Annotated in this window: 51 protein-coding genes and 1 riboswitch (2 of these 52 running past the window's edge); of the genes, 27 read left to right on the forward strand and 24 right to left on the reverse strand. The window is 72.8% G+C overall.

Going from position 1 to position 55,489, the window contains the following annotated elements; genetic code table 11:
- Window positions 1-1,118, reverse strand: the 5' portion of a protein-coding gene (locus IF04_RS0111725) for an MFS transporter (protein ID WP_030254461.1). Its footprint begins 253 nt before the window's first position; 1,118 of the gene's 1,371 nt are visible here — the first part of the coding sequence; it begins with the start codon at window positions 1,116-1,118; the stop codon falls past the left edge of the window.
- A 76-nt stretch (window positions 1,119-1,194) separates the two neighbouring features.
- Window positions 1,195-1,632 (reverse strand): MarR family winged helix-turn-helix transcriptional regulator, encoded by a 438-nt coding sequence (locus tag IF04_RS0111730; RefSeq protein WP_030254464.1) that lies wholly within the window; start codon window positions 1,630-1,632, stop codon window positions 1,195-1,197.
- Window positions 1,633-1,774: 142 nt separating this feature from the next.
- On the opposite strand from IF04_RS0111730, the gene IF04_RS37295 reads away from it, so the two are divergent.
- The gene (locus IF04_RS37295) at window positions 1,775-1,963 is read left to right on the forward strand and encodes a hypothetical protein (protein ID WP_030254468.1); all 189 of its coding nucleotides are present in this window, start codon (window positions 1,775-1,777) and stop codon (window positions 1,961-1,963) included.
- Between the two features lie 27 nt (window positions 1,964-1,990).
- On the opposite strand, the gene IF04_RS0111740 is transcribed toward IF04_RS37295, so the two are convergent.
- Window positions 1,991-3,463: an NCS2 family permease gene (locus IF04_RS0111740; RefSeq protein WP_030254471.1), complete on the reverse strand. Its 1,473-nt coding sequence runs from the start codon at window positions 3,461-3,463 to the stop codon at window positions 1,991-1,993.
- Between the two features lie 242 nt (window positions 3,464-3,705).
- Between IF04_RS0111740 and IF04_RS0111745 the strand changes: the two genes are divergently transcribed.
- Window positions 3,706-3,990 (forward strand): DUF2530 domain-containing protein, encoded by a 285-nt coding sequence (locus tag IF04_RS0111745; RefSeq protein ID WP_030254474.1) that lies wholly within the window; start codon window positions 3,706-3,708, stop codon window positions 3,988-3,990.
- 38 nt (window positions 3,991-4,028) lie between these two features.
- Window positions 4,029-6,440: an HAD-IC family P-type ATPase gene (locus IF04_RS0111750; RefSeq protein ID WP_030254477.1), complete on the forward strand. Its 2,412-nt coding sequence runs from the start codon at window positions 4,029-4,031 to the stop codon at window positions 6,438-6,440.
- A 3-nt stretch (window positions 6,441-6,443) separates the two neighbouring features.
- On the opposite strand, the gene IF04_RS0111755 is transcribed toward IF04_RS0111750, so the two are convergent.
- Complete coding sequence (locus IF04_RS0111755) at window positions 6,444-9,701, reverse strand: sacsin N-terminal ATP-binding-like domain-containing protein (protein WP_030254480.1); 3,258 nt, start codon at window positions 9,699-9,701, stop codon at window positions 6,444-6,446.
- A gap of 175 nt (window positions 9,702-9,876) precedes the next feature.
- A complete protein-coding gene (locus tag IF04_RS0111760; RefSeq protein WP_030254483.1) occupies window positions 9,877-10,923 on the reverse strand; it encodes a DUF3027 domain-containing protein in 1,047 nt (348 codons plus the stop codon).
- Between the two features lie 397 nt (window positions 10,924-11,320).
- Here IF04_RS0111760 and IF04_RS0111765 point away from each other — a divergent pair, with 397 nt between their 5' ends.
- From IF04_RS0111765 to IF04_RS0111780, 4 genes are all read left to right on the forward strand, one after another.
- Window positions 11,321-12,742, forward strand: a complete 1,422-nt coding sequence (locus IF04_RS0111765) for an MFS transporter (RefSeq protein ID WP_030254487.1) — start codon at window positions 11,321-11,323, stop codon at window positions 12,740-12,742.
- A 106-nt stretch (window positions 12,743-12,848) separates the two neighbouring features.
- Entirely contained in the window at window positions 12,849-13,364 is a 516-nt protein-coding gene (locus IF04_RS0111770; RefSeq protein WP_030254491.1) for a hypothetical protein, read from the forward strand.
- 29 nt (window positions 13,365-13,393) lie between these two features.
- Entirely contained in the window at window positions 13,394-14,122 is a 729-nt protein-coding gene (locus IF04_RS0111775) for a futalosine hydrolase (RefSeq protein WP_030254493.1), read from the forward strand.
- Complete coding sequence (locus IF04_RS0111780; protein WP_030254496.1) at window positions 14,119-14,970, forward strand: 1,4-dihydroxy-6-naphtoate synthase; 852 nt, start codon at window positions 14,119-14,121, stop codon at window positions 14,968-14,970. Before IF04_RS0111775 ends, IF04_RS0111780 begins: the two co-directional genes overlap by 4 nt.
- Before the next feature lie 65 nt (window positions 14,971-15,035).
- On the opposite strand, the gene IF04_RS40110 is transcribed toward IF04_RS0111780, so the two are convergent.
- Entirely contained in the window at window positions 15,036-15,419 is a 384-nt protein-coding gene (locus tag IF04_RS40110; protein ID WP_030254499.1) for a cold-shock protein, read from the reverse strand.
- A gap of 181 nt (window positions 15,420-15,600) precedes the next feature.
- Between IF04_RS40110 and IF04_RS0111790 the strand changes: the two genes are divergently transcribed.
- Entirely contained in the window at window positions 15,601-15,900 is a 300-nt protein-coding gene (locus tag IF04_RS0111790; protein WP_223733094.1) for a hypothetical protein, read from the forward strand.
- On the opposite strand, the gene IF04_RS0111795 is transcribed toward IF04_RS0111790, so the two are convergent.
- The gene (locus IF04_RS0111795) at window positions 15,873-16,502 is read right to left on the reverse strand and encodes an HAD family hydrolase (RefSeq protein WP_030254506.1); all 630 of its coding nucleotides are present in this window, start codon (window positions 16,500-16,502) and stop codon (window positions 15,873-15,875) included. The two genes, IF04_RS0111790 and IF04_RS0111795, sit on opposite strands and share 28 nt — an antisense overlap.
- Before the next feature lie 139 nt (window positions 16,503-16,641).
- Here IF04_RS0111795 and IF04_RS0111800 point away from each other — a divergent pair, with 139 nt between their 5' ends.
- The 4 genes from IF04_RS0111800 (at window position 16,642) to IF04_RS0111815 (ending at window position 20,682) form a co-directional block, all read left to right on the forward strand.
- The gene (locus tag IF04_RS0111800; protein WP_030254509.1) at window positions 16,642-17,673 is read left to right on the forward strand and encodes a FecCD family ABC transporter permease; all 1,032 of its coding nucleotides are present in this window, start codon (window positions 16,642-16,644) and stop codon (window positions 17,671-17,673) included.
- Window positions 17,670-18,761, forward strand: coding sequence for a FecCD family ABC transporter permease (locus IF04_RS0111805; protein WP_030254513.1), 1,092 nt, complete (start codon window positions 17,670-17,672; stop codon window positions 18,759-18,761). Before IF04_RS0111800 ends, IF04_RS0111805 begins: the two co-directional genes overlap by 4 nt.
- Window positions 18,758-19,582: an ABC transporter ATP-binding protein gene (locus IF04_RS0111810; RefSeq protein WP_030254515.1), complete on the forward strand. Its 825-nt coding sequence runs from the start codon at window positions 18,758-18,760 to the stop codon at window positions 19,580-19,582. Before IF04_RS0111805 ends, IF04_RS0111810 begins: the two co-directional genes overlap by 4 nt.
- Before the next feature lie 71 nt (window positions 19,583-19,653).
- Window positions 19,654-20,682, forward strand: a complete 1,029-nt coding sequence (locus IF04_RS0111815) for an ABC transporter substrate-binding protein (RefSeq protein ID WP_030254517.1) — start codon at window positions 19,654-19,656, stop codon at window positions 20,680-20,682.
- A 61-nt stretch (window positions 20,683-20,743) separates the two neighbouring features.
- On the opposite strand, the gene IF04_RS0111820 is transcribed toward IF04_RS0111815, so the two are convergent.
- Window positions 20,744-21,790 (reverse strand): hypothetical protein, encoded by a 1,047-nt coding sequence (locus tag IF04_RS0111820; RefSeq protein ID WP_030254519.1) that lies wholly within the window; start codon window positions 21,788-21,790, stop codon window positions 20,744-20,746.
- Window positions 21,791-21,959: 169 nt separating this feature from the next.
- On the opposite strand from IF04_RS0111820, the gene IF04_RS0111825 reads away from it, so the two are divergent.
- Both IF04_RS0111825 and IF04_RS0111830 read left to right on the forward strand, forming a co-directional pair.
- Window positions 21,960-24,515 carry a helicase C-terminal domain-containing protein gene (locus IF04_RS0111825; RefSeq protein WP_030254521.1) on the forward strand — a complete coding sequence of 852 codons (2,556 nt, stop codon included), beginning with the start codon at window positions 21,960-21,962 and terminating at the stop codon, window positions 24,513-24,515.
- A 136-nt stretch (window positions 24,516-24,651) separates the two neighbouring features.
- A complete protein-coding gene (locus IF04_RS0111830; RefSeq protein WP_030254524.1) occupies window positions 24,652-26,301 on the forward strand; it encodes a DNA repair helicase XPB in 1,650 nt (549 codons plus the stop codon).
- A gap of 173 nt (window positions 26,302-26,474) precedes the next feature.
- Here the strand turns inward: IF04_RS0111830 and IF04_RS0111835 are convergent, their stop codons facing one another.
- Together IF04_RS0111835 and IF04_RS0111840 are read right to left on the reverse strand one after the other, a co-directional pair.
- Window positions 26,475-27,665 carry a glycosyltransferase 87 family protein gene (locus IF04_RS0111835; protein ID WP_281179658.1) on the reverse strand — a complete coding sequence of 397 codons (1,191 nt, stop codon included), beginning with the start codon at window positions 27,663-27,665 and terminating at the stop codon, window positions 26,475-26,477.
- A gap of 265 nt (window positions 27,666-27,930) precedes the next feature.
- Window positions 27,931-28,158 carry a hypothetical protein gene (locus IF04_RS0111840; protein ID WP_245654372.1) on the reverse strand — a complete coding sequence of 76 codons (228 nt, stop codon included), beginning with the start codon at window positions 28,156-28,158 and terminating at the stop codon, window positions 27,931-27,933.
- Window positions 28,159-28,421: 263 nt separating this feature from the next.
- Here IF04_RS0111840 and IF04_RS0111845 point away from each other — a divergent pair, with 263 nt between their 5' ends.
- Complete coding sequence (locus IF04_RS0111845) at window positions 28,422-30,509, forward strand: HelD family protein (protein ID WP_030254533.1); 2,088 nt, start codon at window positions 28,422-28,424, stop codon at window positions 30,507-30,509.
- Window positions 30,510-30,529: 20 nt separating this feature from the next.
- Here IF04_RS0111845 and IF04_RS0111850 read toward each other — a convergent pair whose 3' ends face one another.
- Window positions 30,530-31,231 (reverse strand): copper homeostasis protein CutC, encoded by a 702-nt coding sequence (locus IF04_RS0111850; protein ID WP_030254537.1) that lies wholly within the window; start codon window positions 31,229-31,231, stop codon window positions 30,530-30,532.
- A gap of 151 nt (window positions 31,232-31,382) precedes the next feature.
- On the opposite strand from IF04_RS0111850, the gene IF04_RS0111855 reads away from it, so the two are divergent.
- Complete coding sequence (locus tag IF04_RS0111855; protein ID WP_245654373.1) at window positions 31,383-32,090, forward strand: HD domain-containing protein; 708 nt, start codon at window positions 31,383-31,385, stop codon at window positions 32,088-32,090.
- A 93-nt stretch (window positions 32,091-32,183) separates the two neighbouring features.
- On the opposite strand, the gene IF04_RS39045 is transcribed toward IF04_RS0111855, so the two are convergent.
- Window positions 32,184-32,339: a hypothetical protein gene (locus IF04_RS39045; protein WP_169746126.1), complete on the reverse strand. Its 156-nt coding sequence runs from the start codon at window positions 32,337-32,339 to the stop codon at window positions 32,184-32,186.
- Window positions 32,340-32,572: 233 nt separating this feature from the next.
- Between IF04_RS39045 and IF04_RS0111865 the strand changes: the two genes are divergently transcribed.
- From IF04_RS0111865 to IF04_RS0111875, 3 genes are all read left to right on the forward strand, one after another.
- Window positions 32,573-33,406, forward strand: coding sequence for a helix-turn-helix domain-containing protein (locus IF04_RS0111865; protein WP_030254547.1), 834 nt, complete (start codon window positions 32,573-32,575; stop codon window positions 33,404-33,406).
- The gene (locus tag IF04_RS40235) at window positions 33,396-33,713 is read left to right on the forward strand and encodes a DUF397 domain-containing protein (protein WP_078600187.1); all 318 of its coding nucleotides are present in this window, start codon (window positions 33,396-33,398) and stop codon (window positions 33,711-33,713) included. Before IF04_RS0111865 ends, IF04_RS40235 begins: the two co-directional genes overlap by 11 nt.
- A gap of 109 nt (window positions 33,714-33,822) precedes the next feature.
- Window positions 33,823-35,115, forward strand: a complete 1,293-nt coding sequence (locus IF04_RS0111875; protein WP_051831131.1) for a Cmx/CmrA family chloramphenicol efflux MFS transporter — start codon at window positions 33,823-33,825, stop codon at window positions 35,113-35,115.
- A gap of 30 nt (window positions 35,116-35,145) precedes the next feature.
- Here the strand turns inward: IF04_RS0111875 and IF04_RS0111880 are convergent, their stop codons facing one another.
- The 3 genes from IF04_RS0111880 to IF04_RS0111890 are packed head-to-tail and all read right to left on the reverse strand — an operon-like array spanning window position 35,146 to window position 36,353.
- Window positions 35,146-35,679: a pyridoxamine 5'-phosphate oxidase family protein gene (locus tag IF04_RS0111880; protein ID WP_030254554.1), complete on the reverse strand. Its 534-nt coding sequence runs from the start codon at window positions 35,677-35,679 to the stop codon at window positions 35,146-35,148.
- Window positions 35,680-35,715: 36 nt separating this feature from the next.
- Window positions 35,716-35,982: a DUF4031 domain-containing protein gene (locus tag IF04_RS0111885; RefSeq protein WP_030254558.1), complete on the reverse strand. Its 267-nt coding sequence runs from the start codon at window positions 35,980-35,982 to the stop codon at window positions 35,716-35,718.
- A gap of 8 nt (window positions 35,983-35,990) precedes the next feature.
- A complete protein-coding gene (locus tag IF04_RS0111890) occupies window positions 35,991-36,353 on the reverse strand; it encodes a hypothetical protein (RefSeq protein ID WP_030254559.1) in 363 nt (120 codons plus the stop codon).
- 125 nt (window positions 36,354-36,478) lie between these two features.
- Between IF04_RS0111890 and IF04_RS0111895 the strand changes: the two genes are divergently transcribed.
- The 3 genes from IF04_RS0111895 to IF04_RS0111905 all read left to right on the forward strand — a co-directional run bounded on the left by IF04_RS0111895 (window position 36,479) and on the right by IF04_RS0111905 (window position 40,088).
- On the forward strand, window positions 36,479-37,411 hold the full coding sequence (locus IF04_RS0111895) for a MurR/RpiR family transcriptional regulator (RefSeq protein ID WP_030254562.1): 933 nt from the start codon (window positions 36,479-36,481) through the stop codon (window positions 37,409-37,411).
- A gap of 65 nt (window positions 37,412-37,476) precedes the next feature.
- Window positions 37,477-38,418 carry an N-acetylmuramic acid 6-phosphate etherase gene (gene murQ / locus IF04_RS0111900; protein ID WP_030254564.1) on the forward strand — a complete coding sequence of 314 codons (942 nt, stop codon included), beginning with the start codon at window positions 37,477-37,479 and terminating at the stop codon, window positions 38,416-38,418.
- 83 nt (window positions 38,419-38,501) lie between these two features.
- A complete protein-coding gene (locus tag IF04_RS0111905) occupies window positions 38,502-40,088 on the forward strand; it encodes a PTS transporter subunit EIIC (protein WP_030254567.1) in 1,587 nt (528 codons plus the stop codon).
- A gap of 130 nt (window positions 40,089-40,218) precedes the next feature.
- On the opposite strand, the gene groL is transcribed toward IF04_RS0111905, so the two are convergent.
- The 4 genes from groL to thrC all read right to left on the reverse strand — a co-directional run bounded on the left by groL (window position 40,219) and on the right by thrC (window position 44,455).
- Window positions 40,219-41,844: a chaperonin GroEL gene (gene groL / locus IF04_RS0111910; RefSeq protein ID WP_030254570.1), complete on the reverse strand. Its 1,626-nt coding sequence runs from the start codon at window positions 41,842-41,844 to the stop codon at window positions 40,219-40,221.
- Between the two features lie 318 nt (window positions 41,845-42,162).
- Window positions 42,163-42,366 (reverse strand): cold-shock protein, encoded by a 204-nt coding sequence (locus IF04_RS0111915; RefSeq protein WP_003986833.1) that lies wholly within the window; start codon window positions 42,364-42,366, stop codon window positions 42,163-42,165.
- Window positions 42,367-42,829: 463 nt separating this feature from the next.
- The gene (locus IF04_RS0111920) at window positions 42,830-43,108 is read right to left on the reverse strand and encodes a MoaD/ThiS family protein (protein WP_030254573.1); all 279 of its coding nucleotides are present in this window, start codon (window positions 43,106-43,108) and stop codon (window positions 42,830-42,832) included.
- Between the two features lie 60 nt (window positions 43,109-43,168).
- A complete protein-coding gene (gene thrC / locus IF04_RS0111925) occupies window positions 43,169-44,455 on the reverse strand; it encodes a threonine synthase (protein WP_030254576.1) in 1,287 nt (428 codons plus the stop codon).
- Between the two features lie 17 nt (window positions 44,456-44,472).
- A riboswitch (SAM riboswitch) is annotated at window positions 44,473-44,633 on the reverse strand.
- A gap of 150 nt (window positions 44,634-44,783) precedes the next feature.
- Here thrC and IF04_RS0111930 point away from each other — a divergent pair.
- Entirely contained in the window at window positions 44,784-45,749 is a 966-nt protein-coding gene (locus IF04_RS0111930) for a glucosyl-3-phosphoglycerate synthase (protein ID WP_030254578.1), read from the forward strand.
- Between the two features lie 53 nt (window positions 45,750-45,802).
- Window positions 45,803-47,284, forward strand: a complete 1,482-nt coding sequence (locus IF04_RS0111935) for an alpha,alpha-trehalose-phosphate synthase (UDP-forming) (protein WP_030254581.1) — start codon at window positions 45,803-45,805, stop codon at window positions 47,282-47,284.
- 85 nt (window positions 47,285-47,369) lie between these two features.
- Here IF04_RS0111935 and otsB read toward each other — a convergent pair whose 3' ends face one another.
- From otsB to IF04_RS0111950, 3 genes are all read right to left on the reverse strand, one after another.
- Window positions 47,370-48,254 carry a trehalose-phosphatase gene (otsB, locus tag IF04_RS0111940; protein ID WP_030254584.1) on the reverse strand — a complete coding sequence of 295 codons (885 nt, stop codon included), beginning with the start codon at window positions 48,252-48,254 and terminating at the stop codon, window positions 47,370-47,372.
- Window positions 48,255-48,314: 60 nt separating this feature from the next.
- Window positions 48,315-48,560, reverse strand: coding sequence for a DUF3263 domain-containing protein (locus IF04_RS0111945; protein WP_030254587.1), 246 nt, complete (start codon window positions 48,558-48,560; stop codon window positions 48,315-48,317).
- Between the two features lie 72 nt (window positions 48,561-48,632).
- Entirely contained in the window at window positions 48,633-49,910 is a 1,278-nt protein-coding gene (locus tag IF04_RS0111950; protein WP_030254590.1) for an extracellular solute-binding protein, read from the reverse strand.
- A gap of 356 nt (window positions 49,911-50,266) precedes the next feature.
- Between IF04_RS0111950 and IF04_RS0111955 the strand changes: the two genes are divergently transcribed.
- The 3 genes from IF04_RS0111955 (at window position 50,267) to pfkB (ending at window position 53,502) form a co-directional block, all read left to right on the forward strand.
- Window positions 50,267-51,232 carry an ROK family protein gene (locus tag IF04_RS0111955; protein ID WP_030254592.1) on the forward strand — a complete coding sequence of 322 codons (966 nt, stop codon included), beginning with the start codon at window positions 50,267-50,269 and terminating at the stop codon, window positions 51,230-51,232.
- Window positions 51,232-52,389, forward strand: coding sequence for an N-acetylglucosamine-6-phosphate deacetylase (nagA, locus tag IF04_RS0111960; protein WP_030254594.1), 1,158 nt, complete (start codon window positions 51,232-51,234; stop codon window positions 52,387-52,389). Before IF04_RS0111955 ends, nagA begins: the two co-directional genes overlap by 1 nt.
- A 183-nt stretch (window positions 52,390-52,572) precedes the next feature.
- Window positions 52,573-53,502: a 1-phosphofructokinase gene (gene pfkB, locus IF04_RS0111965; protein WP_030254597.1), complete on the forward strand. Its 930-nt coding sequence runs from the start codon at window positions 52,573-52,575 to the stop codon at window positions 53,500-53,502.
- Window positions 53,503-53,616: 114 nt separating this feature from the next.
- On the opposite strand, the gene IF04_RS0111970 is transcribed toward pfkB, so the two are convergent.
- On the reverse strand, window positions 53,617-54,549 hold the full coding sequence (locus IF04_RS0111970; RefSeq protein WP_030254600.1) for a carbohydrate-binding protein: 933 nt from the start codon (window positions 54,547-54,549) through the stop codon (window positions 53,617-53,619).
- Window positions 54,550-54,888: 339 nt separating this feature from the next.
- Window positions 54,889-55,489, reverse strand: partial view of a diguanylate cyclase CdgB gene (gene cdgB, locus IF04_RS0111980; RefSeq protein ID WP_030254603.1) — the 3' portion only. It continues 1,064 nt past the right edge of the window; 601 of the gene's 1,665 nt are visible here — the last part of the coding sequence; the start codon falls outside the window, past its right edge; it ends in the stop codon at window positions 54,889-54,891.

Below are 55,489 nucleotides of genomic sequence, written 5' to 3' on the forward strand. Positions count from 1 at the left end.
ATGAACAGGCTCATTACGCGGCCGCGCATCTCGGGGTCGGTCGCCAGCTGGACGCTGGAGTTCGCGGTGACGTTGATCGTCAGGCCGCACATGCCGATCGGGACCAGGAGGGCCGCGTACAGCCAGAAGGTGGGCGCGAGCGAGGCCGCGATCTCCAGGATGCCGAAGGCGAGGGCGGCGCCCACGAGGAGGCGGAGGCGGGACGTGCCGCGCCGGGCCGCGAGCAGTGCGCCGGCCAGTGAACCGGCCGCCATCAGCGTGTTGAGCAGGCCATACGTGCCGGCGCCCGAGTGGTACACCTTGTCGACGAAGGCGGTCAGCCAGATCGGGAAGTTGAAGCCGAACGTGCCGATGAAGCCGACCAGGACGATGGGCCAGATCAGGTCGGGGCGGCCCGCCACGTAGCGCAGGCCCTCGCGGAGCTGGCCCTTGCCGCGCGGCACGACCTTGCCCTGGTGCAGTTCGGAGGTACGCATCATGAGCAGGCCGACGACCGGCGCGATGAAGGACAGGCCGTTGAGCATGAAGGCCCAGCCGCTGCCGACGGCGGTGATCAGCACGCCTGCGACGGCGGGGCCGACCAGCCGGGCCGACTGGAAGTTCGCGGAGTTCAGGCTGACCGCGTTCCGTATGTCGCCGGGGCCGACCATCTCGGACACGAAGGACTGGCGGGCGGGGTTGTCGACGACCGTGACCAGGCCGAGCAGGAAGGCGACCAGGTAGACGTGCCAGACCTGGACCTGTCCGGTGAGGGTGAGGACCGCGAGGGCGAGTCCCGTGAGGCCCATCGCGGACTGGGTGAGCAGGAGCAGCTTGCGCTTGGGCAGCCGGTCGGCGATGACGCCGCCGTACAGCCCGAAGAGCAGCATCGGGAGGAACTGCAGGGCGGTGGTGATGCCGACGGCGGCGGAGGAGCCGGTGAGGCTCAGTACCAGCCAGTCCTGGGCGATCCGCTGCATCCAGGTGCCGGTGTTGGAGACGACCTGGCCGGTGGCGAAGAGACGGTAGTTACGGATGCGCAGCGAGCTGAAGGTGCCCTTGCGCGGCTCGGCGGCGGCCGGGGCGGGGTTGTGAGGGTCAGGTGCGGGGGCGGAATCTGTTCCGGATCCCGTACTCAAAGTGGGTTCGCCTCCTCGGCGGTCGGTGGCTTGGCTTCAAGTCGGCGGCGGCACGGGAACTACAGGGCGCGGGAACTCACAGGTGCGCGAGCTTTTCCAGTACGGGCGCGGCGGCCCGCAGCGTGGCCCACTCGTCCTCGTCCAGGCCGGAGACCAGCTCGGTCAGCCAGACGTTGCGCCGGCGGCGGCTCTCGTCGAGCATCGCCTCCGCCTGCTCGGTCTGCGTGACGACCTTCTGGCGCCGGTCGTCGGGGTGCGGCTCCAGCCGGACCAGTCCCTTGGCTTCGAGCATCGCCACGATGCGGGTCATCGACGGCGGCTGGACGTGCTCCTTGCGGGCCAGCTCACCGGGGGTGGCGGTGCCGCAGCGCGCGAGGGTGCCCAGCACCGACATCTCGGTGGGGCTGAGCGATTCATCGACCCGCTGATGCTTGATCCGGCGGGAGAGGCGCATGACGGCGGACCGCAGCGCGTTCACGGCGGCAGCGTCGTCACCGAGGGGCAGTTCCGGCATGTTTGTTAGCGTAACTCATTACTCTAACTAAAGAAAGTCGAGAGTCACCGGTCTTCTTGCATCAGCCACCCATCACCCGAATGAGTGAGCTGTTTGCGGAAAGTGACACCGCAGAGCCGCTCCTGCGGGGACCGTTGACCGCATGGGATCGAGAGTGCTCAGCCTGCGCATCGACGGTGAGCTTCTGGAGCGCATCGGACAGCACGCCGCCAAACGCGGCATGAGCGTCCAGGATTACGTGATCCGGACGCTCATGCGCGAGGACTTCGACGAACGCTTCGCGACGTCGGTCGAGGAGACGGAGCGGTTCTACGCCGCGCCGCCGATATAGCGGGAGGCCCGCCTTTGTGGTCTGCGACTACTTGAGACCCAGTGCCTGCTCGATCGGGTTGAGCAGGAAGTACACCAGGAAGCAGAGGCCGACGGCGTTCAGCAGCCAGGGGATCTCCTTGAAGCGGCCGGTCGCGGCGCGCAGCAGGATGAAGGCCAGGACGCCGACGCCGATGCCGGTGGTGATGCTGTACGTGAACGGCATCGAGACGATCGTCAGGAACGCCGGGATAGCGACCGTGAAGTCGCTCCAGTCGATCTCGCGGACGTTGGACGCCATGATCAGGAAGCCCACGACGAGCAGGGCGGGCGTGGCGGCCTGCGACGGCACGACCGTGGCGAGCGGGGTGAAGACCAGCGTGAGCAGGAAGAGCCCGCCGGTGACCACGTTCGCCAGGCCGGTACGGGCGCCCTCGCCGACGCCCGCGGTGGATTCAACAAAGCAGGTGTTGGCCGAGCAGGAGCCGAGGCCGCCGCCCGCGACGCCGATGCCGTCCAGCATCAGGATGCGGCCCATGCGCGGCAGCTGGCCGTTCTTGTCGGCCAGCCCGCTCTCCTCGCCGACGCCGATGATCGTGCCCATCGCGTCGAAGAAGCCGGAGAGCAGCACGGTGAAGACGAAGAGGCAGCCGGTCAGCAGGCCGACCTTCTGGAAGCCGCCGAAGAGGCTGATCTGACCGACCAGGCCGAAGTCGGGGGTGCCGACCAGCGCGTCCGGGATCTTCGGCACGGCCAGGCCCCAGGCGCTGTCCGGCAGGTCGGCGATGGTGTTGATGATGATCGCGACCACGGCCATGACGACGATCCCGATGAGGATCGCGCCCTTGATCTTCCGGACCGTCAGCACGAACATCAGCGCCAGGCCGAGCACGAACACCAGCACCGGCCAGCCCTGGAGCTGGCCGCCGGTGCCCAGGGCGAGCGGCACGGTGGTGTGCGCCGAGTCCGGGTTGCGGCTCACGAAGCCCGAGTCGACCAGGCCGACCAGGCTGATGAAGAGGCCGATACCGATGGCGATCGCGCGGCGCAGCCCGTTGGGGATGGCGTCCATGACGCGCTGCCGCAGGCCCGAGGCGACCAGGATCATCAGCACGATGCCGGCCCAGACGACCATGCCCATCGCGTCCGGCCAGGTCATCTTGGGCGCGAGCTGGAGCGAGACCAGCGCGTTGATGCCCAGGCCGGCGGCGAGCGCGATCGGGACGTTGCCGATGACGCCCATCAGGACGGTGGTCACGCCCGCGACCAGCGCGGTGGCGGTGACCAGCTGGGCGTTGTCCAGGTGGTGCCCATTCATGTCCTGACCGCCGGCCAGGATGATCGGGTTCAGGATCACGATGTAGGCCATCGCGAAGAAGGTGGCCAGGCCGCCGCGGAGCTCACGGGAGACCGTGGAGTGGCGTGCGGAGATCTGGAAGAACCGGTCGAGACCGTTCTTGGGCTCGGGCGTGGCGCCGGACGGGGAATCGGCGTCGGCCTGGGGGGTGGCCGGGGTGGGCATGGGTGAGGACCTCAGGTGTACGGGCCTGGTGGGGCGCTGCGGCCCGGGGTCGGACCACACATCGATCGGATCGACTTTGTTCTATCAGACGACAGAAACCGGTCAGATCGGGAACGGTTCAGTATGAAACAACAAAACGTTGATCGCTATCTCCGCGCGTAGACCCTTGTGGCGGCTGGGGCGCACGGGATCGCGGAGGTGCCGCACACAGCCGGTCGGCCGACCGCCGTAAGCTTGCCCGTATGTGGAAGAAGTCCGAACTGCGCGAGGCACCCGCTCCTCTGGAGGGGCCCGTCGTCGCCACCATCACCGGCGGCACCGTCATCTGGTTCGTCCTCTTCCTGGCGCAGCTCCCCTTCTACGGCTGGTTCGCCGGCCGCGGGCAGACGTGGTGGGTGTGGACCTGCCTGGCCGGCGGCCTCCTCGGGCTGCTCGGCGTCTGGTATGTCCGCCGGCGCGACGCGGCCATCAAACGGGACGCGGCGGCCAAGCGCACCGCCGCTGCGGCCACACCGGACGCCCGATAGCCGCGTGATCCGGGCGTCCGGCCCGTAGCGTCGGACGCATGACGGAACGGGCGCAGCCCCCTCAGCCCTCACAGTCCCCTGCCGAGTACTCCGCGACGGCGCCCGCGCGCGCCCACGGCGGGCTGACCGCCGCCGAGGTCGCGGAGCGGGTGGCCCGCGGGGAGATCAACGACGTTCCCGTACGGTCCTCGCGGTCCGCCCTCGACATCGTCCGCGCGAACGTCCTCACCCGCTTCAACGCCATCATCGGCGTCCTCTTCGCGGTCATCCTGGTCATCGGCCCGATCCAGGACGGCCTCTTCGGCTTCGTCATCGTCGCCAACACCGGCATCGGCATCATCCAGGAGCTGCGCGCCAAGCGGACCCTGGACCGGCTCGCCGTCATCGGCGAGTCCCGGCCGACCGTACGCCGGGACGGCACGCCCACCGAGGTGCACTCCTCCGAGGTCGTCCTCGGTGACCTCATCGAGCTGGGCCCCGGCGACAAGGTGATCGTCGACGGCGAGGTGGCCGAGGCGGACGGGCTGGAGATCGACGAGTCGCTGCTCACGGGCGAGGCCGACCCGGTACCGAAGCGGCCGGGCGACCCGGTGCTGTCCGGCAGCTTCGTGGTCGCGGGCGGCGGCGCCTTCACCGCCACGAAGGTCGGCCGCGCGGCCTACGCGGCACAGCTCGCCGAGGAGGCGTCCCGCTTCACCCTCGTCGACTCCGAGCTGCGCAGCGGGATCAGCATGATCCTGAAGTACGTCACCTGGATGATGGTCCCGACGGCCGTCGGCCTCGTCCTCAGCCACCTCTTCACGCTGAACATGGCGGGTGACGACGCGGTCCGCCGGATGGTCGCCGGCATCGTCCCGATGATCCCCGAGGGCCTGGTGCTGCTCACCTCGGTCGCCTTCGCCATCGGCGTCATCCGGCTCGGCCGAAAGCAGTGCCTGGTCCAGGAACTGCCCGCCATCGAGGGCCTGGCCCGCGTGGACGTGGTCTGCCTCGACAAGACCGGGACGCTCACCGAGGGCGGCATGGACGTCAGCGAGCTGCGGCCGCTGCACGGCGCGGACGAGGAGTACGTACGGCAGGTGCTCGGCGCGCTCGGCGAGTGCGACCCGCGGCCGAACGCCTCGCTGCAGGCGGTCATCGACGCGTATCCGGCGGACGACGGCTGGCGCTGCACGGAGTCGTTGCCGTTCTCCTCCGCCCGCAAGTACAGCGGCGCGTCCCTCAACGGGCCCGACGGCGAGAGCTCGACCTGGCTGCTCGGCGCTCCCGACGTGCTGCTCCCGGAGGGCGACGGCACGCTCGCCGAGACCGACGACCTCAACTCCCGTGGTCTGCGCGTCCTGCTGCTGGCCCGCGCGGAACGCGAGCCGGCCGACCCCGCCGTGACCGAGCACCTCACGCCCACCGCGCTCGTCGTCCTGGCCCAGCGGCTGCGCGCGGACGCCCCCGACACCCTGCGGTACTTCGCCGAGCAGCGGGTCCGTACGAAGGTGCTCTCCGGCGACAACGCGGTCTCGGTGGGCGCGGTCGCCGCCGAACTGGGTCTGCCGGGCGCGGACAGCCCGGTGGACGCGCGCCGGCTGCCCGACGGGCCGGAGGAGCTGGCCGGGGCGCTGGAGGACGGTACGGTCTTCGGCCGGGTCACGCCCCGGCAGAAGCGGTCCATGGTCACGGCCCTCCAGTCGCGCGGCCACCACGTCGCGATGACCGGTGACGGCGTGAACGACGTACTGGCCCTGAAGGACGCCGACATCGGCGTCGCGATGGGCACCGGCTCCGAGGCGACCCGGGCCGTCGCCCAGATCGTGCTGCTGGACAACAGCTTCGCGGCGCTGCCCGCGGTCGTCGCCGAGGGCCGCCGCGTCATCGGCAACATCACCCGCGTCGCGACGCTCTTCCTCACCAAGACGGTCTACTCGGTCCTGCTCGCGCTGCTCGTCGCCTGCTGGCAGATCCCGTACCCGTATCTGCCGCGCCATCTGACGCTGCTGTCCACGCTGACGATCGGCGTACCGGCCTTCTTCCTGGCCCTCGCGCCCAACAAGGAACGGGCGCGTCCGCACTTCGTACGGCGCGTCATGCGGTACGCGATCCCCTCCGGGCTGATCACCGGGGCCGCGGCCTTCGCCATGTACCTGCTGGCCCGCAGCCACTACTCGGGGCCGCACGCCCTCCAGTCCGAGACGAGCGTGGCGACGCTGACGCTGTTCCTGACCGCGCTCTGGGTACTGGCGATCATCGCCCGGCCGTACACGTGGTGGCGGATCGGCCTGGTGCTGACGATGGGCGCGGGCTTTCTTGTCGTCCTCGTGACGCCTTGGCTGCAGACGTTCTTCCAGCTCAGGCTGGTCGGGACGACCATGCCTTGGGCTGCCGTGGCGATGGCGGCCGCCGCCGCGGCCGCCCTGGAGCTCACCTGGCGGTGGCTGGGGCGGCGGCCCACCGCCTGACGGTCAGTCGAACCAGCGGGCCCGGGCCAGCTCGTCCGTGCGCGTCGGGTCCTCCAGCAGGGCCGCCACCTCGAAGCGGCGCGGCCACTGGCCGGTGGCCCAGGCCAGCCCGGCCGCCACGCCCTCGAACGTGGCCGCGTGCACCGTGCCGTCGGCGGCACGCCGCCAGTCCAGCTCGGTGTCCCCGGTGTCCGTGGTCACCAGCAGTTCGTCGTGCTCGACGTACGTACCGGGCGTGTCCGGGCCGAGCAGCGCGCGTACCGCGTCCGGCACCTCCCGTACCGTGCCCTCGCTGCGTACTTCCGCGGGGAACTCTTCGCTCAGCCGCCGTACCTGGAGCAGCTCGGCCAGGGACGCGGCGCGTACGGGGCTGACCGGCAGCAGCGGCAGTTCCCCGGCGAGCGGCAGCAGGTCGGGGGCGTCCGCGATGACCGCGTCGGCCGCGTCCACCACCCGCACCGCGTCGCCCGCCACGGCCCGCAGCTCGTCCGGCAGCGTGACCTGTTCGGGGTCCAGCCCGGCCAGCTCGCCGTACAGCGCGTGCAGCTGAGCGGCCGTCACCTCGGCGTCCTCGTCGGCCAGCCGGGCGAGCAGCTCGGCGGCGCCGCCCGGCTCGTCCAGGAGGGCCGCGACCGAGGTCCGTACGCCCAGCGCGCGCAGCACTTGGGCGTCCACGTCACCGGCGTCCGCCGCCTCGTACAGGCCCGCGAGCAGCGGGTCGCCGCCCGCCGACCGGAGCCCGGCGGGCCGCCGGCCGTCGAGGACGGGGTGGCCGCGCAGCCACCACGCGGCGTACGGACGTACCGACTCGGTCGTGCCGTCCGGCAGCAGTACGCGCACCGGGGCGGTCAGCGCGTCGCGCAGCGGCGGCCGCGAGAGCATGGCCAGCACCTGCGGCCAGGCGTCGTCGTCGACCAGATCGAGGTCGCGGACGGCGACGATCTCGGTGGCGACCGGCGGTACGGGCGTCTCGGGCAGGCCGTCGAGGACGTCCTCGCACCAGACGTCGACCGCGTCCAGCAGGCCGACGTCGTCCGGCTCGGCGAAGTCGCCGTCGCGGGGCTCCAGCTCGTCGGGGTCCAGGACCACGTCCTGGGCACGGACCAGCGCGAAGTCCGCGAGCACGCCCACCGCGGTCATCGGCTGCTCGCCCCAGCGGGCCGCCAGCTCCTCGTCCACGCAGGCCAGTTCGCCGGACCGGATGACCCGCTCGAACGCGCTGCCCGGATAGACCAGCTCCCCGGCGGGGGCGGGCTCGCCGTCCTCGTCGGGCAGCGCCAGCGCGCCCAGCCAGGGCTCGTCGCCCGGCGCGAGTCCGGCGTCGCGAACCAGCCCGAGCACCGCCTCGGCCAGCTCCTCACCGCTGAGGGCGCCGCCGGGACCGTCCGCCGTCTCCTCGTCGAAGACGTCGTACTCGTCCTCGGCCGCCTCCAGGGAATGCGCGACCGCGGCGCGTACCTGAGGCGTCTTCAACACCGCGCGCGGTGTGGCGGGCACCGCGCCCAGCTTCTCCAGCAGCGGGTGCACCGCGTCCGGGTGCGCGACCTTCAGGCCGAGCCGGGCCAGGGTGCGGTGCCGGGCCTCCGTGTCCGGCCGGGCCTCGCGGACCGGCAGCAGGACCTGGCGGGGGCCGATCGTCGTGCGGCCGTCCGCGAGCGGGACGGGCAGGCCGCTGAGCCGGTCCGGGTCGGTCCCGGCCAGCGACTCGTACAGCCGCCGCCACCAGGACGGCGTGCGCTCCACTCCGGCCAGCCGGTCGATGACCTCGCCCAGCGGTACCCGGGCCACGCCCAGCGCGCGCAGCTCGGGCCGCCGCTCCAGGCCCGCGGGCAGCAGGCTGGGGAAGAGCTCGGCCAGTACGGCGACGGTCTCGGCGCCCGCGCCCTCGGCCAGCTCGGCCTCGACGGGGCGCAGCACGTAGGGGCCCTCGGGCTCGGTGCCCACCGGCTCGTCGGCCTCCGGCCATGTGCCGAGCGCGCGGTCGGCCTCCCGGCGCAGCGCGGCGCCCGTCCCGGCGCTGGGCAGGAACGGCACCCGGGGCAGCCGCTCCAGCACGAGGCGGCGCAGCTCGCTGTCCAGGCCGCCCTTGCCCAGCGGCCCGGGCACCAGGTCGATGGTCCCGACGGAGACCGGCTCCCAGTCGCGCAGCAGCGTGGCGTACGTGTCGGCGGCGCGCTCGGCGAGGAAGTCGGCGAGCGGGCCCGGCGCGACGTGCCGGCGGGTCGGCTCCAGGGGGAACGAGGCGATGAGCAGCGCGGGCAGGCCGAGCGGCTCGTCCGTGGGGGTCGGCGCGTGCACGACGGGCGCGGTGGCCGGGGGTACCGGCTCGCCCTCCGCGTCCACCGGCACCGCCCAGGTCACCGACCAGGCGGGCCGCAGCCGCTCCTCGACGGGGCGGTCGGCCAGCAGCGCGGGGTCCAGGGGACCGCCGTCGGTGGCCACCCGCCACCGCGCCGTGCCGCGGGCGCTGTCCTCGACGACGACGTACGGGCCGTCGGCGCCGCGCCGCAGCTCCCGTACGCCCTCCGGGGTCTCGATCACGACCTCGGCCAGGCCGGGCAGGGTCAGCAGCAGCGCGTCGTCGACGGCGGCCAGCAGACGGCTCGTCAGGTCCTCGGCGGCGCCGTCCCGCAGCGGCAGCACCACCGCGGTGTCGTACCCCTCCGGTGCCGTGCCCTCGGCGGGCAGCGGCAGCCGCAGCAGCGGTACGTGGCCCTCGCGGCGCCGCAGTTCGCTGCCCAGGCCCGGGCTGTGGGCCGCGACGTCCATGGCCATGGCGCGCGCCTCGGGCAGCGACCAGCGCACCCCGCCGGTCCGCCCGATCACCGCCGGCTCGTCGCTCACCGCGAGTACGGCGGCGAAGCCGACGCCGAAGCGGCCGACCGCGCCGGCCGACGCGTCGCTGTCCCGCTTGGCGGAGGCGCGCAGGGTGGAGAGCGATTCGACGCCCGTGGCGTCCAGCGGGGCACCGGTGTTGGACGCCACCAGTACCGCGTGCTCGCCGCCCTCGCCGGGGTGGAGCGTCAGCCGCAGCCGCCCGGGCACGCCTGCGCGCGCCGCCGCGTCCGCCGCGTTCTGCGCCAGCTCGACCACGAGCCGGTCGCGGTAGCCGCCGAGCGCGAGGTCCTCCTCGGCGTTGGCGTCCTCCCGGAATCTGGCCGGGGAGCCGGCCCAGGCGTCCAGCACGCCCCGCCGCAACCGGGCGGCTCCGAAGGGGTCCGCACCATCGTCGGGATTCTGGACGGTCGCCCTACGGCTCACGACTGCTCCCTCGCACACAGCTTCCCGCCCAGCGGCGGCTTCACGTGTCATTCTTCCGCCTCGGGTGCCCCGGATCCGGCCGGGGTACGACACGCCGATCCGGCCTGGCCGTAAATGAGGCCGGGCCGGTGTCAGCGGTGGCGCCGGGGGCTCGGCTGCGGCCGAGCTCCCCGTCTCAGCTGTGGCCGAGCTCCTCGGCCGGCTCGCCCTCGGAGACCGAGCCGCTCGTGCGGTCCGGGCGCAGCGGCATCGGCTCGACGACCGTCTCGTCGATGACCGGCGCCGCCGGGCGCGGCGGCTTCGGCATCACGGCGGCCTCGGAGTGCCCGCCGCAGCCGTACGCCAGCGACACGACCCGGCCGTCCGCCGGGGAGAACTCGTTCGCGCAGACGCCGAACGCCTGCCGCAGCGAGCCGGCGAGCGGGACGAGGAAGCCGCAGCTCATGCAGGCGGCGGGGGCGGCCTGCGCCATCGGGGTCTTGGCGCCGTACGCCTCTTCCCAGCGGTCGGCCGCGGTGTGCAGGCCGTACCGGGAGAGCACCCGGGCGCGGCCCATGCCCAGCTCCTCGGCGACCGCGGCGATGCTGCCGCGGGCCGGGGCCGTCGCCTGGTGCGCGGGGGTGCCGGCGAGCACGTCCGCGTCCTCGGCCTCGGCCAGCTCGGCGAGCGGGCCCCTGGCCGCCTCGGCGGCCTCGTCGGCCTGCGTGCTGTCCGCGGCGGCGCCCGGCTGCGCGGCCCGTGCCGCGTCCGCGAGGTCCGCTGCAGTGGGGCCGACCGCGGCGGCGTCCGGCGAGCCGGGGGCGACCGGCGACACGCCCACGCCGCCGTTGTCGCCGAAGATCTCGTCGGCGGCGAACCCGGGCTCCAGCCGCAGGTCGTCCGCCTCCGTGGGCAGCAGGTCGCCCGGGCCCATGTCGCCGGGGCGCAGCCGCTCGCTCCACGGCACCCACTCCGGGGCCAGCAGCGCGTCGGGCCCGGGCAGCAGTACCGACTCGTCGAGCGTGACGACCTTGGCGCGGGAGGCGCGGGCGACCGTCACGGCCCAGCGCCAGCCTCGGTACCCAGGCTCCCTGCATTCGAACAAATGGGTAACGACGCGGTCCCCGTCGGCCACGGCGTCGACGTGCTCACCGACCATGCCCGGGAGGGCGGCCTCCTCGGCCGCCGCACGGGCGAGTTCGACGGCCTCGGCGCAGAGGCGGTCGGGCGTACGGCTTCGCATCGCAGCACTCACAAGAATCGATTCTCTCTTCCACGCCGTCTCACGAGCGCGCCGGCCGGAGCCGTCCTGATCCTGTCCGGACGACCGACGGGCCGGGGCGGGCGGAGCGGACCTGGGGACCGCGTCGACGTCCGCGCCCGATCAGCCCTCCAGAAGCAGCGCGCCTCTACGAACCATTCTGCGGGATCGCGGCAAGGCGCGCGGCCAAGAGCGACCGCCGGTGGCGCGCTACACACGCTACCCCTTCAATCGTGTACGACCCCCCGGCGGGAGCGGCAAATGTCACCGGCAGCCGCCACGGGCCCCTCCGCCACGCCCGCAGAACCCGGGCAGGACCCCATGAAAACCCATCGAAACTCATGGAAACTGCCATCAGTTGGGCGAGTTGGGGCAGCGTTTGGGGCAGTATGACGACGTGGCCGCCGTCAGGGCATCGACCAAGGGCAGAGGCGGCCCGGTCCGTGGCGCGGGCCGGGCCGCGGGGCGCGCAGGCCGCGCGTGCCGGACCGCCGGGGCCGCCGTGCGCCGCCCTTTCACCGCCACCGGGCGCGGCATCCGCCGGGCGACACACGCGCACGGCGCGGGCGAGTCGGGCCTCGGCAAGCTGATCGAGCTGCACGCGGTGAACTCCGCGGGCGACATGCTGATCACCGTCGCGCTCGCCTCGACGGTCTTCTTCTCCGTCCCCACGGACCAGGCGCGCGGCCGGGTGGCCCTGTACCTCGCGGTCACCATGGCCCCCTTCGCCCTCCTCGCGCCCGTCGTCGGGCCGCTGCTGGACCGGGTGCCGCACGGCCGGCGCGCCGCGATGGCCGGGGCGATGCTGGCCCGCGCGGTGCTGGCGCTGACCATGTCGGGCGCGGTGGCCACCGGAGGGCTGGAGCTGTACCCGGCCGCGCTCGGCGTGCTGGTGTCCTCCAAGGCGTACGGCGTGGTGCGCTCGGCGGTGGTGCCCAGACTGCTGCCGCACCGCTTCTCGCTCGTGAAGGCCAATTCGCGAGTCACCCTCGCGGGGCTGCTGGCCACCGGCGTGGCGGCCCCGCTGGGCGCCGGGCTGCATCTGCTCGGCCCGGCCTGGCCGCTGTACGGCGCGTGCGTGGTGTTCGGCGTCGGCGCGTTCCTGTCCTTCACGCTGCCGCACAAGGTCGACTCGGCGCGGGGCGAGGCGCCGGCGCCGCTGGCGGCAGGGCAGCGGGCGCGCCGCCCCCGGCCCGGGCTGCGGACGGTCGGCCGCTCCGTCCTGCACGGCCTCCAGGCCAACGCCGCACTCCGTGCGCTGTCCGGCTTTCTCATCTTCTTCCTGGCGTTCCTGCTGCGGGAGCAGCCGCTGGGCGGGCTGAGTCCGGCGCTGTCGCTGGGGCTGGTGGCGGTCGCGGCGGGCACCGGGAACGCGCTGGGCACCGCGATCGGGGCCTGGCTGCGGGCCCGCGGCCCGGAGGTGATCATCGCGGTGGTGCTGACGCTGGCCCTGGGCGTCACGGTCACCGCGGCCGTTTTCTACGCCGTACTGGCGAGCGTGGTGGTGACCGCCACCGCCGCGGCCGCCGGGCTGTGCCAGGCGCTGGCGAAGCTGTCGCTGGACGCGCTGATCCAGCGGGACGTGCCGGAGTCCTTCCGTACGTCCGCGTTCGCGCGGTCCGAGACGGTGCTGCAGCTCTCGTGGGTGGTGGGCGGCGGGTTGGGCATCGCGCTGCCGCTGCACGGCGTGCTGGGGCTGGCGGTGGCCGCGGCGGTACTGGCCCTGGCGGCCGCCGTGACCGTGCGGGGACTGCTGACGGCGGACCGCCAGCATGGCTCCGCACGCGCCCGCGTGGCGTGATCCACGGCGCGCCGCGCGTCCCCGCGTGGCGTAACCCGCGGCACACGGAGCAGCGCGCACCGTACCCCGGCGTCGTGCGGGCCCGGCGGCCAGATAGCCTGCCCGCATGACCGCGTTCTCCTCCTCGCTCCGGGGCAAGGGCCGCCGTGCCGCCGCCGCCGCGGGCGCCGTGTCCCTGGGACTGCTCGTCCTCTCCGCCTGTGACCAGCCCACGCCGCGGGCCACCGTGACCGCCGGCCAGGACACCGTCACCGCCGAAGCCTCCTGCTACGAGGACGGCAAGACCCTCGGCGACCTCACTGCCAAGAAGAAGGCGGAGCAGGCGAAGTTCGAGAAGTGCCTGACCTCCGAGCCGGACCAGACGCTCACCGTGCACCCCGGTGACAAGGTGCGCCTCGGCGTCGAGCCGGACATGGCCGAGCAGGGGTGGATCGCGATGTCCAACGGCATGCCGATGACCAGCCTCAGCAAGCAGACCTACACCTCGATCGACGGGGACCAGGTCTTCTACAACCAGCAGACCCGCCAGATGTCGGACTCCACGACGATCTCGATCATGACGTCCAAGGGCGGCAAGTACACCGGCATCTGGAACATCAAGCTGAACCGCGCCTCGTCCTGAGTGCCGCACCCGAGCCGCCCGGTCCACTGATGCACATCCTGGTCGTCACCGCCGTCCCCGCCGAACGCGACGCGGTCACCGCCGCGACGGCGGGACGTCCCGAGCGCATCCCCGTACCGGGCGGCTTTGAGCTGCACCGAACAGGGCAGCACGAAGGCCCTGAGGGCCCGTACACCCTCGACGCCCTCGCCGCCGGCGTGGGCCCGGCCGCCGCGGCGGCCGGCACCGCCACCGCGCTGACCGCCGCCGCGCTCGGCGGCCGCCGCTACGACCTGGTCGTCTCGGCCGGCATCGGCGGCGGCTTCGCGCCCGGCGCGCCCGTCGGCTCGCTGGTCGTCGCGGACGAAATCGCCGCCGCCGACCTCGGCGCCGAGTCCCCCGACGGCTTCCTGCCGGTCACCGCGCTCGGCTTCGGTACGGATACGCACCGCCCGTCCGAGGACCTCGTGGCCGCCGTCGCCGCGGCCACCGGCGCGCTGCCCGGCACCGTCCTCACCGGCTCCACCGTCACCGGCAGCGCGGCCCGCGCGAAGGAGCTGCTGGCCCGCCACCCACGCGCGCTCGCCGAGGCGATGGAGGGCTTCGGCGTCGCCGAGGCCGCCGCCGCGCACGGCGTGCCGGTGCTGGAACTCCGTACGATCTCCAACCCCGTCGGCCCGCGGGACCGCGCCGCCTGGCGGATCGGGGAGGCGCTCGCCGCCCTCACCGCCGCCTTCGCCGATCTGCCGCGAGCCCTGTCCGCAAGGAGCACGCCATGAGCCAGGCGCTCAGGATCGCGTTTTCGCCCTGCCCGAACGACACGTTCGTCTTCCACGCGTGGACGCACGGGAAGGTCCCCGGCGCCCCGGCGCCCGAGGTCACCTTCGCGGACATCGACCTCACCAACGGCATGGCCGAGCGCGGCGAGCTGGACGTGCTGAAGGTGTCCTACGCCGAGCTGCCCTGGGTCCTGGACGAGTACGCGCTGCTGCCCTGCGGCGGCGCGCTGGGCCGCGGCTGCGGCCCGCTCGTGCTGACCAAGGACGCGGCCATCCCGGCCGACCTGGCGGGCCGTACCGTCGCGGTGCCCAGCGAGCGCTCCACGGCCTACCTGCTGTTCCGGCTGTGGGCCGCGGACCAGGTGCCCGGCGGCGTGGGCGAGGTCAAGGTCCTGCCGTTCGACGAGATCATGCCCGCCGTGCGGGACGGGCTCGTCGACGCCGGACTGGTCATCCACGAGGCCCGCTTCACGTACCAGAACTTCGGTCTGACCTGCCTGGCCGACATGGGCGAGCACTGGGAGACCACGACCGGGCTGCCGATCCCGCTCGGCGCGATCATCGCCAAGCGGTCGCTGGGCGAGGAGCGGCTGCGCGAGCTGGCCCGCACGATCACCACGTCCGTACGCATGGCGTGGGACGACCCGGAGGCTTCGCGCGCTTATGTGCTGGAGCACGCGCAGGAGATGGACCCGGCCGTCGCGGACCAGCACATCGGGCTGTACGTGAACGAGTTCAGCGCGGACCTGGGCGAGGACGGCTACGCGGCGGTGCGCGGACTGCTCACCCGTGCCGCGGCCGAAGGGCTCGTACCGCCCCTCGCGCCGGACGCGCTGAAGTTCGTATGACGGATGCCCCCGCGGGAGACCGCGGGGGCATTTCCGTTGCGCCCTGCTCGGACGTTCAGCCCTGCTCAGACGTCCAGCTGGTCGGCGACCGCGCGCAGCATGCCCGCGATCTTGCCGCCGTGTGCCTTGTCCGGGTAGCGCCCGCGCTCCAACTGCTGCGCGACGCCTTCCAGGAGCGTGGTGAGGTCCTGCACGATCGACGCGAGCTCGTCGGGCTTGCGCCGCTGGGCGGCCGCGACCGACGGCGCGGGGTCGAGGAGGGTCACCGAAAGCGCCTGGTCACCACGCTGGCCCGCCACCACGCCGAATTCGACGCGCTGGCCCGGCTTGAGTGCGTCCACGCCGGCGGGCAGCACCGAAGAGTGCACGAAGACGTCACCGCCGTCGTCGCGGGAGAGAAAGCCGAAGCCCTTCTCGCTGTTGAACCACTTGACCTTGCCGGTAGGCACGTCTGTCCTCGTCCTCGTACTCGTCGGGAAAACTTGGGGTAGCTGCGCACACAACAGCTCTGGATAGCAGTGCAGCGGGTCTGCGACCCGCCGCTACCCAAGGCTAATGGTCCGGGGCCTGGTGACAAGACGTCGCCGGGTGGTTCCTCAGCGCTTCCGGCCGGGGACTTACCCTGGTCGTGTGTCTGACAATCCTTCCGTGCGGGGTGCGACCCCGGCGACTCCCGAAGGTCCGCGCGCCGGGGACCTGCTCGTCCGGATCGGCGCGATCGTGTTCCTTATTGGCGCCTTCGCCACTCTCGCGACGATGGCGCCCCTTTTCCTCGGCTCCGACCCGCTGCCCTGGGTCTTCTACTGGATGTGCATGCTCATGGGCGCGGGCTTCCTGATCGCCGCCGCCGGCGTGCTGCGGTCGGTCGCGGCGCAGCGCCGTCAGGCGCGCGAGGCGTCCGCTCAGCCTCGCGAGGCGTCCGCGAGGTAGCCCTCCAGCCAGGCCGGGAAGGCGGTCAGGCCGGGCAGGACGACGTCCGCGCCGGCCTCGCGCAGCTCCTCCTCGGAGCACGGGCCGGTGGCCACCGCGACCGAGAGCGCGCCCGCCGCCCGCGCGCCGCGCACGTCGCCGGTGTGGTCGCCGACGTAGACGCTCGCGCCGTACTCGCGCAGCGCCTCGGCCTTGCCCTCGGCCCACAGCGAGCCGACGACCGCGTCCGCGTTGATGTCCAGGTGCTTCAGGTGCAGCTTGGCGTTGGGCTCGTACTTGGCGGTGACGACGATGGCACGGCCGCCCAGGCGCTGGACGCCGGCGATCGCCTCGCGGGCGCCTTCCATGGCGAGCGTGCCGGTGATGGCGTGCTCGGGGTAGAGCGCGCGGTAGCGGTCGGCGATCTCGGCGACCTGGTCCTCGGGGAACCAGTTGCGGATCTCCTGCTCCAGCGGCGGCCCGAGCCGGGTGGTCACGAGGTCGGTGTCGATGTACGTACCGGTGGCCGCGGAGAGCGCGGCGTAGGCGTCCTTGATGCCCGGACGGGAGTCGATCAGGGTCATGTCGAGGTCGAATCCGACCGTCAAGGTATGCGTGGCCATGGCACCCATTGTGCCTCTGGCCCTGAGGGCCACATTCCGTACACTTAGCGTAGCCTTACCTTCATCCTCTGCAGGCGTACGACTCCGCACGGCTGCGTACGTACCCATCTGAACACTGCGCTCCCGCGAAATGGAACCGATGTCGTCAGTCGCCCTGGCCGGCAGCCCCAGAAGCCCTCTGGTGCGACGCCGCATCTGCTGGACTGCCGCGGCGGCACTCGCCCTGCTGCTCGCGGTGCTCCTCTCCCTCGCGGTCGGCAGCCGCGCCTTCCCGCCGCGCCAGGTGATCGACGCGCTGCTGTACGGCGGGGACAGCGAGGCCGCCCAGGTCGTGCTCTTCCTGCGGCTGCCCCGCACCCTCGTCGGACTGCTGGTCGGCGCCGCACTCGCGCTGGCCGGCACGGCGATGCAGGGCATCACCCGCAACCCCATCGCCGACCCCGGCATCCTCGGCATCAGCCAGGGCGCCTCGGCCGCCGTGGTGATGGCCATCGCCTTCGCCGGCGTCCACTCGCTCTCCGGCTACGTCGGCACCGCCTTCGTGGGTGCCGCGCTCGCGGCCGTCTTCGTGTACGCGATCGCCGCGCGCGGCCGCGGCGGCGCCACCCCTGTCAAGCTCGCGCTGGCCGGCGCCGCGATCAACGCGCTGCTGGTCGCGGTGACCATGGCCGTGCTCACCACGAAGTCCGCCGCGCTGGACGAGTTCCGGTTCTGGCAGGTCGGCTCGCTGACCGGCCGGGACGCCGCGGTGGCCGCCCAGGTCTGGCCGTTCCTGCTGGTGGGCGCGGTGCTGGTAGTGGCTGTCGCGCGCGGCCTGGACGCCCTGGCGCTCGGCGAGGACGTCGCCAGGGGGCTCGGCCAGAAGGTCGCCACCGTACGGATCGTGGGCGGGCTGGGCGCCGCGGTACTGACCGGCGCGGGCGTCGCGGCGGCCGGGCCCGTCGCCTTCGTCGGCCTCGCCGTACCGCACCTGGCCCGCGCCCTCGTCGGCAGCGACCACCGCTGGGTGCTGCCGATGGCCGCGCTGCTCGGCCCGGTGATGGTGCTGGTCGCCGACACCGTGGGCCGGCTCCTCTTCCCGCCCTCGGAGGTGCCCGCCGGCGTGATGACGGCCCTGATCGGCGTCCCGTTCCTGGTCGCCCTCGTCCGGCGGAAGGCGGTGGCGGCATGACCTCCACCTCGGCCCCCGCCGCTCCTGCTCCGATACGTCCCGCCGGATACGCGCTGCTGCGCGCCGGCAAGGCCGCGTTCCTGATCCACCGGCGGGCCACGGCCGTCGCCGCCGTGCTCATCGCGGTACTGGCCGCCGCCTGCTTCGCGTACCTCTCGCTCGGCGAGCGTTCCGTGCCGCCCGCCGAGGTGCTCAAGGTCGTGCTGGGGCAGCCCTCGTCGCACGAGCTGGTGGTCGGCACGCTGCGGCTGCCGCGGCTGTGCGTCGGGCTGCTGGCCGGCGCCGCCTTCGGCGTGGCCGGCGCGCTCATCCAGACCGTCGCTCGCAACCCGCTCGCCAGCCCCGACATCATCGGCATCACCCAGGGCGCGAGCGCGCTGACCGTCGGCGCGATGACCTTCGGCGTCGGCTCCTACGCCGTACTGCCGTACCTGTCCGTCGCGGGCGGCCTGCTCGCCGCGGCGCTGGTGTACGTCTTCGCCTGGCGCGGCGGTCTGCACGCCGTCCGCTTCGTCCTCATCGGCATCGGCTTCGCCGTCGCCCTGCGCTCGGTCACCCAGCTGTTCCTGACCAAGGGCGACTACCTGGTGGCCCAGAAGGCCCAGGTCTGGATGGTCGGGTCGCTCAACGGCCGGGGCTGGGACGAGGCCGTCCCGCTCGGCTGGGCGCTGCTCGTGCTGATCCCCTTCGTGCTGTGGGCGGCCCGCGCGCAGCGCACCGTCTCGATGGACGACGACACCGCGACGGCGCTCGGCGTACGGCTGGGGCGCACCCGGCTGGGCCTCGCGACCCTCGGCGTCCTGCTGGCGGCGCTGGCCACCGGCGCGGCCGGGCCGGTCGACTTCGTGGCGCTGCTGGCGCCGCAGATCGCCCGCCGGCTGACCCGTACGGCACAGATACCGCTGCTCTGCTCGGCGCTGCTGGGCGCGTGCGTCGTGGTCCTCGGCGACCTGCCGGCCCGCATGCTCTTCGCGCCGACCGAGCTGCCGGTCGGCGTGCTGACGGCGGCCATCGGCGCCCCGTACCTGATCTATCTGCTCGTGAGAGGGCACAGCGTCCGCCGCCGTGCCGCGGGAGGAACAGCGTGACCACCACCGGCGACCGCACCGCGAGCAGGCTCACCGCCCGTGGCCTGACCCTCGCCTACGAGGACCGGACCGTCGTCGACGGGCTGGACCTGGAGGTGCCGCACGGCGCCGTCACCGTCATCGTCGGGCCGAACGCGTGCGGCAAGTCCACGCTGCTGCGGGCCCTGGGACGGCTGCTGAAGCCGCGCTCGGGTGCGGTACTGCTGGACGGTACGGACCTCGCCCGTATCCCCACCAAGAAGATCGCCCAGTCGGTCGGGCTGCTGCCGCAGACGCCGGTCGCGCCCGAGGCGATCACCGTCGCCGACCTCGTCGCGCGCGGCCGCCAGCCGCATCAGCACTGGTGGCAGCAGTGGTCGGAGGCGGACGAGCGGGCGGTCACCGAGGCGATGGCCCGTACCGACATCGCCGACCTCGCCGACCGGGCCGTCGACGAGCTCTCCGGCGGCCAGCGGCAGCGCGTCTGGATCGCGATGGCGCTCGCGCAGGAGACCGACCTCCTCCTGCTCGACGAGCCCACCACGTACCTGGACATCTCCCACCAGGTCGAGGTGCTGGACCTCGTACGCCAGCTGAACCACGAGCGCGGCCGCACGGTCGTCGCCGTCCTGCACGACCTGAACCAGGCCGCGCGCTACGCCGACCACCTGGTGGCGATGAAGGCCGGGCGGATCATCGCCCAGGGCCCGCCCGCCGAGACCGTCACCGCCGACCTGGTACGCGACGTCTTCGGCCTCGACTCGGTCGTCGTCCCCGACCCCGTGACCGGCTCCCCGCTGGTCGTACCCGGCCGGCCCTGGCAGTCCCCGGCCGGCGGCTGACCGTCCCCGCCCCGGGCGGTCTCCCCCTCCGCTCCGGGGCCTTCCCTCCGCTCCCTCCGAAAGGCCCTTCCATGGTCACCTTCTCCCGCACCCTCCGTACCGCCACCGTGCTGGCCGCGGCCGCCGTCACGCTGACCGCGTGCGGCGCCACCGGCGCCACCGACGGCTCCAAGGACAGCGCCGGCGGCTCCTTCAAGGCCACCGACTGCCCCACCCAGCCCAAGACCACCTGGGCGAAGCCGGCCGACGGCGCGCACACCGTGCCGACCGCCATGGGCGACGTGAAGGTCCCCGCCGCCCCGAAGCGCGTCGTCGTCCTGGACACCGCCGAGCTGGACTCCGCGCTCACCCTGGGCGTGAAGCCGGTCGGCGCCACCCACGCCGACGTGGAGTCCGGCTTCCTCTCGTACCTGCCCAAGGACAAGGTCGCCGGCATCAAGGACGTGGGCACGATCGGGTCGCCCGACATGGAGGCGGTCGCGGCGCTGAAGCCGGACCTCATCCTCACCAGCAAGATCCGTGACGCCCAGCGCTACGACCAGCTCAAGAAGATCGCCCCCACGGTGATGACCGAGACCACCGGCTACCCGTGGAAGCAGAACTTCGCCACCCACGCCGACGCGCTCGGCAGGATCTCCGAGGGCAAGAAGGTCGCAGCCGCCTACGAGAAGCACGCGGCGGAGGTCACCGACGCGCTCGGCGGCCCCGAGGCGGCGGCGAAGAAGACCACCAACGTCGTCCGCTTCGTCGAGGGCGCCGACACCCGCGTGTACGGCTGCCAGAGCTACATCGGCGCCGTCCTGGACGACATCGGCACCGCGCCCACCGACGTGGTGAAGAACGCCAAGGACGGCCTGATGGCCGAGATCGGGCCCGAGCAGATCACCCGGGCCGACGCGGACGCGATCTTCTACACGGCCTACGGCAGCCCCGAGAAGTCCAAGGAGACCCAGGTCACCGGCGGCGCGCTGTGGAAGAACATGAAGGCCGTGAAGAGCGGCAACACCTTCCGCGTCAACGACGAGCTCTGGCTCCAGGGCATCGGCTACACCGCCGCCGACAAGATCCTCGACGAGCTGAAGAAGGACCTGACGAAGTAAGAACCTCCGTCCGGGCTTCCGGAGACCGCTCATCGCGGCCGTCGCCGCGCGGGGGCTGCTCTCAGCGCGGCCGTCGCCGCATCCGCCACACCAGGAAAACGGCGGAGGCGACGGCCGCGACGCGCACGACCACCGGCAGCGCTTCGGTCAGCTCGGCACCCAGCTGTCCCTGGGCGAGGTCATCACCCCACTTGTTCGCGAACCGGCCCCACAGCCAGACCAGCACCGAGCCGCACACCAGCCCGGGCACGCCCAGGGCCGCGAACTTCGCCTCGGCGCGCGAGAGCTTGCGCGAGGAGTACGCGACGAGCCAGCCCACGGCCAGCGCCAGCCAGCTCCCGATCACCGCACCGGCGACCAGCAGCACGACCGCCAGCAGCAGTACCGGGCTGGGCTTCGGCCGCGGTACCACGACGGCCTCACCGGCCTCCTCGGCCTTCTCGACAGGCTCCGCAGCGGCCGCCGCGTCCCGGCGCCACGGCAGGGCCTTCCCCGTGGCCTTCTTCAGCACCCCGGGCAGTCCGCGCGGCCCCGCGTCCTCCGTACCTGCCGCGTCCTCCCCGTCCTCCTCCTCGTCGGTCTCCGGCGGCCGCCGTATTTCCGCGATCTCGATCCCGCCGACGAAGCCCGGCACGGTCTCCCCTGCGGCGTACGGCTCCGCCGACACCCGCCACCAGTCCGGCTCCTCCTCGTCCGTCGCGTCCCGGTCACCCAGCTCGTCCAGGCCCGCCAGATGCGGCGGCGCGGCCCCCTGCTGAGGCACCATCGGCTGCGCGCCGTTCCGCGGCGCCGGGAGCGCGACCGACTTGCCCGGCCGCTTCAGCAGCGAGGGCAGCGCGCCGGACTTCCGCTCCGCCGCCCCGCCGGACGGCTCTTCAGGCACCGGCACCTCGCCGTTCACCGCCGCGGTCACCACAGCCTCCGGCGTGCCCAGCCGCGCGAGGATGCGCTTGACGTCGCTGCCGCCCCCGGCCCGTCTCGCGTCTATCTCCGTCCGCAGCCGCGCGACCAACTGCATCCGCTCCCTGGCCGTCAGTCCCCGCCCCTGCGCCAGGTCCCCGACCCGGCTCAGATAGTCGAAGACCAGCTGATCACTCTCGATCCCCACCGAACACCCCTGTGCCAGGCCGATTTCCGCCGCTCCGACGGTACCCCCGCGCGCCGCCGATGCCGCGCTTATCCACAGGCGCGGGACGCCGGTTTTCCACAGGTACCGGACGCCGGCGCCGGGCCCTTGGCCGTCGGCCCCTCCGTCGTCAGGCGGTAACGTGGGGCGAATGAGCGGCAGCCATCCGTCCCCCCGCACGCTGGCCGAGGAGTTGCGCAACCGGCCGGACGACGACCTGTCCGCTCTGCTGCGGTCCCGGCCCGACCTGCTCAACCCCGTCCCCGGCGATCTCACCCAGCTCGCCACCCGCGCCGGCACCCGCGCCTCCGTGGTCCGCGCCGTGGAACGGCTGGACGCCTTCGCGCTGCAGACGGCCGAGGCACTGGCCATCGCCCCGGACCCCTGCCCGTACGACACGCTCGCCGGGCTGATGACGGGCGACGAGGAGGCATCCGGTACGGACTCCGCGCTGCAGGCGGCCGTCCGCGAGCGCCTCCCGGACGCGCTGACGGCGCTCCGCGCCCAGGCCCTGGTGTGGGGCCCGGACGACCGTCTCCGGCTCGTCCGCACCGCCCGCGAACTGCTCACCCCGAGCGCCACCCGCCCCTCCCCCACCGGCCTCGGTCCCACCGTCGCCGAGGCCGCCGCCGGCATGTCGCCCGGCCGCCTCCAGGAGATCGTGACGGCCGCCGGGCTGCCCACCACGCCCGACCCGGTCACCGCCGTCGCCGCGCTGACCTCGCTCTTCGAGGACCGGGAGGCCATGGCGGCGCTGCTCGACGGCGCGCCGGCCGAGTCCCACGCCGTACTGGACCGGCTCGTCTGGGGCCCGCCGTACGGCGCGGTGACCGCGCAGCCCGCGCCGCACCTGCGCTGGCTGCTGGACCGCGGCGTGCTGCTCCCGGTGGGCGCGCGCAACGTCGTACTCCCCCGGGAAGCCGCCCTGCATCTGCGCGCCGGGCGCGCGCACCGGGCGCCGGAGCCGGAGCCGCCCGCCCTCGCGCCGGCCACCGCGCGCGACCCGGAGATGGTGGACCGTACGGCGGCCGGACAGGCGTTCACCGCACTGGCCACGATCGACGAGCTGCTCAAGGAGTGGGACCTCGGCGGCCCGCCCGTGCTGCGCGCCGGCGGCCTGAGCGTCCGCGACCTCAAGCGGACCGCGACGGCCCTGGACACCGGGGTGCACACCGCCGCGTTCTGGCTGGAGCTGGCGTACGCGGCGGGGCTGATCGCCTCGGACGGCGAGGCCGACGAGCAGTACGCGCCCACGCCCGCCGCCGAGGACTGGCGGCAGCTGCCCGCCGAGGAGCGCTGGGTGCGGCTGGCCGCCGCCTGGCTGGCCGCGACCCGTACGGCCGGCCTGGTCGGCACCGCCGACGCCAAGGGCCGCACCCTGGCCGCGCTCGGCCCGCACCTGGACCGCTCGCCCGCTCCCGAGGTACGGCGGCGGGTCCTCGCGCTGCTCGGCGACCTCCCGCCGGGCACGGCCGTGCCCCAGGACGCCGTACTGGCCCGGCTGCGCTGGGAACGGCCGCTCCGCGGCGCCGCCCAGGCCGCCCCCGACGCCGCCCCGGACAACGGGCACGCGCCGGACCAGAACGCCGCACAGACCGCGGCGCACGGTGCGCACGCCGCCCCTCAGGACCTCCGCTCCCGTATCGCCCTGTGGTCCCTCCACGAGGCCGAGCTGCTCGGCCTCACCGGGCGCGGCGCCCTCGCGGGCCACACCCGCGCGCTCCTGGAGACAGGACCGGACGGCGATGACACGCAGGCCCGCCGGGCCGCCGCCGCGGCCCTCGCCCCGCTGCTGCCCACCCCGCTGGACCACGTCCTCCTCCAGGCCGACCTGACCGCCGTCGCCCCCGGCCCCCTGGAGCGCCCGCTCGCCGACACGCTCGAACTGCTGGCCGACGTGGAGTCCAAGGGCGGCGCCACGGTGTACCGCTTCACGCCCGGCTCCGTACGCCGCGGGCTGGACGCCGGCCGGTCGGCCGCGGACATCCAGTCCTTCCTGGCCGCGCACTCCCGCACACCCGTACCGCAGCCGCTCGCGTACCTGATCGACGACGTGGCGCGCAGACACGGGGTACTGCGGATCGGCGCGGCCTCCGCGTACGTCCGCTGCGACGACGACGCGCTGCTGAACGAGATCATGGCCGACCGGCGCGCCGACGGGCTGCGGCTGCGCCGCCTCGCGCCGACCGTACTGGCCGCGCAGGCGGCCCCGGACGCGCTGCTGGAAGGCCTGCGCGCGATGGGCTACGCGCCGGCCGCCGAGTCCGCCGAGGGCGATGTGGTGATCGCCCGCGCCGACGCCCACCGCACCCCGCCGCGCACCGCCCCGGCCCCGGTCCCCGACGGCCCGCCGGCCCCCGACGCGACGCTGCTGGAGGCCGCCGTGCGGGCCATCCGCGCCGGCGACCTCGCGGCCACCGCCGAGCGCAAGCCGGGCCCGGAGGCCGCGGCGCCCGCGCCGGGCCGGCTGCCGCGTACGACGTCCGCCGAGACCCTCGCCACCGTGCAGGCCGCCGCGCTGACCAACTCGGCGCTGTGGATCGGCTACGTCAACGCCGACGGCGCCGCCAGCCAGCGCGTCATCGCCCCGGTCCGGGTCGAGGGCGGCTTCGTCACGGCGTACGACCACACCGCCGACGAGGTCCGCACGTACCCCTTGCACCGCATCACGGGCGTCTCGGAGCTCGCCGACGACGCGGCGTCCTGAGGCCCGCCGCCCGGAGGTTGTCCACAGGCCGGACCGTCCTGCCGCGCCGATGCGGCACACTGGACGTTTGGCCGTACGAACGGCCGGGCCGTGCGGCGACGCCGGCCGGGTGCAGGCGAAGCGAAAGGCGAGGCGCGTGAACGGACCTCTCATCGTCCAGAGCGACAAGACGCTGCTGCTGGAGGTGGACCACGAGCAGGCGGACGCCTGCCGCCAGGTCATCGCCCCCTTCGCGGAGCTGGAGCGCGCCCCGGAGCACATCCACACCTACCGGGTGACACCGCTCGGCCTGTGGAACGCGCGGGCGGCGGGGCACGACGCGGAGCAGGTCGTGGACGCGCTGGTCGCGTACTCGCGCTATCCGGTCCCGCACGCGCTGCTCGTCGACATCGCCGAGACGATGTCCCGGTACGGCCGCCTCACGCTCAGCAAGCACCCCGCGCACGGCCTGGTGCTCACCACCACCGACCGCCCGGTGCTGGAGGAGATCCTGCGGTCGAAGAAGGTCCAGCCGCTGGTCGGCGCCCGGATCGACCCGGACACCGTCGCGGTGCACCCCTCCGAGCGCGGCCAGATCAAGCAGACGCTGCTGAAGCTGGGCTGGCCGGCCGAGGACCTGGCCGGTTATGTGGACGGCGAGGCCCACCCGATCGAGCTGGCGGAGGACGGCTGGTCGCTGCGGCCGTACCAGCAGCAGGCCGTCGAGAACTTCTGGCACGGCGGCTCGGGCGTCGTCGTCCTGCCCTGCGGCGCGGGAAAGACGCTGGTCGGGGCCGGTGCGATGGCGGAGGCCAAGGCGACCACGCTGATCCTCGTGACGAACACGGTGTCCGCGCGCCAGTGGAAGCACGAGCTGGTCAAGCGCACGTCGCTGACCGAGGACGAGATCGGCGAGTACAGCGGTACGAAGAAGGAGATCCGGCCGGTCACCATCGCGACGTACCAGGTGCTGACGACCAAGCGGAAGGGCGTCTACCCGCATCTGGAGCTCTTCGACTCCCGCGACTGGGGCCTGGTCGTCTACGACGAGGTGCATCTGCTGCCCGCGCCGGTCTTCAAGTTCACCGCCGACCTCCAGGCCCGTCGCCGGCTCGGCCTGACGGCCACCCTCGTACGCGAGGACGGCCGCGAGTCCGACGTCTTCTCGCTCATCGGCCCGAAGCGGTTCGACGCGCCGTGGAAGGAGATCGAGGCGCAGGGGTACATCGCGCCCGCCGACTGCGTCGAGGTCCGCGTCAATCTGACCGACTCGGAGCGGCTGGCGTACGCCACGGCGGAGAGCGACGAGAAGTACCGCTTCTGCGCGACAACGGGGTCCAAGCAGCAGGTGACCGAGGCGCTGGTGCGGCGGCACGCGGGCGAGCAGACGCTGGTGATCGGGCAGTACATCGACCAGCTGGACGAGCTGGGCGAGCACCTGGACGCGCCCGTCATCAAGGGCGACACCAGCAACGCGCAGCGCGAGAAGCTCTTCAATGCGTTCCGCGAGGGCGAGCTGTCCGTGCTGGTCGTCTCCAAGGTCGCGAACTTCTCGATCGACCTGCCGGAGGCGACGGTCGCGATCCAGGTGTCCGGCACGTTCGGCTCGCGCCAGGAGGAGGCCCAGCGCCTCGGCCGGGTACTCCGCCCGAAGGCGGACGGCCACGAGGCGCGCTTCTACTCGGTCGTCGCCCGCGACACCATCGACCAGGACTTCGCAGCCCACCGCCAGCGCTTCCTGGCCGAGCAGGGCTACGCGTACCGAATCGTGGACGCGCACGAACTGCTGGCGGACGAGGGGGCGTGAGGGCGGCGGCGCGGGCGGCCGCGTTGTCGGCGGCCCGCGGCCGCGTTGGCTCTCGGCCGGGCTGTCAGTGGTCCCCCGTACTGTGTTGAGAAGGGGGCTCGCGACACCCCCATGGGGGAAGAGCGGGGCGAAACGGTAAGCCTGGCTGTCGCCCGGCTGCGCCCCGACCACCCCTAGCTCGGCGCCCTGGGCGCCGGTACCGACTCCCGCCCCGCCGCCCCCGGCCGGATCAGTGCCCCCGCCGCGACCCCGGTGAGTACTCCCCCGCGCCAGAAGACCGCCGCGAGCAGGAAGGCCACGCCGAGCAGGGGGTACGGCGCGGCCAGTGGCTGTTGCCACCACGGGAGTGCCAGGTCCAAGTCGTCCTTGTGCGGCACCAGCCACATCGTGCGGGCGGTGAACGCCACGGCCAGCACGGCCCATACGGTGCGCCGCCACGCGTCCCGCCGGATGTGCGTGGCCAGTACGGCGAGCAGCGGCACGCACCACACCCAGTGGTGGGACCAGCTGATCGGCGAGACGAGCAGCGCGGTGAGCGCCGTGCACAGCACGCCCCACGCCTCCCGGCCGGCGACCAGCCCCGTCCGGCGGGCCGCCGCCATCCCGATCACGGCCGTCAGCACGGCCCCGGCCAGCCAGACGGCGCCCGGGTGCGTCGTGTGCAGCAGGCGCGCGAGGAGGCCCTGGAGCGACTGGTTGTCGACGATCCACGCCTCGCCGACCCGTCCGGTCTCGTAGAGCCGCTGGGTCCAGAACTCGACGCTGGCGCCGGGCAGCGCGACGATGCCGAGCAGCACCGTGCCGGCGAATCCGGCGAGCGAGACCAGTGCGGCCCGTACCCGCCCGGTGAGCAGCAGGTACACGGCGAAGAGCGCGGGGGTGAGCTTGATGCCGGCCGCGATGCCGATGGCCAGGCCCTTGCCGCGCGCGCCGTCAGGGCGGGTGAGGTCCCACAGGACGAGGCAGGCCAGGGCCAGGTTGATCTGCCCGAAGACGATCGTCTGGTACACCGGCTCCAGCCAGATGGCGAGCGCGGTGGCGACGAGCAGCGAGGGCACGCGGTGGGTGACGCGCAGCCCGGCGAGCCGCGCGGAGAAGTGGATCAGCAGGGCGAGCAGCGCGATGTTGGCGAGTACGGAGGCGAGCTCCAGCACGCCGGGTGAGATCCGCGCCAGCGGGACGAACAGCAGGGCGGCGAAGGGCGGGTAGGTGGCCGGGAGGTGCCACTCGGTGACCGTGAAGCCGTAGAGGTCGCCGCCGGTCAGGACGGAGTCGCCCATCGCCCGGTAGACGAGTATGTCGGAGGTGGGCATCGGCACGAAGAGGTGCACGACGCCGAGCGCGGCCACGGACACGGCGAGCAGTGCTGCCGCGGGGAGCGTGTGGCGGGGGAGAGTACGGCGGGGGTGCGGGGCCGTACTGCGGTCTGCCGGTGCGTCCGGCAGCTCCCGGGTGGTGCGTGGTCTGCCCACGAGGGGCGTTGTCCGCTGGATCGGCTTCCCGTCGGCGGCAGACACGCGGGTGACCCCTCCTCGTCGCCATATGCGGCATGCACAGTGTTTACAGCCTTTACGCCGACGTTAATCGATCACGCACTACATTTCGTGACGCTTTCCGGACGTCCCGATGTCATTCCTTGGTACGGGCGGTGGTCGGGGAACTGTCGTCGGCGTACTCGCCCAGTACGGCGACGCTGAAGGCGGTGCCCGCGAAGACCTTCACGGCCCGCAGGGCGTTGCCCACGGGGTGCCGGTGCTCCGTGTCGTGGGCGACGGCGCTGGCGCCGTGTCTGGCATGGCCGGTCGTTTTGGGATCGGGTGGCGGGTTTATGCGGCTGTTCATCTCTCGGCTGTCCATGTCTCCATGATGGAATTCACCCGGTCGTCGCACATCCGACCAACGACCGATCCGCGTGTCGCCGGGAGTACGGCCCTGGAAGCACCGGCCGATGGCCCACCCCTAAGGGATCCGGACCCTTTTTAATTCGGTCGCGCCCCCACTGCGTGCTGGCTACAATCGCGCGTCTGCCCGCCTCCCGCCGACCCTCGTCGCGGAGCGCCGCCCGCCGGACGGAAACCGGCCGGCCATCCAGACCACCGCAGCCGCCCGGAGGCGAAGCCGTGCCCTCGCACGTCCCTGACCAGAAGGAAAAGCACGACCAGGACGACCACGCCGACCCCCTCGCGCGAGAGCGAGCACATCTCGCCGCCTCCCGCGCCGCGCTCCGCGCCATGCGCGAGGACGCCGAGTCGCTGAACATCAAGGACGTGGCGGCGAACTGGGTCAATGCCCAGATCCTGCAGGGCGAGGTCGAGGCCCGTATCAAGGCGCTCGCCGATCTCTCCCACACCCCGCTCTTCTTCGGCCGCCTGGACTACCTCCACGCGCCGGGCGTCGACCTCGCGGAGGGCGCCGAGGGCGAGGACTTCTACATCGGGCGGCGGCACGTCCACGACGCCGACGGCGACCCCATGGTCATCGACTGGCGCGCGCCCGTCTCCCAGCCCTTCTACCGGGCGTCCAAGAAGGACCCGATGGATCTGCGGCTGCGCCGCCGCTTCGGGTACACCGGCGGCGAGCTGACCGCGTACGAGGACGAGCACCTCACCGATCCGGCGGAGGCGGAGCACGCCAGCAAGCTGCTCCAGACGGAGATCGAGCGGCCGCGCGTGGGCCCGATGCGCGACATCGTGGCCACCATCCAGCCCGAGCAGGACGAGATCGTCCGGGCCGGGATCGGCGGCACCGTCTGCGTCCAGGGGGCGCCCGGCACGGGCAAGACCGCCGTCGGCCTGCACCGGGTCGCGTACCTCCTGTACGCGCACCGCGAGAAGCTGGCCCGCACCGGCACCCTGGTCATCGGCCCCAACAAGTCCTTTCTGCACTACATCGAGCAGGTGCTGCCCGCGCTGGGCGAGCTGGAGGTCAAGCAGGCCACGGTGGACGATCTCGTGGCGCATGTGGAGGTACGCGGTACGGACGACGCCGCGGCGGCCACGATCAAGGGCGACGCGCGGCTGGCGGAGGTGCTGCGCCGCGCCGTGCGCTCGCACGTCACGATGCCCACCGAGGCGTGCGTGGTGGTCCGCGGCTCCCGGCGCTGGCGCGTTCCCGCGTACGAACTGGAAGAGATCGTCCAGCAGTTGCTGGACCGGGGCATCCGCTACGGCGCGGCGCGCGATGCGCTGCCGCAGCGGATCGCGCACGCCGTGCTGGTCCAGATGGAGCGGGCCGGTGAGGCGCCCGACGACCGGGTGCAGGACGCGGTCGCCCGTAACGCCGCGGTGAAGGCCACGGTCAAGGCGGTCTGGCCGCCGGTCGACCCGGCGAAGCTGGTGCTGCGGCTGCTGTCCGACGCGGACTTCCTGGCCGAGCACGCCGACGGCGTGCTCACCGACGAGGAGCAGAAGACGATCCTGTGGACCCGGCCGCCGCGCAGCGTGCGCAGCGCCAAGTGGTCCGCGGCCGATGCCGTCCTGATCGACGAGGCGCACGACCTGGTGGAGCGTACGCACTCGCTCGGCCATGTGGTGCTGGACGAGGCCCAGGACCTCTCCCCCATGCAGTACCGGGCGGTGGGGCGCCGCTGTTCGACCGGTTCGGCGACCGTACTGGGTGACATCGCCCAGGGCACGACCCCGTGGTCGACGGACACCTGGGAGGAGGCACTGGCCCATCTGGGCAAGCCGGGTGCCGCGGTCGAGGAGCTGACCCAGGGTTTCCGTGTGCCGCGTGAGGTCATCGCGTACGCCTCACGGCTGCTTCCGGCCATTGCGCCGGACCTCTCCGAGGCGACGTCGATCCGTGAGTCCCCGGGCGACTTCGAGATCCGCCCGACGGCGGTGGACGCGCTCGACGATGCAGTGATCACCGCCTGCCGCGACGCGCTGGCCAAGGAGGGCTCCATCGGCCTGATCGCCGCGGAGCCGCGCCTCCCGGCGCTGCGCGAGGCACTGGCGGCAGCCGGTCTGGCCACGCTCGGCCCCGGCGAGGAGACCTCGGCGGACGCCCGGCTCACCCTGGTGCCCGCCACGCTGGCGAAGGGCCTGGAGTACGACTACGTGGTACTGGACGAGCCGGCGGCACTCGTGGACGCCGAGCCGGACCACCGGACCGGGCTGCGCCGCCTGTACGTCTGCCTCACGCGTGCGGTGTCCGGTCTGACGGTCGTGCACGCGGCGCCGCTGCCGGAGGAGCTGGCGGGCTGAGGCCTCCTGGGGCGCCTCGCTCAGCCGTCCAGCGCGGCGCGCCAGGTCCGGACGGCGGCCGGGGAGACCGGCGCCGACCAGCCGGCCGGGCGGGCCGCGCCGCCGATGTGGAAGGCAGTGACGCCCGCGGCGCGCAGCCGCGGGACGTGCGCGAGGGTGAGGCCGCCGCCCGCCATGATCTGCGGGCCGTACCCGGGCTCGCCGGCCGCCGCGCGCGCCGCCTCGGCGAGCAGCACGGGCAGCCCGTCGTCGACTCCGGCGGCCGAGCCCGCGGTGAGGTAGGTGTCCAGGCCGGGCCGGTCGTCGAGGCGTTTGCGCAGGCCGTCGCGGTCGGCGGCGCGGTCGATGGCGCGGTGGAAGGTCCAGCGGCAGCCGTTGATCACCTCGGTCAGCGCGTCCACGGCGGCGAGGTCGGGGCCGCCGTCCTCGGCGAGGAATCCGAGGACGAACTGCTCGGCGCCCTCGGCACGGAGCGCGGCGGCGTCGGCGCACAGTGCGTCGAACGTCCGGGCGTCGCCCGCGGCGAAGCCGTCCGCCGCGCGCAGCATGACGCGCAGCGGGATGGTGACGGCGGCCCGGACGGCGGCGAAGGTCTCGCGGGGCGGGGTGAGTCCGTCGGACGCCATGTCCGTGACCAGTTCGAGGCGGTCCGCCCCTCCGGCCTCGGCCGCGGCGGCATCCGCCGCGTCGAGCGCGATCACCTCGAGAATTGGTCTAGACATGTGCTCAAGAGTGCCATACCCGGCAGGCCGGCGCTACGGAGCAACACCGATCCGACGCGAATGCGTCCGGCGCGAACGTGCCCGGCACGCTCCGGCGATCGGCGCGATCACCTGTGGTGAGGCCGCCGGTCCGGATGCGCACAATGGTCGTATGGCTTCCTCCCCGACGGACCGCACGGACCGCATGGACCCGGGTGAACACCTGCGCCGCCGCTGGCACGACGCCGTCACGGCGCTCCGGAACGACGATGCGGCGACCGAGCCCGGCACCGCGATCGCCCTGCCGCCCGACCCCGCTCCGTACGCCGACAACCTGCTGGCGCGCTGGGCCGAGCCGCAGCGCCGCTATCACACGACGGAGCATCTGGCCGCGGTACTGGACCGGATCGACGAGCTCGCTGGGCATGCCGCCGAGCCCGATGTCGTACGGCTCGCGGCGTGGTTCCACGACGCCGTCTACCGCCCGGACCGGTCCGAGAACGAGGAGCGCAGCGCGGCGCTCGCCGAGCGGGCGCTGCCGGAGCTGGGGATCGACGCGGAGCGCACGGCGGAGGTGGCGCGTCTCGTGCGGCTCACGGTCACGCACGATCCGGCCGAGGGGGACAGCAACGGCGAGGTACTGTGCGACGCGGATCTGGCGGTACTGGCCGGGGCGCCGGAGCAGTACGCGGCGTACGCGGCCGCGGTGCGCGAGGAGTTCGCGTTCGTGCCGGACGAGGCGTTCCGGGCGGGCCGGGCCGATGTACTGCGTCAACTGCTGGCGCTGCCGCGGCTGTTCCGTACGCCTGAGGGGCACGACAGATGGGAGCGGCTGGCCCGGCGGAACCTGACCACGGAGCTCGACCTTCTGACGGCATGAGGCGGGGGTGCGGGGGCTGGGGCAGGGGCGGGGGCGCCGGGGTCCGGGGCGCACCACACTCGGGTTCCTACGTGCCGTTCTCGCGCGCCTCGTTCAGCGGCGCTCGCCCCGGCTGCGGGCGTTGGCCAGCGCCGTCCGGGCGGCCAGGCGTTCGCGCGGGGTGGCGGCCCGGGTGTCGGCCGGCAGGCAGTCCCACTCGCGTCCGCCCCCCGGCGGACGGAGCTGTACGTAGGGCCCTTCGTGCCCCATCACCTCCCCGATCCTGCCTAGCCGGGTGTCGAACACATACGAACCCTTCGCCGGGAGCGTCACCGGGTACCTCGCCTCTCCGGTAGCTGACCTCACTGCGCCTCACCGCGCCTCACTGCGCCTCATCGCGCTCCGTGTCGTCTTACTGCTCGTGTCTATATGGTGACGGTCCGGGGTTAAGCTTGACAGAGGGTGACGTCCAACAACACCAGGTGCACGACAGGGAGTGGGCCATGCCGAAGCCGAAACAACTGGATCCGTCGCTTTCACCGAGGGCGCTCTACGGCGCTGAGCTGCGGTTCAAGCGAGAAAGTGCGGGGCTGACGCAGGCAGAGCTCGGGGCGCCGATGTTCGTGAGCGGGTCGTTCATCGGCCAGCTCGAATCGGGCGCACGACGGATGCAGGGGGAGTACGCACGGCGGATCGACGAGATCCTCGGCACGGACGGATTCTTCGAGCGGAACGTCGAAGCCGCCCAGCGTTCCCGCTATCCGGAACACTTCGCAGACGCCGCCGAGTTCGAGGCGATGGCGATCTCGATCAGGGAATACGCCCCGCTGCTCGTCCCGGGGCTGCTGCAAACGGAGGATTACGCGCGGGCCGTTTTCCGCGCGGTGCACCCGGTCGCCCCGGAGGGGGTCATCGACGACTTACTGTCCGCGCGACTGGACCGGGCCCGCGTTCTCGAGGATCCAACAACCCCCCTGTTCTGGGCGGTGCTGGACGAGAACGTGCTGCGCCGCCCTGTAGGCGGTCCGGCCGCGATGCACACCCAGCTCGCTCATATCGCGGCACTCATGCGTCGGAATCGCGTCATCGTGCAGGTGCTGCCGTACGCGGAGGGCGCCCACGCGGCGCTCGAAGGCTCGCTGAAGCTGATGACATTTGCAGATGCACCCCCCGTCGCGTACCTACAAGGCCTTGCAACAGGGCAAATGTTGGACGAGCCTTCGCATGTGGAACGGTACGGCTTGGCTTACGATCTCGTCCGGGCCGCTGCACTGTCACCCGAAGCGTCCCTCGTTCTCATCGAGTCGGCGGCGAAGGATTACCACGATGGTTATTGATCAACACACGTTCCACCCCGCGCGGCACGGTGCCGTTCACGGGGCGGGCCACGGCGCGGAGAGCGCCGCGGTCCGCCGCCCGGCACACCGCGCGCTCGACCTCTCCTGCATCAGCTGGCGCAAGAGCAGCTACAGCGGCGGCAGCGGCGGCGACTGCGTGGAGATGGGTCACGGCGCGCCGGGCGCGGTCCCGGTGCGCGACAGCAAGAACCCCTGGGGCCCGGCGCTCGTCCTGGCCCCGGCGACCTGGTCGGCGTTCGTCACGGCGGTACGGGATGGCGTACTGGACGGGGCCGCCGACGCCTGAGCAGGGCTGACGGATTCGCGGCGGCGCGAACCTCCCGGGAATGTCAGGCGTGTTCATGCTGTTCATGCGTGTCATGCCTGCCCCTCCTGATCGCGCCGAACGCGCCCGTATGCCCATCGCTGTCTACATCCTCGGATTGTCAGTTTTTTCCCTCGGGACCTCCGAGTTCATGCTCTCGGGGATCCTCCAGCCACTGGCCCGGGACATGCACGTCTCAATCCCGCAGGCCGGGCTGCTCGTATCGGCGTTCGCGATCGGCATGGTGGTCGGCGCTCCGACGCTGGCCGCCGCCACGCTCCGCCTCCCGCGGCGCACGACGCTGATCGCGCTGCTCGCCGTCTTCGGCGTCGGCCAGGTCGCGGGCGCACTCGCGCCCTCGTACACGGTGCTCTTCATCTCCCGGGTGGTGAGCGCGCTGGCCTGCGCCGGCTTCTGGGCGGTGGGCGCGGCCGTGGCCGTCTCGCTGGTGCCGTTCACCGCGCGCGCCCGCGCGATGGCCGTGATGGTCGGCGGACTGAGCATCGCCAACATCGCGGGCGTGCCGGCCGGCGCGCTGCTCGGGCAGTCCGCCGGCTGGCGCGCCGCGTTCTGGGGCGTGGCGGTCCTCTCCGCGATCGGCCTCGTCGGCGTGATCGCCTTCGTGCCGCGTACGGAGGTGCCCACGGGCGAGGACCGTCCGCAGCTCCGCCGCGAACTGACGATCTACCGTGACAAGCAGGTCTGGCTCGCGCTCAGCGCCACCGCGCTGAACGGCGCTGCGGTCTTCGCGCTCTTCTCGTACCTCTCCCCGCTGCTCACCGACACCGCCGGGCTCGCCGAGAGCTGGGTGCCCACGGTGCTGGCGCTCTTCGGTGTGGGCGCGCTCATCGGTACCTACATAGGCGGCCGGATCGCCGACGCGCACCTGTTCCCGACCCTCTTCGGGGGCATCATCGCCTCCACCCTCGTGCTGGCGGTCCTTGCGCTCACCGCGCACAACTCCGTAGCCGCGATCGCGCTGTCCCTGATGCTGGGCGTCACGGCGTTCACCACGGCCCCGGCCCTGAACGCCCGGATGTTCAACGTCGCCAACGCCGCGCCGACGCTGGCCGGCGCCACCACGACGGCCGCCTTCAACATCGGCAACACGCTCGGTCCGTGGCTGGGCGGCCTGGTCATCAGCGCACACTGGGGCTACCCGGCCGTGGCCTGGACCGGCGCCGCACTGGCGGCGGCCGCCGTCGCCGCGACCGCCGTCGCGTACCGACTGCAGCGCTCCACGGGCGCGGCGTCCCGGCTGGTGGCGTCCTCGGAGGCGCCGCACGCCCACGAGGCGGCGGCGGACGACCGTGGCGCCGCGGCCGACGACCGTAGCTCCGCGGCGGACGACCGCAGCGCTGCGGCGGGCGGCAAGCGCCTCTGACGGACGGCTCCACCCGACGGGGCGGCCCGGTCAGCCGGCGCCGCCCCGCTCGAACCGCCAACGCGTCTGCGCGTACCGGGCGCCCCTGGCGAACCCGTAGGCGGTGACCGGCGCGACCTCGTAGACGGTCGCCCGCCCGCCGACCCGGTGCCAGAAGTCGCCGTCGCGCACGTCGTAGTGCCAGTCGGCGCCGTACTTGGCCTCATGCGCCTCGGCCAGCTGCCGCAGCCGTGCGTCGTCGTGCACCTCGGCCGCCCTGCCCTCGACCACCAGGTCCATCCCCTCACCGAGGGCGTTGGATCCGGTGGTGAGCGTGCAGTACGGGTTGGCCGCGAGGTTGCGCGCCTTGCGCTCCTCGGGGCCGGTGCTGAAGTACAGCGCGCCGTCGTGCCAGACGGCGATCAGCGGAGTGACGTGCGGTCGCCCTTCGGGGCGCACCGTCGCCAGCCAGAAGATCTCCGCGGCGGCGAGCCGGTCACGGGCCTCCGCCCAGGACGTCGGCGCCGCGTCCTCGCTGCTGTACCGGGGGTCGAGCTCGGTCGACGGTTCCTTCGCAGCCCTCATGCCCGTACGGTACGGGAACGGACCGCACGAAAGCGGTCAGATCCGGCGGTTTTTCGGACGACGGAGGCCCGCGGCCGTCAGGCGGCGGACCAGTTCCTTGCTGCCGATCTCGACCGCGCCGGCGCGTACGGCATCGGCGTACCGTTCCGCCGGCAGGTCGTAGTGATCGCGCTCGAACGCCCGCCGCGGCGCGCCGATCCGGGCCGCGAAGTCGTGCAGCTCCTCGAACGACGCGTCGCTCACCAGATGCGACCACAGCCGGCCGTGCCCCGGCCAGGTCGGCGGATCGATGTAGATCGCCACGCCGCCCCTCAGCTCCCCAGGGGCCCGCCGAGCGAGCCGACCGGGGCCACCGCAACGGCCGTCTTCGGGCAGACCCAGTGCGGGTCGGGCCCCAGCTCCGGCTCCACGTCCAGCGCGTGCGGGTCGCCGCCCTCGGTGCACACCGGGCACAGCGGCCAGCGGCCGTACCGCTCCAGCAGGGAATCCTGCACGTCCTGGGCGACGAGCCCGGCGACGAATTCGACGCCCGCCGGCCACTGCTCGACCCACCACCGGCGGTGCGCGACCGCGTCCTCCACCAGCGAGACGATGTCCGCGTCGGCGACATCGCCCGCCATCAGGTCCGCGATCACCAGGGCCCGGGCGGCGTGCAGCGCCTGTTCCAACTCCATGCGCCCATTGTCGCGCGTACACGCCGGACACCCACACGCGTTCCCCCTCGTCCCAGCGGCGCGGAGTTGTCCACAGGCGACAGAGGGGTATTGACGCCGCCGGTGACTGAAATTACTTTTCAGAGGTGAGCACCAGACTGAAGGAAACTTTCAACGGCGCGGCTCCCGACGCCGCGACCCCGCCCGCCCCCGCCGCCCTGGCGGCGAAGGTGCGGACCCTCGCGCCTTCCATGACCCGCTCCATGCAGCGGGTCGCGGAGACCGTCGCCGGCGACCCGGCCGGCTGCGCCGCGCTCACCGTCACCGGCCTCGCGGAGCGCACGGGCACCAGCGAGGCCACCGTCGTCCGCACCTCCCGCCTGCTCGGTTACCCGGGCTACCGCGACCTGCGGCTGGCGCTCGCCGCCCTCGCCGCCCAGCAGGCCGCGGGCCGCGCGCCCGCCGTCACGGCGGACATAGCGGTCGACGACTCGCTCACGGACGTGGTCGCCAAGCTCGCGCAGGAAGAGCAGCAGTGCCTCGCCGACACCGCGGCCGCGCTGGACACCACCCAGCTGGAGGCGGCCGTGGCCGCGCTCGCCGGCGCCCGCAGGATCGATGTGTACGGCATAGGCGCCTCCAGCCTCGTCGGCCAGGACCTGGCCCAGAAGCTGCTGCGCATCGGCCTGATCGCGCACGCCCACTCCGACCCGCACCTCGCGGTGACGAACGCCGTGCAGATGCGGGCCGGCGACGTCGCCGTCGCGATCACCCACTCCGGGCGCACCACGGACGTCATAGAGCCGCTGCGGGTCGCCTTCGACCGCGGCGCGACGACCATCGCGGTCACCGGCCGCCCGGACGGCGAGATCGCCTCGTACGCCGATCACATACTGACCACGTCCACGGCGCGCGAGAGCGAGCTGCGTCCGGCGGCCATGTCCTCGCGCACGAGCCAGCTGCTCGTCGTCGACTGCCTCTTCGTCGGCGTCGCCCAGCGGACGTACGAGACGGCGGCGCCCGCCCTCTCCGCTTCGTACGAGGCCCTGGCCCACCGCCACTCCCCCCGCCCCCGCTGACCGCTCGCCGGCCGCACGCCTCACCCGCCTCCCCCTTCAGCCGTACTCGGAGAGCCCCCACCGCCATGACTTCCACCGCTGACCACACCGCCCTGCGCGCCCAGCTGGACACCCTCACCACCGAGGCGTTCCGGCCGGAGCTCGCCGAGATCGACCGGCGCTCCACCCTGGAGATCGCCCGCACGATGAACGGCGAGGACGCCACCGTCCCCGCCGCCGTCGCCGAGGAGCTGCCGCGGATCGCCGCCGCCATCGACGGCATCGCCGCGCGCATGGCCCGCGGCGGCCGGCTGATCTACGCCGGGGCCGGCACGGCCGGTCGGCTCGGCATCCTGGACGCCAGCGAGTGCCCGCCCACGTTCAACACCGATCCCGAGGAAGTGATCGGGCTGATCGCGGGCGGCCCGCCCGCGATGATCACCGCCGTGGAGGGCGCCGAGGACAGCAAGGACCTGGCCGCCGCCGAGCTGGACGCGCTGGGCCTGACCGCCGAGGACACGGTGGTCGGCATCTCCGCCTCGGGCCGTACTCCGTACGCCATCGGCGCCGTCGAGCACGCCCGCGCCCAGGGCGCGCTGACCGTGGGCCTGTCGTGCAACGCCGGATCCGCGCTCGCGGCCGCCGCCGATCACGGCATCGAGGTCGTCGTCGGCCCCGAGCTGCTGACCGGCTCGACCCGCCTGAAGGCCGGCACGGCCCAGAAGCTGGTCCTGAACATGCTCTCGACGATCACGATGATCCGGCTGGGCAAGACCTACGGAAACCTGATGGTCGACGTCCGCGCGTCCAACGACAAGCTGCGGGCCCGCTCCCGCCGCATCGTCGCGCTCGCCACGGGCGCGTCCGACACGGAGATCGAAGAAGCGCTCGCCGCCACCGACGGCGAGGTGAAGCACGCCATCCTGGTGCTCCTCGGCTCCGTGGACGGGCCCACCGCGGCCCGTCTGCTCGCCGACTCCCACGGCCACCTGCGCGCCGCGCTCCAGGCCGCCGCCAAGGAAAGCTGACCGCCCGGCGCCCTCCTCCCCCGGGGAGGCGCCGCTGCCCCGCGCCCCCGCGGCGCCCCCTCCGACAGAACAGCGCCTCGCACATGACCTCTGCATCTCCCCAGGGGAACTCCACCTCCCCGGACAAGAACCGCGCCACCGCCGCCGCGCTCCTGCCCCTCGTGGGCGGCGCTGGCAACATCACCTCCATCGCCCACTGCATGACCCGGCTCCGCCTTGGCATCAAGGACCGTTCGCTGGTCCAGGACGACGCGCTCAAGGCGCTGCCGGCCGTCATGGGGGTGGTCGAGGACGACACGTACCAGATCGTGCTCGGCCCCGGTACGGTCGCCCGCGTCACTCCCGTCTTCGAAGAGCTGGTCGAGGAGGAGCGCGGGGCAGCGCCCGGCCCGGCGCCCGCCCCCGAGCCGGCCCCCGGCTCCCCGTCCGCCCCCACCACCACGGCCGACGAGCTGGCCGCCCAGGGCGCCGCCATCAAGGCGCGCCGGAAGGCGGCGAACGCCACCCCCTTCAAGCTGTTCCTCCGCCGGATCGCGAACATCTTCGTCCCGCTGATCCCCGCGCTCATCGGCTGCGGCATCATCGCCGGCATCAACGGCCTGCTCACCAACCTCGGCTGGCTGCCCACGCTCGTCCCCGCGCTCACCGCCATCGCCTCCGGCTTCATGGCCCTGATCGCGGTGTTCGTCGGCTACAACACGGCGAAGGAGTTCGGCGGCACCCCGATCCTCGGCGGCGCGGTCGCCGCGATCATCGTCTTCCCCGGCGTCGCGAACATCACCGCGTTCGGCCAGAAGCTCTCCCCGGGCCAGGGCGGCGTACTGGGCGCACTCGGCGCCGCGGTGCTGGCGGTGTACATCGAGAAGTGGTGCCGCAGATGGGTACCGGAATCCCTCGACGTCCTCGTCACCCCCACCCTCACGGTCCTGCTCACCGGCCTGGTGACGATCTTCGGCCTGATGTACGCGGCGGGCGAGGTGTCCGCCGCGATCGGTACGGCCGCCAACTGGCTCCTCGCCCACGGCGGCGCGCTCGCCGGCTTCGTCCTCGGCGGCCTCTTCCTCCCGCTGGTGATGCTCGGCCTCCACCAGGCCCTCATCCCCATCCACACCACCCTCATCGAGCAGCAGACCTACACGGTCCTGCTGCCGATCCTCGCCATGGCGGGCGCGGGCCAGGTGGGCGCGGCCATCGCCGTCTACCTCCGCCTCCCCCGCAACGGCTCGATCCGTACGACCATCAAGTCAGCCCTCCCCGCCGGCTTCCTCGGCGTCGGCGAGCCGCTGATCTACGGCGTCTCGCTCCCCCTCGGCCGCCCCTTCATCACCGCCTGCGTCGGCGGCGCGTTCGGCGGCGCGTTCGTCGGCCTCCTCAACCAGCTCGGCACGGCCGTCGGCTCCACCGCCATCGGCCCCTCCGGCTGGGCCCTCTTCCCCCTCCTCAAGGGCAACCACGACCTGGCCGCCACAGCCGTCGTCTACGCCATCGGCCTCCTGGCCGGCTACCTCGTCGGCTTCCTGGCCACGTACTTCTTCGGCTTCAGCAAGCAGATGCTGACCGACCTGAACGCCGACGCCGACGCCGCGCGCTCCCCGGTGGCCGGCGGCACGGGGACCGGCTCGGCCGCCGCGGGCGGGCCCTCCACGGCGAAGGAGCCCGCGTCCGTCTGACCCGGCACCGCTGACAGCACCGGCGGCCACGACAGCCGTGGAAACGCCCGAGGGCGGCACCCCCGCGATGGGGGTGCCGCCCTCGGTTCGTACAGCGATGAACAGCTGATCCGTTCCCGGAAGGGGTGGATCAGAAGTCCATGTCACCGCCCGGCATGCCGCCCGGGGCGCCGCCCGCGGCGGCCTTCTCCGGCTTGTCGGCGATGACGGCCTCGGTGGTGAGGAAGAGCGCCGCGATGGAGGCGGCGTTCTGCAGCGCGGAGCGGGTGACCTTGGCGGGGTCGATGATGCCCTCGGCGATCATGTCGACGTACTCGCCGGTCGCGGCGTTCAGACCGTGGCCGACGGCCAGGTTGCGCACCTTCTCCACCACGACGCCGCCCTCGAGGCCGCCGTTGACGGAGATCTGCTTCAGCGGGGCCTCCAGGGCCAGCTTCACAGCGGCGGCACCGGTGGCCTCGTCGCCCTCGAGCTCGAGCTTCTCGAAGACCGAGGAAGCCTGCAGCAGGGCGACGCCACCGCCGGCGACGATGCCCTCCTCGACGGCCGCCTTCGCGTTGCGAACGGCGTCCTCGATGCGGTGCTTGCGCTCCTTGAGCTCGACCTCGGTCGCGGCACCGGCCTTGATGACCGCAACACCGCCGGCGAGCTTCGCCAGGCGCTCCTGCAGCTTCTCGCGGTCGTAGTCGCTGTCCGAGTTCTCGATCTCGGCGCGGATCTGGTTGACGCGGCCCTGAACCTGCTCGCTGTCACCGGCACCGTCGACGATGGTGGTCTCGTCCTTGGTGATGACGACCTTGCGGGCGCGGCCCAGGAGGTCCAGACCGGCGTTCTCGAGCTTGAGGCCGACCTCCTCGGAGATGACGGTGCCACCGGTGAGGATGGCGATGTCGCCGAGCATGGCCTTGCGGCGGTCACCGAAGCCCGGGGCCTTCACGGCGACGGACTTGAAGGTGCCACGGATCTTGTTGACGACCAGGGTCGACAGGGCCTCGCCCTCGACGTCCTCCGCGATGATCAGCAGCGGCTTGCCCGACTGCATGACCTTCTCCAGCAGCGGAAGGAGGTCCTTCACGTTGGAGATCTTGGAGTTGACGATCAGGATGTACGGGTCGTCGAGCGACGCCTCCATACGCTCCATGTCGGTGGCGAAGTACGCCGAGATGTAGCCCTTGTCGAAGCGCATACCCTCGGTGAGCTCCAGCTCCAGACCGAAGGTCTGGGACTCCTCGACGGTGATGACGCCTTCCTTGCCGACCTTGTCCATGGCCTCGGCGATGAGCTCGCCGATCTGGGTGTCAGCAGCGGAGATGGAGGCGGTGGAGGCGATCTGCTCCTTGGTCTCCACGTCCTTCGCCTGCTCCAGCAGGGCGGCGGAGACGGCCTCGACGGCGCGCTCGATGCCGCGCTTCAGGGCCATCGGGTTGGCGCCGGCCGCGACGTTGCGCAGGCCCTCGCGGACCAGGGCCTGGGCCAGGACGGTCGCGGTCGTCGTGCCGTCACCGGCGACGTCGTCCGTCTTCTTCGCGACCTCCTTGACCAGCTCGGCGCCGATCTTCTCGTACGGGTCCTCGAGCTCGATCTCCTTGGCGATGGAGACACCATCGTTGGTGATCGTGGGGGCGCCCCACTTCTTCTCAAGGACGACGTTGCGGCCCTTGGGGCCAAGGGTGACCTTGACGGCGTCGGCGAGCTGGTTCATCCCGCGCTCGAGACCGCGCCGTGCCTCCTCGTCGAACGCGATGATCTTGGCCATGTGAAGTGGTCCTCCCGGACAGGGGTGGAAACGCAGTGGACCGTGCCGGCGCCCGCGACGGACGGCCTGCAGCCCCGTGGTTCCCTGCCCCACCGGGCCGCGGGCCTCACCGGCCCGATCCGAAGTTCTGTCACTCTCACCTTCAGAGTGCTAACGCAATGATTAGCACTCGACACCCTCGAGTGCAAGCGCCTCAGCCAGCCTGCGGGATCGCGCGGCAGCGCCGCAAGGGGCTGGGCCCCGCGCACACCCGTACACAACAGAAGGCCCGTACCCCCTAGGGGGTACGGGCCTCCGTACGCTGCAGTCGGTCGGCGCTCAGCCGGCCACGCGAACCATGTCCGCCTGCGGCCCCTTCTGGCCCTGCGAGATCTCGAACTCGACCCGCTGACCTTCCTCAAGGGTGCGGTACCCGTCCATCTGGATCGCGCTGTAGTGGACGAAAACATCCGCACCACCGTCGACCGCGATGAAGCCGTACCCCTTCTCCGCGTTGAACCACTTGACGGTGCCCTGAGCCATTCCTAACTCCCCTATTGCTGGCCCTTGCGCAGGACCGCACTCCGCGGACCCGGGTCAGACCTCACCCCCAAGGAGGGTGTGCGCCGGAACGCGTCGACCGCCGCTGAATGTATCTGCACCAATGCCCAGCGCAACAGGTCAATCGGACGAGAATTCTGCCCACGACCATTCGCCGATTTGCGGCGAAGTCTCAATAATTCTGGGCAAGCCGGGCCGGGCATAGCTCATCAACACGACAAAATGCGCACACAGTTTGGGCACATCTTGTCGCGTTCTCATATGCGTCGGGCACGCGCGTGAAGAGGATTCACCTCAACTGTATCGCCTTTAACGACATGGAATCGCCCCGTCCGCTTTTGCTGCGGACGGGGCGATTCCAGGAGGCGTATGCGGTCACCCACGAGACGGTGCACAGGGGGCGCACACAGGGCGCACTAAGGGCGTGCGCCGGGGACGACGGGCTTCAGCAGCCGCCGGCCACCGCGGGGATGATCGAGACGCCCGCGCCGTCCGGCGTCGGGGTCTCCAGGCCCTGCTCGAAGCGCACGTCGTCGTCGTTGACGTAGACGTTCACGAAGCGGCGCAGCTTGCCCTGGTCGTCCAGGACGCGGGCCGCGATGCCGGTGTGGTTCTTCTCCAGGTCCGTGATGACCTCGGAGAGGGTCGCGCCCTCGGCGGGCACCTCGGCCTTGCCGCCGGTGTAGGTGCGCAGGATGGTGGGGATGCGGACGTTGACGCTCATGGGGTTCTGCCTTCCGGGTTCCGGGGAAACGAGTGCGGGGCCTGCCTGGCGGGGCGGGGCTTACTTGTCGAGGCCGGCCTCGCGGAACGCGTCCAGGCTCGGGCGGATGGTCGCGGTCGGGCCGGTGGTCGGCGCCACGGCGTCCAGCGTCTTCAGGCCGTCACCGGTGTTGAGGACGACGAGGGACTTCGCCGGGTCGATCTGCCCGTTCTCGATGAGCTTCTTGGTGACGCCGACGGTCACGCCGCCCGCGGTCTCCGCGAAGATGCCCTCCGTGCGGGCCAGCAGCTTGATCGCGTCCACGACCTGCTCGTCGTTGACGTCCTCGACCGCGCCGCCGGTGCGCCGGGCGATGTCGAGCACGTACGGGCCGTCCGCCGGGTTGCCGATGGCCAGCGACTTGGCGATGGTGTTCGGCTTCTGCGGGCGTACGACGTCGTGGCCGGCCTTGAAGGCGGTGGACACCGGCGAGCAGCCCTCGGCCTGGGCGCCGAAGATCTTGTACGGCTTGTCCTCGACGAGGCCGAGCGCGATGAGCTCCTTGAGCCCCTTGTCGATCTTCGTGAGCTGCGAACCCGAGGCGATCGGGATGACGAGCTGGTCCGGGAGCTCCCAGCCGAGCTGCTCGCAGATCTCGTACGCGAGCGTCTTGGAGCCCTCGCCGTAGTACGGGCGGAGGTTGACGTTCACGAAGCCCCAGCCCTCGCCCAGCGGGTCGCCGATGAGCTCGGAGCAGAAGCGGTTGACGTCGTCGTAGTTGCCCTCGATGCCGACCAGGTCGCCACCGTAGACCGCGGCCATGACGACCTTGCCGGCCTCCAGGTCGTGCGGGATGAACACGCAGGAGCGGAAGCCCGCCCGGCGCGCGGCGGCGCCGACCGCACCGGCCAGATTGCCGGTGGAGGAGCAGGACAGGGTGGTGAAGCCGAAGGCGCGGGCCGCCTCGACGGCGATGGCCACGACGCGGTCCTTGAAGGAGTGCGTCGGGTTGCCGGAGTCGTCCTTCACGTACAGGCCGCCGGTGACGCCCAGTTCGGCGGCGAGGCGGTCGGCCTTGACCAGCTTGGTGAAGCCCGGGTTGAGGTTGGGCTTGTCGGCCACGTCGGCGGGGACGGGCAGCAGCGGCGCGTACCGCCAGATGTTGTTCGGACCGGCCTCGATCTGCTTCTTCAGGCCCTCCGGGTCGCCGCTCGGCAGGTCGTATGCCACTTCGAGCGGCCCGAAACATTCCTGGCACGCGAAGATCGGGCCGAGCGGGAAGCGCGTACCGCACTCGCGACAGGACAGCGCGGCGGCGGGACCGAGGGAGACGGTGGAGGTGGTGCTTTCTGCAGCTTGCACAGCCATGGAGGCGAGGCCCTTTCTCCTCATCTTCCTCGCGGCGCATCTCGCCGCGAGACGGATTTGGCACCTTCCCTAGCCGGGAGCCTCGCGCGCGTCGGACATCAGCGTCCTGGCGGCAAGACCGGCTGGAGGGTTGCCGGGGCTTCAACGGGCCGTATCCCTCTGCCCCTCTGGATGAGCGGTATGGCCTGCGTACGAAACACAGGCGTTTGTTCAGCGGTGACCCCGGCATGCGGTGGTCATCCGCGTTGTTCAAGACTGTAACCGAAGGCATGGACGGTTGAGATAGCCGTCCGATGCGCGAGATGGATCACTTTAGGGAGACGGATACGTGCTGGAAGAGGTGGAGCGCTGGCTGGCCGGCCGCTCCTGGTCTGCCGCCGACCGACCGCTCGACCAGCTGTTGGCCGCGAAGAGCCGGACAGGGCAGACGGTCAGCGTAGTGCTGCCCGCGCTCGACGAGGAGGCCACGGTCGGCACGATCGTGGAGATCATCCGCCGCGATCTGATGTCCGCGGCGGTGCCCCTGGTCGACGAGCTGGTCGTGGTGGACTCCGGCTCCACCGACCGCACCGCCGAGGTCGCGGCCGCCGCGGGCGCCCGGGTCGTGCACCGCGACGCGATCCTGCCCCGGCTGGCGACGGTGCCCGGCAAGGGCGAGGTGCTGTGGCGCTCGCTGCTGGCCACCAGCGGCGACATCGTCTGCTTCGTCGACGCCGACCTGCGCGAGTTCTCCCCCGCCTTCGTGTCCGGGATCGTCGGACCGCTGCTCACCGAGCCGCAGGTGCAGTTCGTGAAGGCGATGTACGACCGGCCGCTGGGCGAGGGCGCCGACGGTCCGAAGGCCGGCCAGGGAGGCCGGGTCACCGAGCTGGTGGCCCGCCCGCTGCTCAATCTGCACTGGCCGCAGCTGGCCGGCTTCGTCCAGCCGCTGGGCGGCGAGTACGCGGCGCGTCGTTCGCTGCTCGAACAGTTGCCCTTCCCTATCGGGTACGGCGTCGAGCTGGGCCTGCTGGTCGACGCGCTGCACACGGTGGGCCTGGACGCGCTGGCGCAGGTGGACGTGGGCGTGCGCAAGCACCGGCACCAGGACGGGCAGGCGCTCGGCCGGATGGCCGCGGCGATCTACCGCACCGCCCAGCTGCGGCTGGCACGCGGGCACCTCGTACGGCCCCGGCTCACCCAGTTCGACCGCGGCGAGGAGGGCGGGTTCGTCCCGCGGACGACCGACGTGGACACCGAGGAGCGGCCGCCGATGCGCGGCATACCGGAGTACGCGGAGCGGCGCGCGGCGTGAGAGCCCGGGCGGCCGCACGTTTGAGCGGATCTGTGGCGGGTTAGGTCATCGGCATGGTCTCCTCCAGCTCAGGTGCCCAGGTTCTCGTCGCGTCCAACCGCGGTCCGGTCTCCTATGCCTTGGGCGAGGACGGCGCGCTGACCTCCCGGCGGGGCGGTGGCGGTCTGGTCTCCGGACTCTCGGCCATCGGCCCGGACGCCGGGGCGGTGTGGGTGTGCGCCGCGCTCGGCGACGGCGACCGTGAGGCGGCCCGGCGGGCCGCCGCCGGCGACGGGCTGCTGGACCCCGGCGACACCGGCGGACAGTCCGTCCGGATGCTGGACATAGCGCCCGAGGTCTTCGCCGCCGCGTACAACGGCGTCGCCAACTCCGTGCTGTGGTTCGTCCACCACCTGCTCTACCAGACGCCGCTGGAGCCCGCCTTCGACGCGGAATTCCGCCGCCAGTGGGCGTCGTACGAGGCGTACAACGCCGCCTTCGCCGACGCGCTAGCCGAGGCCGCGGCGCCCGGCGCCGCCGTCCTCGTGCAGGACTACCACCTCACGCTGGTCCCGGGGCTGCTCCGCGAGCGCCGCCCCGACCTGCGCATCGGCCACTTCTCGCACACCCCCTGGGCGCCGCCGGACTACTTCCGGCTGCTGCCGGACGACGTGGCGGCCGAGGTGCTGCGCGGCATCCTGGGCGGCGACCGGGCGGCGTTCCTTACCCACCGCTGGGCCGCGGCGTTCGCGGAGTGCTGTGCTTCGGTGCTGGGCGCCGAGGTCGCCAGAGACGGCGAGGCGGGCCTGCGCGTCACGTACGAGGGCCGGACCACCCGGCTCGGGGTGCACGGCCTGGGCGCCGACGCGGACTTCCTGCGCGAGCGCTCCCGGCAGCCGGACGTCGACGAGCGGCTGGCGGACCTGCGCGAGCAGATCGGTACCGGGGAGGACGGCGCGCCGCGGCGGACGATCGTCCGCGTGGACCGCACGGAGCTGTCCAAGAACATCGTGCGCGGCCTCCAGGCGTACCGGCGGCTGCTGACCGACCGGCCCGAGTGGCGCGGCCGGGTGGTGCACATAGCGTTCGCCTACCCCTCGCGGCAGGACCTGGCGGTGTACCGGCAGTACACCGAGGAGGTCGGGCGGCTGGCGGCGAAGATCAACGACGAGTTCGGCACGGACGGCTGGCTGCCGGTCGTGCTGCACGTCAAGGACGACTTCGCGCGCTCCCTGGCCGCCTACCGGCTCGCCGACGTCGCCCTGGTCAACCCCATCCGCGACGGCATGAACCTCGTCGCGAAGGAGGTGCCGGTGGTGTCCGAGGCGGGCTGCGCGCTGGTCCTCTCCCGGGAGGCCGGGGCCTGTGCGGAGCTGGCGGAGGACGCGCTGGTGGTCAATCCGTACGACATCGGGGGCACGGCCGAGGCGCTGCACGCGGCGCTGACGATGCCGCTCGATGAGCGGGCCGAGCGCGCCAAGCGGTTGGCGGCGGCGGCGACTGCTCTGCCGCCCGCCCAGTGGTTCTTGGACCAGTTGCGGACGCTGGGGGGCTGAGGCCCGCGGATTCCGGGGTGCCCCGGGCGGTGCGTTTGCCGGCTGGCGCGCCGTTGTGGCTGGTCGCGCAGTTCCCCGCGCCCCTTCAGGGCGCTGCCGCCTCCGCCAGTCCCGTCAGTAGTTCGACGACGCCCTGTGGGCCCGGTACCACCAGGTCCGCGCGGTCCGCCAGTTCCTCGGCGCCCTCGCCGACCGTTGCCGAGCTGCACACCAGTACGCCGGGCAGGCCCTCGGCGCGCAGGGCGTCGACGGCCGCGTAGGCGGCCAGGTCTCCGAGGTCGTCGCCCGCGTAGAGGACCGCGCCGGCGGCCACCTCGCGTACGTACGAGGTGAGCGCGACGCCCTTGTCGACGCCGGGCGGGCGCAGCTCCAGGACGAAGCGACCCGGCTCGACGATCAGGCCGTGTCGCTCGGCGAGCGCGGCCAGGGGCGCGCGCAGCGCCTCGAAGGTGCCCTGCGGGTCGGCGGTGCGGCGGGTGTGCACGGCGACGGCCCGGCCGCCCTTGGTTTCGATCGCGGCCTCGATCGCGGCGTCGGCCGGTCCGTCCTGCCAGGCACCTGAGTCCGCCAGCAGGCCCGGCAGCTCGGCGGTCGCCGCGGCGACGCCCGGCGGCGGCGCGGGCGCCTCGATCCGGCCGGTGGCGGCCTCCCAGCGCTCCGCGCCGTAGTGCCCGAGGACGACGAGGCGGTCCAGGCCGTCCGCTTCGGCGAAGCCGCCGAGCCGGACGGCCGTCTCCGCCGGGCGGCCGGTGATCACTACGACGGCGCGCAGCAGCGGGGCGAGGCGCGTGAGCGCTTGGACCACGCCGGGGTGCGCGCGGGCCTGCTCGGGGTCGGGGACGATGCCGGCGAGGGTGCCGTCGAAGTCGAGCGCGACGACGGCGTCGGCCGGCCGGGCGAGGAAGCCGGCCAGGCCCGCACGGCCCGCTTCGGTCATCGGCTGCGCGAGGAGGTTCTCGGGGCTGCCCATGGGGCCGAGCCTATCGGTGGGGCGGGGCGTACGGAGGCCGTACGACGATCTTTCGGATCGTCAGCGGCGGGCCCGCCGCGCCTCTCGCACCCGTCGCAGCCGGTTCACCGTCACCGGGTCGTGGGCGAGCGCCCGCGGGTCGTCCAGGAGGGCGTTGAGCAGCTGGTAGTAGCGGGTCGGCGAGATGCCGAGCCGCTCCCGTATGGCGCGCTCCTTGGCGCCGGGCCCGGCCCAGGAGCGGCGCTCCACGGCGAGCACGGCCTCGTCGCGCGCTGACAGCCGCTCGGACGGCGATTCGGGGACCACACGACCACGATAGCCCCGCGGTACGACATCCCTACTGATCACCCGGCCGGGCGCCGCAACGCCCGGCCGGCGTCACCGGGTCGCGCTGTCCGCCTCGTCCGCGGTGTTCTGGATGTCGTTGAGCACCGTCGCGGGGTCGCCGTTCTTGCCGACCGCGTCGCCCATCTTCGCCTTGATGGTCTTGCTGACCAGCGGCCAGGAGGTCTTGTCGGCGGGGTAGAACTCCGCTTCCGGCAGCTGCTTCAGGAAGCCGTGCAGCTTCTTGTACTTGTCGTCCGCGAGCATGTCCTGGGAGGCGGAGACGGTGACCGGCAGCAGGCCGTAATCGCCGGAGAACCGCATGACGTTGTCCTCGTTGTAGACGAAGTCGAGGAACTGGCCGATCTCGGCGCGGTGCCCGTTCTGCTTGAAGCCCATCATCCAGTCGGCGACGCCCATGGTGGACTTGGCCGGGCCGGTGATGCCGGGGAGCGCGACGGTGCCGTAGTCGATGCCCTTGGCCTTGGCCTGCTGCATCAGCGTGGGGTGGCCGTTGAGCATGCCGACCTGGCCGCTCGCGAAGGCGTTGAAGCCGTCCTGCCGGTTGAGCTTCGCGGGGTCGGTGCCGGTCAGGCCCGGGGTGACGAGGTTGTCCTTGACCCACTTGAACGTGCGGATGTTCTGCCGCGAGTCGATCGTGTACTTGCCGATGGAGTCGGTGTAGCCGCCGTCCCCGCTCAGCATCCAGATCATGGTCTCGGCCTGGGTCTCCTCGGGGCCGAGCGGCAGCGCGAAGGGGGTCTTCACGCCCGCGGCCTTCAGGAGCTGCGCGTCCTGCTTGATGTCGGACCAGGTCTTGGGCGGGCTCGCGATGCCGGCCTGCGCGAAGAGCTTCTTGTTGTAGAAGAGGCGGCGCGTGCTGGCCCCGAAGGGCATGCCGTACTGGACGCGGTGGTACTCCCCCGCCTCCGCGAGGCCGGGCGTGAAGTCCGCCTGGGTGGTGATGGAGAGCAGGTCGTCGGCGCTGTAGAGCTTGCCCTCGGCGGCGTAGTCGGCGTAGGCGCCGATCTGGGCCATGTCGGGGGCGTTGCCGGCCTCGACCCGCTTCTCGACCTCCTTGTCGACGTCCTTCCAGCTGTAGACGTCGACGTCGACCTTGATGTGCGGGTGCTTGGCCTCGAACGCCTCGACCACGTCGTGCCAGTAGTGCTTGCTGGAGTTGGCGGCGCCGTCGCCGTAGTCGGCGGCGACCAGCTTCAGGGTGACGTCGTCGCCGCCCACGGGGCCGCCGGAGCAGGAGGCCAGTGTCAGCGTCATGGCCGTCGCGATCCCCGCCGCCGCCAGGCTCTTGTAGCGTCGCTGTACTGCCATTGCTGCCCTGTTCCGCCCTTTGAGTCCAGATGTGCCGTACGTTCCGGGACGCGCCGCGGCGGCGGGGATCACCCCCGTCGGGCGCATGAGCTGCGAGTCTGCCCCGCACACCCTCACAAGGTCTACACCAGATGAGGTCTCCATTTCGCATCAGCGAACCGGAACAGGGGCCTCCTCCTGGCCGCCGCCCGGCCACCTCGCGCCCCGCCGCGCCGGCGGCCGGCCGGCGCCGGGCACGCGACCCGCCGCCCAACTCCCTGTGTACGGCGCGTGAACCGGCCCTCCGCCCCGGCGCACCGGCACCGAGGCCGTAGTGGACTAGACCTCTCGGCGCTTCTCGCGGGAGACTGTGCCGCGTGAGACATGTCATCGCGCTCGATGTGGGCGGCACCGGGATCAAGGCCGCACTCGTCGGTACGGAGGCGCCGTCCTCCGAAGGCACGCCCGCCCGGCCCCCCGTCCTGCTGCACGAGGCACGCCGCCCCACCGGACGCGAGCGCGGCCCCGAGGCGGTGGTCGAAACGATCCTCGACTTCGCCGCCGAGCTGCGCGATCTGGGCGCGCAGCGGTACGGAGCGCCCGCGGCGGCGGCCGGCGTCGCCGTCCCCGGCATCATCGACGAGGCCGGCGGCACGGCCGTGTACGCCGCGAACCTCGGCTGGCGGGACGTCCCGCTGCGCGCCCTGCTCTCGGAGCAGCTCGGCGGCGTCCCCGTGGCGCTCGGCCACGACGTGCGCACCGGCGGGCTCGCCGAGGGCCGGATCGGCGCGGGCAAGGGCGCCGACCGGTTCGTCTTCCTGCCGCTGGGCACCGGCATCGCGGCCGCCATCGGTATCGGCGGCCGGATCGAAGCCGGAGCGCACGGCAGCGCTGGCGAGATCGGGCACATCGTCGTACGCCCCCAGGGCGCGCCGTGCGGCTGCGGACAGCGCGGCTGCCTGGAGACGCTGGCCTCCGCCGCCGCCGTCGGCCGGGCCTGGGCCGCCGCCTGCGGTGACCCGGACGCCACAGCGGCGGACGCCGCCAAAGCGGTCGAGTCCGGCGACCCGCGCGCCGTGGCCGTATGGCAGGAGGCCGTCGACGCGCTCGCGGACGGCCTGGTCACCTGCCTCACGCTGCTCGACCCGCGGACCCTGATCATCGGCGGCGGGCTCGCCGAGGCGGGCGACACGCTGTTCGCGCCTCTGCGGGAGGCGGTCCGGCGGCGGGTTACCTTCCAGCCGCTCCCCTCGATCGTTCCCGCGGCGCTCGGGGACGCCGCCGGCTGCCTGGGCGCAGGACTGCTGGCCCGGGATCTTCTCTCCACGGAGGTAACTGCCTGATGGCGGACCGAACCATCCTCAGCGGCGCCCGAGTGGCGCTGCCCGCGGGCGTCGTCGACGGCCTCACCCTCACGGTCGACGGGCACCGGCTCGCCGTGGGCCCCGCGGCCGGCGGCACCACCGTCGACCTGTCCGGGCACCTGATCGTCCCCGGCTTCGTGGACATGCACGTACACGGCGGAGGCGGCGGCTCCTTCTCCTCCGCCGACCCCGAAGAGTGCCTGAAGGTCGCCGACACCCACCGCCGCCACGGCACCACCTCCATGGCCGCCTCCACCGTCACCGGCGACCTGGCCGACCTGGCCCGGCAGGCGGCCGTCCTCTCCGAGCTGGTCGAACAGGGCGAGCTGGCCGGCATCCACTTCGAGGGCCCGTTCATCTCGGCCCACCGCTGCGGCGCCCACCAGCCCGAACTGCTGCGCGACCCGGACCCGTCGGACGTCCGCAAGCTGGTCGACGCGGCCCGCGGCACGGCGAAGATGATGACGCTCGCGCCGGAACTGCCCGGCGGCCTGGAATCCGTACGCCTGCTGGCCGAGTCCGGCGTCATCGCGGCCATCGGCCACACCGACTCCTCGTACGACGCGACGCGCGAGGCCATCGACGCGGGCGCCACCGTCGCCACGCACCTCTTCAACGCCATGCCGGGCCTGAACCACCGCACGCCGGGCCCGATCGCCGCGCTCCTGGAGGACGAGCGGATCACCGTCGAACTGATCAACGACGGCACCCATCTGCACCCGTCCGTGCTGCAGCTGGCGTTCCGTCACGCGGGCGCGGAGCGCGTCGCGTTCATCACCGACGCGATGGGCGCGGCCGGCATGAGCGACGGCATGTACCCGCTCGGCCCGATGGAGGTCGAGGTCAGGGACGGTGTCGCGCGCATCCACGGCGGCCCCACCGCCGGCTCGATCGCGGGCTCCACGCTCACCCTGGACCTCGCCTTCAAGCGCGCCGTCACGATCGACGGCATCGGCATCGAAGCCGCCGTACAGGCCCTGTCCGGCAACCCGGCCCGGCTGCTCGGCATCGACGACCGCACCGGCTCCATCGAGCCCGGCAAGGACGCCGACCTGGTCGTACTGGACGCCTCCTACGACCTGGTGGGCGTCATGCGCCGGGGCGAGTGGGTGGTACGGCCACCGCAGGCGGGGTAAGGAAGCAGGTGCGGACGGTCCGGGCGGCACCCGCCCGGGCTGGGCCGATTGGTCCGCATCCGCGGCCCGGGCGGCACCCGCGCTCTGTGCCAACTGCCGTCGCCGATGGCATGATCGCTCGCGCACTCGTCCGTACCCGGCCGTAGACCACGGCCGTCCGACCACTGCGCGGGAGGGGGAACCATGATCCTCACGGTCACGCTGAACGCCGCACTCGACATCACCTACCGGGTACCGCGGCTCCGCCCGCGCGGCACCAACCGGGTGACCGAGGTGTCCGAACGCCCCGGCGGCAAGGGCCTGAACGTCGCCCGGGTGCTCGCCGCCCTGGGCCATGACACCGTCGCCACCGGATTCGCCGGCGGCGGCACCGGCGACGCGCTGCGCGCCATGCTCGCCCAGGAGACCGGCGTCACCGACGCGCTCGTACCGATCGGCAGCGCCACCCGGCGCACCGTCGCCGTCGTGGACACCGCCGGCGGCGACACCACCCAGCTCAACGAGCCGGGACCGACCGTCTCCCCCGCCGAGTGGGAAGCCTTCCTCACGCGGTACCGCGAACTCCTCGACGGCGCCCAGGCGGTGGCCCTGTGCGGCAGCCTGCCGCCCGGCGTGCCCGTGGACGTGTACGCGCGCCTCACCCGTACGGCCCGCACGGCCGGCGTCCCCGTCCTCCTCGACACCAGCGGCGAGCCGCTGCGCCGCGGCCTCGCGGCGCGGCCCGACCTCGCCAAGCCGAACGCCGATGAGCTGGCCGCGCTGACCGGGCACAACGAGCCGCTGCGAGCCGCCCGCGATGCGCGCCGCCGGGGCGCGCACACGGTCGCGGCCTCGCTCGGCGCGGACGGGATGCTCGCGGTGACCGCGGACGGCTCCTGGCAGGCCGCGCCGCCGCAGCGGATCGCGGGCAACCCCACGGGAGCGGGCGACTCGGCGGTGGCCGGACTGCTGTCCGGCCTGGTGGAGGGGCTCTCCTGGCCGGACCGGCTGGCCCGCGCGGTGGCCCTGTCGGCTGCGACGGTACGGGCCCAGACCGCGGGCGAATTCGACCGCGCTACATACGCGGAACTGCTGGACCAGATCAAGGTCACGGAGGGCCCCGCGGCAGCCTGAGCGCCCTCCGGGCGCTTCAGGGGCGCGGGGAACTGCGCGAGCAACCACGACGGCGGGTCGGCCGACGACGGCCTACCGGGGCAGAGCCCTCATGTCGGCTCACCCGCCACGCGGCTACGGCTTGGTGACCTGGCCCGCCTTCAGCCACACCTGGTCAAGATTGAAGTCGCACTGGTTCCCCTGCTCGCAGGAGATCTTGACCGTGTTGGTGCCCTTGGTGAGCTCGACCCAGGCGAAGGTGCGGGTCCAGCCCTTCGCCCAGTCGCCTTCCTGGGCCCCGGCGAAGTTCTTCATGTTGAGCTTGGAGTCGCGGGCCTTGCCGTTGATCGACAGGGTCGCGTCGGCGTCCTTGCCCGGGACGCCGTACCCGACGAAAACGGTGTACTGGCCGTCCTTGGGCGCGTCCAGCTTCCAGGTGGCGGCGGCGCCCGGCGTGTTCATGCCGGTGACGTACAGACCGCCGGCCGAGCGCGCCCCCGGGATGGTCTTGTCCGTGGTCGCCGTGCCGTCCAGCCGCAGGCTGCCCGCGTCGGCCTTGGGCAGGTCGGGCTCGGCCGGCTTGTCGGACGGCTTCTTGCTCGGCTCCACGTTCTCGCCCGCGGACGCCCCGGCGCCGCCGGCCTCGGCGGACTTGTCGTCGTCGCTGTTGGAGATCATCGCGACGCCGATGCCGACGCAGACCACGGCGACCACGGCGATGGCGCCGATCAGCAGGCCGTTGCGGTTACGGCGCGGGCCCTGGTCCGCGCCGGCACCGTGCCCGGCCGGAGCGGCCTGGCGCGGCGCACCGTTCTGCAGCGTCTCGGGCGCCGCGTAGTGCGCGTTCTGCCGGCCGTACGCCTGCTGGCCGTACTGCTGCTGGCCGTACTGGCGCTCGCCGACGGCGCGCACCTGGTTGTACGACCTCCTGGGAACGCCCGGCTGCCGCACCGCCGCGCCGTCGCCCGCCGATCCCTGCGCGCCTGCCTCGCCGCCTTCCGAGCGGTAGAGGTAGCCGAACGGATCGTCGTTCTCCGGCGTGTCCGTGCCGTTACTACCGGCCGTCATTCCGCGTCACTCCCCAGCGGTCTTGCACTGATGTCTACGTGCTGATGTCTACATGCTTGTGAGGCCCCCGGCGGCCCGCGCCGCATCGGCGCAGCCTACCCGGTGCGGAGCCGCGTACGCCGGTTCCGTACGGCCACAAGATCACTACAGGACGGTGAACGGCGGGCGCCCGGCGGGGTCGGCGGCGGTCAGCGCGGTGCGGGCGGCCGCCGGCGGTCCGGAGGTGTCTTCGGACACATGGCTTGCCGAGGGGCGCAGGGTGGCGCGAAGGGGCGCCTGCCGACTGCCGGCCAGCCGCCCGCCGCTCCGGGGCGGCTGCCGCTCCTGAGCTCCCGCCGCTCAGCTCACCCGCCGGTTCGCCTTCGAGCGGGACCGCTTCTCGACGTACATCCGCTGGTCAGCGGATTGCAGGACCTCCTCGGCCGACATCCCGCAGCCCGCCCAGCCGATCCCGAAGCTGGCACCGACCCGCACGGCCCGGCCGTCCACCCGGATCGGCGGAATGATCGCGTTCCGCAGGCGTACGGCCAGGTCCTCGGCGTCCGCCTTGCCCAGCCCGTCCGCCAGCACGACGAACTCGTCGCCACCGAGCCGGGCGACCGTGTCCCCGTCCCGTACGCCGTTGGTCAGCCGCCGGGCCACCTCGATGAGCACCGCGTCACCCGTGTGGTGCCCGAACCGGTCGTTGATCGACTTGAAGCCGTCCAGGTCGCAGAAGAGCACGGCCAGCCCCTTGGCGCCGTCGTCCTCGGGCCCGTCCGACGGCGCGACCGCGTGCACGTGACTGTCGTACGCGGGGCCCGTACGGGCCAGGTGGAAGCCCTCGAACGCCTCGGCGCCGCCGTCCGGCAGGAAGCCGTGCCCGTCGTCCTCCCCGCCGGCCGTCGAGGCGAACGCGTCCGCCTCGTCCGTGCCGGGCGGCCGCGAGCACAGCCGGGCG

The organism is Streptomyces violens (genome assembly GCF_000717745.1).
Lineage (GTDB): Bacteria > Actinomycetota > Actinomycetes > Streptomycetales > Streptomycetaceae > Streptomyces > Streptomyces violens.

Excerpts from the sequence above, each read along its gene's own strand:
- IF04_RS0111730 (WP_030254464.1), bottom strand. The coding sequence starts at position 1,632 with ATGCCGGAACTGCCCCTCGGTGACGACGCTGCCGCCGTGAACGCGCTG.
- IF04_RS37295 (WP_030254468.1), top strand. The coding sequence starts at position 1,775 with ATGGGATCGAGAGTGCTCAGCCTGCGCATCGACGGTGAGCTTCTGGAG.
- IF04_RS0111740 (WP_030254471.1), bottom strand. The coding sequence starts at position 3,463 with ATGCCCACCCCGGCCACCCCCCAGGCCGACGCCGATTCCCCGTCCGGC.
- IF04_RS0111745 (WP_030254474.1), top strand. The coding sequence starts at position 3,706 with ATGTGGAAGAAGTCCGAACTGCGCGAGGCACCCGCTCCTCTGGAGGGG.
- IF04_RS0111750 (WP_030254477.1), top strand. The coding sequence starts at position 4,029 with ATGACGGAACGGGCGCAGCCCCCTCAGCCCTCACAGTCCCCTGCCGAG.
- IF04_RS0111760 (WP_030254483.1), bottom strand. The coding sequence starts at position 10,923 with ATGCGAAGCCGTACGCCCGACCGCCTCTGCGCCGAGGCCGTCGAACTC.
- IF04_RS0111770 (WP_030254491.1), top strand. The coding sequence starts at position 12,849 with ATGACCGCGTTCTCCTCCTCGCTCCGGGGCAAGGGCCGCCGTGCCGCC.
- IF04_RS0111775 (WP_030254493.1), top strand. The coding sequence starts at position 13,394 with ATGCACATCCTGGTCGTCACCGCCGTCCCCGCCGAACGCGACGCGGTC.
- IF04_RS0111780 (WP_030254496.1), top strand. The coding sequence starts at position 14,119 with ATGAGCCAGGCGCTCAGGATCGCGTTTTCGCCCTGCCCGAACGACACG.
- IF04_RS0111795 (WP_030254506.1), bottom strand. The coding sequence starts at position 16,502 with ATGGCCACGCATACCTTGACGGTCGGATTCGACCTCGACATGACCCTG.
- IF04_RS0111800 (WP_030254509.1), top strand. The coding sequence starts at position 16,642 with ATGTCGTCAGTCGCCCTGGCCGGCAGCCCCAGAAGCCCTCTGGTGCGA.
- IF04_RS0111805 (WP_030254513.1), top strand. The coding sequence starts at position 17,670 with ATGACCTCCACCTCGGCCCCCGCCGCTCCTGCTCCGATACGTCCCGCC.
- IF04_RS0111815 (WP_030254517.1), top strand. The coding sequence starts at position 19,654 with ATGGTCACCTTCTCCCGCACCCTCCGTACCGCCACCGTGCTGGCCGCG.
- IF04_RS0111825 (WP_030254521.1), top strand. The coding sequence starts at position 21,960 with ATGAGCGGCAGCCATCCGTCCCCCCGCACGCTGGCCGAGGAGTTGCGC.
- IF04_RS0111840 (WP_245654372.1), bottom strand. The coding sequence starts at position 28,158 with ATGGACAGCCGAGAGATGAACAGCCGCATAAACCCGCCACCCGATCCC.
- IF04_RS0111850 (WP_030254537.1), bottom strand. The coding sequence starts at position 31,231 with ATGTCTAGACCAATTCTCGAGGTGATCGCGCTCGACGCGGCGGATGCC.
- IF04_RS0111855 (WP_245654373.1), top strand. The coding sequence starts at position 31,383 with ATGGCTTCCTCCCCGACGGACCGCACGGACCGCATGGACCCGGGTGAA.
- IF04_RS39045 (WP_169746126.1), bottom strand. The coding sequence starts at position 32,339 with ATGGGGCACGAAGGGCCCTACGTACAGCTCCGTCCGCCGGGGGGCGGA.
- IF04_RS0111865 (WP_030254547.1), top strand. The coding sequence starts at position 32,573 with ATGCCGAAGCCGAAACAACTGGATCCGTCGCTTTCACCGAGGGCGCTC.
- IF04_RS40235 (WP_078600187.1), top strand. The coding sequence starts at position 33,396 with ATGGTTATTGATCAACACACGTTCCACCCCGCGCGGCACGGTGCCGTT.
- IF04_RS0111875 (WP_051831131.1), top strand. The coding sequence starts at position 33,823 with ATGCCCATCGCTGTCTACATCCTCGGATTGTCAGTTTTTTCCCTCGGG.
- IF04_RS0111880 (WP_030254554.1), bottom strand. The coding sequence starts at position 35,679 with ATGAGGGCTGCGAAGGAACCGTCGACCGAGCTCGACCCCCGGTACAGC.
- IF04_RS0111890 (WP_030254559.1), bottom strand. The coding sequence starts at position 36,353 with ATGGAGTTGGAACAGGCGCTGCACGCCGCCCGGGCCCTGGTGATCGCG.
- murQ (WP_030254564.1), top strand. The coding sequence starts at position 37,477 with ATGACTTCCACCGCTGACCACACCGCCCTGCGCGCCCAGCTGGACACC.
- IF04_RS0111905 (WP_030254567.1), top strand. The coding sequence starts at position 38,502 with ATGACCTCTGCATCTCCCCAGGGGAACTCCACCTCCCCGGACAAGAAC.
- groL (WP_030254570.1), bottom strand. The coding sequence starts at position 41,844 with ATGGCCAAGATCATCGCGTTCGACGAGGAGGCACGGCGCGGTCTCGAG.
- IF04_RS0111915 (WP_003986833.1), bottom strand. The coding sequence starts at position 42,366 with ATGGCTCAGGGCACCGTCAAGTGGTTCAACGCGGAGAAGGGGTACGGC.
- IF04_RS0111920 (WP_030254573.1), bottom strand. The coding sequence starts at position 43,108 with ATGAGCGTCAACGTCCGCATCCCCACCATCCTGCGCACCTACACCGGC.
- thrC (WP_030254576.1), bottom strand. The coding sequence starts at position 44,455 with ATGGCTGTGCAAGCTGCAGAAAGCACCACCTCCACCGTCTCCCTCGGT.
- IF04_RS0111935 (WP_030254581.1), top strand. The coding sequence starts at position 45,803 with ATGGTCTCCTCCAGCTCAGGTGCCCAGGTTCTCGTCGCGTCCAACCGC.
- otsB (WP_030254584.1), bottom strand. The coding sequence starts at position 48,254 with ATGGGCAGCCCCGAGAACCTCCTCGCGCAGCCGATGACCGAAGCGGGC.
- IF04_RS0111950 (WP_030254590.1), bottom strand. The coding sequence starts at position 49,910 with ATGGCAGTACAGCGACGCTACAAGAGCCTGGCGGCGGCGGGGATCGCG.
- nagA (WP_030254594.1), top strand. The coding sequence starts at position 51,232 with ATGGCGGACCGAACCATCCTCAGCGGCGCCCGAGTGGCGCTGCCCGCG.
- pfkB (WP_030254597.1), top strand. The coding sequence starts at position 52,573 with ATGATCCTCACGGTCACGCTGAACGCCGCACTCGACATCACCTACCGG.
- IF04_RS0111970 (WP_030254600.1), bottom strand. The coding sequence starts at position 54,549 with ATGACGGCCGGTAGTAACGGCACGGACACGCCGGAGAACGACGATCCG.